Origin of the sequence: Alkalilimnicola sp. S0819 (assembly GCF_009295635.1) — a bacterium.
Taxonomy (GTDB): domain Bacteria; phylum Pseudomonadota; class Gammaproteobacteria; order Nitrococcales; family WHIW01; genus S0819.
This window is the reverse complement of record NZ_WHIW01000008.1, coordinates 56,226-113,896: the sequence shown is the minus strand read 5'-3', so window position 1 is coordinate 113,896 and position 57,671 is coordinate 56,226. Positions and strand designations below refer to the sequence as shown.

Below are 57,671 nucleotides of genomic sequence, written 5' to 3'. Positions count from 1 at the left end.
GCTTGACGATGCGATCCTCCAGCGAGTGAAAACTGATCACCGCCAGCCGCCCACCCGGCCCCAGCAACTCGGGGGTCGCGGCAAGCAGCACGCGCAGGTCTTCGAGTTCATTGTTCACTTCGATGCGTATCGCCTGAAAACTGCGGGTCGCCGGGTTCTTGTGCCGCTCCCGGGTGGGCACCGCGGCGGCGATCAGGTTCGCGAGCTCGGAGGTGCGCCGGGGCGCCTGTCCCGCCTCCCGAGCCTCCACCAGGGCCCGGGCGATGCGGCGCGCGAAACGCTCTTCCCCGTAGTCCCGCAACACCCGCACGATCTCCCGCTCATCCGCCGCTGCCACCCAGTCCGCCGCGCCCAGGCCGCGGCTGCGATCCATGCGCATGTCCAGCGGCCCATCACGCAGGAAGCTGAAACCCCGCTCCGGGTCATCCAGCTGCGGCGACGATACGCCCAGATCCAGCAGGATGCCGTCGATTCGTCCGCAGACCCCGGCCTCGGCGGCCCAGACGGGCAGCTCGCCGAAGGAGCCGTGATAGATTCGGCAGCGGGGATCGTTCCCGTATCGCTCCCGCGCCCGCGCCAGCGCCGCCTCGTCCTTGTCCACCAACCACAGCCGGCCGCGCTCGTTCAGTTCGGCGAGAATGCGTTCGGCATGCCCGCCGCGGCCGAAGGTGCCATCCACATACAGCCCGTCAGGCTTGATCGCCAGCGCCTCGATGGACTCTTCCAGCAGGACCGGCTTATGGGCGTTGGGCGCGTTCATCATCAGAGCGTGAGTGACGCCACGGCTTCGGACAGCGGTTCGCCGTCAGCCAACACCGCCAGCCAGTCCTCGGTGCAGGACTGCCAGATGGATTCGCTCCACAGCTCCAGCCGATCACCCTGGCCGACCAGCACCAGCTTTTTATCCAGCTGGGCGAATTCGCGCAGCGGCGAAGACAGCAGGATGCGCCCGGCGCCATCGACCTGGCACTCGTTGGCATAACCCATGAGCAACTTGCGGATCGCCTGGCCCTTGTGGTCCATGGCCGGCATTCCTTGCAGCTGGCGCTCCAGCCCCTGCCATTCGGGCAAGGGATAGATCACCAGGGCACGGTCGCGCTGCTCCTTTCCACGGGGCAGATGAATGGTCACCACCAGCTCGCCGTCGCAATACGACTGCAGGCGCTCCCGATACTTGGCCGGGAACGCCATGCGCCCTTTTGCGTCCAGATTGAGATGGGTGACCCCGCGAAACACGCTAGACCCCCCAGGCGACCTGATTATCCATTTTTATCCACCTCGCCCCACTTCGCGACACTATGGTCGCCACGCCCGGGTCTTGTCAAGCCGACCAACAGAGGAATTCCCCTTGCTACAACAAGCACTTACAGAGGTGTCGGGATGAGGAGACAGAAGTGGGAAAAGCCGCGCGGGAAGTTTCGCGCGGCAAATCATCCGCTTAGCGGACATAGCTAATAAACGATGGAGTTTTCCCCGCCGCCGGATGGCGCCGGGTGGAAGAATAGGGTGGGAGCCGGCCTGTAAGCCGGGTTCTGTCGAGGACAGTCATTCCTCTGGGACGAGCGTCACCACTCGCCTCAAGCGACCTACCCGGGAGCAGTGCGGGCCACACCATTGCTCCCCTATTTGGTCTTGCTCCGGGTGGGGTTTACCGTGCCGCGGCATGTTACCACCCGCGCGGTGCGCTCTTACCGCACCTTTTCACCCTTACCTGTGCACCGGCGAACCGGGCCATCGGCGGTATGTTCTCTGTGGCACTTTCCGTAGGCTCGCGCCCCCCAGGCGTTACCTGGCACCCTGCCCTATGGAGCCCGGACTTTCCTCCATGCCCTAAGGCACAGCGACTGTCCGGCCGACTCCCAAGCGGCGCAGTGTAGCACCGATAAGACAATGTGGGAGCGGCCTTGGCCGTGATTCTCACGCGCATCCTGCTACTCGAATACGGTTCGCGGCCAATGCCGCCCCCCCGCAGAGCCGGCGGGAAGAGACCGGCGGAGGACGGCACGCCGGGATCAACCCTGTTCGCGCTGCAACTCCAGCCCCAGCTCGTAGAGCCGGTTCCGCGCCAGCCCCGTAATGCCCGCGGCGGCCTGGGCGGCCTTTTTCACCGGCAGCAAGGGCAGCAGCAACGCCATCACTCGACGCGCCTCCTCTTCATCCGCCTGGCGCTCGGCCTCCGGCGCGCCCTGCACGATCAGCACGAACTCCCCCTTGCGCTGCTCGGGCTCGGCAAGCAGCCAGTCGCGCAACTCCCCCAGTGGCGCCCGGCGCACTGTCTCGTAGAACTTGGTGAGCTCCCGGGCCAGCGCCGCTGGACGCTCGGCGCCGAACACCGCCAGCAGATCATCCAGCGCACCTTGAATACGGTGGCTGGATTCCAGAAAGACCAGACTGCGCGGTTCCTGAACCAGTGCCTGCAGACGCCGCTGCCGCGCGGCGGCCTTGGGCGGCAAAAAGCCCTCGAAACAGAAGCGATCGGTAGGCAGGCCCGCCACGGAAAGCGCCGCGGTGATACTGCTGGCGCCGGGCACGGGCGTCACCGCAAGCCCAGCATCGCGAGCGGCGCTCACCAGGCGATAACCGGGGTCGCTGACCAGGGGCGTGCCCGCATCACTGATCAGCGCAAGTCGCTCCCCCGCCTGCAGTCGCCGCAGCAAACCCGGCACCTTGGCCGGCTCATTGTGTTCGTGCAGACTGGACAGCGGCGTATCGATACCATAATGCGACAGCAGCCGGCCGGAATGCCGCGTGTCCTCCGCGGCGATCAGGTCCACCTCCGCCAGCACCCGCAGGGCCCGCGCGCTGATGTCCTCCAGATTGCCGATGGGTGTCGCCACCACATATAAAGTCCCGGCCGTGTTTGACACCTTTCACCTCGTGTACGGATACTCGCAGCCACCATGGACCACGCCCCGCGCTATAGTAGAGCCACATTCGGCGGCCACCCAAACCCCATGAAAGCACGCATGAACTGCCTACGTCTTCTCCTGCTGGGGCTCTGCCTGGCCCTGCTGCAAAGCTGCGCCACCCAGCCCCACCAGACCGCTGAACGCCCCGGCGCCGAGCAGGCGGCCCTGGCCGAGCAGGCCCTGGCGGCCGAACTCCCCGGCCAGGCCGCGGCACTTTACCAGCAAGCCGCCGAGCAGGCCGGGGAACCCCAGCGCACCATCTGGCGCCTGCGCGCGGCGGAACTGTGGATGGACGCGGACGTCACCGAACGCGCCCGGGACCTGTTCGATCTGCTTGACGCCGACACCCTGGACCCCGCGCAACAGCAAAGGCGGCAGTTGCTGCTCGCCCGCCTGCGTCTGGCCGACGATCGCGCCGAATCCGCCTGGCGCCTGCTGGAGGATCTGGCCCAGGCTCCCGCCGGCCGGGAGGCTCAGTGGCTGGATGCCCGCGCCCAGGCTTGGCGCGCCATCGGCCAACCACTGGAGGCGGCGCGCCTGCGCGATGAACTGGATGCCCTGCTACCTCCCGGCGATGCCCGCGAGGACAACCGGGCACGCCTGTGGCAAGCGCTCAACGAGATCCCCATGGAAGCGCTGCGCCAGCGCATGCCGCCGCCGCCCGACAGCTTCGGCGCCTGGCTGGAACTGGCCTGGCTAAGCCGCAGCCACCGATTGGACGGTGCGCGACTGCGCGAGGAGCTGAACGCCTGGCAGGAACGCTACCCGGACCACGCGAGCGGCCAATCCCTGGTGGAGGCTTTGTTGCTGCGCTACGAGCAGCGCATGCGCCCCCCTGAGCGCATCGCAGTGTTGCTGCCGCTGAGTGGTCCGCTCGCCGTGGCGGGGCAAGCGGTGCGCGATGGGCTGATGGCGGCCTGGTATGCCGGCCCCGAGCCCCGCCCGGAACTGCGCTTTCACGACACCGAGGCGGACCCGGCCCGCGCCCTGAATGCCTACCAGCAAGCGCTGGACGAAGGCGCCCAGTTCATACTCGGCCCGCTGACCAAGGAATCGCTGGCGGTGCTGGCTACCCGCAACGACATGCCGGTCCCCACCCTGGGGCTGAACACCCTGGAAAACCCGCTGGCCGCCCCCTCCGGGCTGTACCAATTCGGCCTGGCCCCGGAAGACGATGCCCGAGCCGCTGCTCATTACGCCATCAACCAGGGCTGGCGCACAGCGCTCACGCTGGTACCGCAGAACCTCTGGGGCGAGCGCTTGACCAAGGCTTTCCACCAGGCCTTCGAAGCGCGCGGCGGCCGCGTCCTGGAATCCGCCTGGTACGAGCCGGGCGCCAACGATTTCTCCGCCGACATCGTGCCGCTACTCAACCTGGACAGCAGCGCGGCGCGCTATCGCCGCCTGCGCAGCACCCTGCGCCTGGCCATCCAGCATCAGCCGCGCCGCCGCCAGGATGCGGACATGCTCTTCATCGCCGGCTTCCCACGCCAGGGCCGGCTACTTCGCCCGCAGCTGCGCTATCATCACGCCACGAGCCTACCCACCGTGGGGAGCAGCCACCTCTATAGCGGCGACGCCGACCCGGACGCCGACAAGGACCTCAACGGCGTACTCCTCATGGAAACCCCCTGGGTGCTGCATGAAGACCTGGCCGATGACCAGCAGCTGGACCGCGCGGCCCTGCGCCGAATCTGGCCGGATATGGTCAGCGCCCAGCCGCGGCTTTTCGCCATGGGCATAGATGCCTATCAGCTGCTCCCCTACCTGGGCCTGATGCGCCCGGAGGATCTGATCGAGGGCCGTAGCGGGCAGCTCAGCCTGGGGGCCGACGGACGCATCAGCCGCCGCCTGTTGCCCGCGCTGATGCGCCGGGGGGAACTGCGCCCCCTTGCCGATAACCAACGCTACTTCGGAGGGATGCCGAATGAGCCGACTGCGCCTATGGAAGGGCCAGAGAGCCGAGAGCCAGGCCGAGCAACACCTGAGCGGGCAGGGCCTGCACCTGATTGAGCGCAATTACCGCTGCCGCATGGGCGAGCTGGACCTGATCATGCGTGATGGCGCGGTGCTGGTCTTCGTGGAAGTGCGCTGCCGAGCTCACGCCCGCTATGGCAGCGGCGCCGACAGCGTGGATCTACGCAAGCGACGCAAGCTCGCCCGCGCCGCCGCCCATTACCTGCAAAACCGCCGCCTGGACCTGCCCTGCCGCTTCGATGTGGTATCTATCAACGGTGCCGGCGCGCTGGACTGGATACCCCAGGCCTTCAGCCTGAACGATACCTGAAGAAACACGATCAATGCCGTCGGTCCTCGGACCATCCGGCGCGCCCCGCCAGGACGCGCGCCGAAGGGGCCATGGCCGTTCCAGGTGGGCACTGGCCTGGCACGGAACGCCTGACGGCGACAGCGGTCCAAGGGAATGGATCAGTGCCCCCTTAAGCGGTATCACCCGCCCCACGGGCACCGTACAATACTGCCAGCATCCCTCGACGTAATAAGGAAGGAGCCATGGAGCCCCACGATCGCGTTGTTCAGCATTTCCACGAGAGCATCCGCACCAAGCAGATGGCCATGGACCAGATCACCCCGGCCATCGTCCGCGCCGGTCAGCGCATGGCCCGCACCCTGCAGCAGGACGGCAAGATACTGAGCTGCGGCAATGGCGGTTCGGCGGCAGACGCCCAGCATTTCTCCTCCGAACTGCTGAACCGCTTCGAGATGGAGCGCCCCGGCCTGCCCGCCGTGGCCCTGACCACGGACAGTTCCACGCTGACCTCCATCGCCAACGATTACGCCTATAAGGACATCTTCGCCAAACAGGTCCGCGCCCTGGGCCAACAGGGCGATGTATTGCTGGCCATCAGCACCAGCGGTAATTCACCCAATGTCTGCGCCGCCATCGAGGCCGCGCATGAGCGCGGCGTGCACGTGGTGGCACTGACCGGCCGGGACGGCGGCGCCATAGGCCCCTTGATGCGGGAGAGCGATGTAGAAATCCGCGTTCCGGCCCAGTCCACCGCCCGCATCCAGGAGGTGCATCTGCTGGCAATCCACTGCCTGTGTGATCTGATCGACCAGTACCTGTTCAATCCGGAGTAAGCGCCATGAGCCTTGCAAGCAAGACCGGCCTGCTCTGCCTCGCCCTGCTCGGGAGCGCGCTGCTGAGCGGCTGCGCCGCGGTCGCCGTGGGCGGCGCGGCCACCACGGCTGCCGCGGCCCACGACCGGCGCACCATGGGCACCTTCCTGGATGACCAACTCATCGAGGCCAAGGCAATGACCGCCCTGTTCGAAGACCAACGCCAGCATGGCGCGAACATCAGCATCACCAGTTACAACCTGCATGTGCTGATCAGCGGTGAAGTCCCCAACCGGGAACTCAAGAGCAAGGCGGGCCGCGTGGTGGCGGACATCCCCCGCGTGGAGCGGGTGTACAACGAATTGCGCATCGCCGGGCGCAGCTCCTTCATGGCGAGGCGCAGCGACAGCCTGATCACCGCGCGGGTGAAGACGCGCCTGCTGAGCCTGTCGAAACTGCCGAAATTCGACCCCAGCCGCGTGAAGGTGGTCACGGAAGCCGGCACGGTGTACCTGATGGGGCTATTGACGCGCGAGGAAGGGGATCAGGTGGCCGAGGTGGTGCGCCAGGTCGGCGGCGTGCAGCGAGTGGTGAAGCTCTTCGAGTACCTGGAAACCGAGCAGGCCGGGTAGCACCTGAAGCGGAATCCCGGAGCCGCGGTGGCTTGCCGATGCCACCGCGGCTCCGGGACCGTGAATGCCCTTACACGGCGCCCAGACCGGGCTATTTGACGACCCGCAGCTTGGGGCGACCTCCGCCGCTGGGGCCCTCGCCACCCCCCCCCGGACCCTGGGGGTCGCTGCCGCCATCGCCACGATCGGCGAACATCATGCCCTGACCGTTTTCCCGAGCGTAGATCGCCATCACCGCCGGCACCGGCACCCGCACATCCTGGGCCACGCCGCCGAAACGAGCACTGAAACGTACGTCTTCATTGCTCACGTTCAGGGCGCGCACCGCGCGGGGGGCGATATTCAACACCAGCTTGCCGGCGTCGGCGTAATCCAGCGGCGCGTCCATATCGTGCTCGCCGCTGGCATCCACCAACAGGTAGGGCGTCAGACCGTTGTCCACGATCCATTCGTAGAGCGCGCGGATCAAGTAGGGACGACTGGACGTCATGCGGCTCCCGCTTCGAAGACTGTGACGAACTGCGCCTCCTTCAAGGCCGCATGTTCCGTTCCTGCTCGCTCAGGCTGTTCTGGAAGGACTCCAGGGCAAACAGCCGCTCGGCGTAGGCGTTCACGGCCTTGGCCTGCTCGGGCAGCTCCACACCGTAGAACGGCAGGCGCCACAGCAGCGGACCCACCGCGCAGTCCATCACGCTCAGCTCCTCATTGAGGAACCAGGTTTGGGCGGCGAACAGATCCGCGGCCGCCGTCAGGCTTTCGCGCAGCTCCTTGCGCGCCTGATCGGCCTTGGTACCGGCAATGATGCGCGCCAGCGGACCGTACCAGTCCGCCTCGATCCGGTAGAGCACCAGCCGCGCCTTGGCCCGGGACACCGGGTCCACCGGCATCAACGGCGGATGCGGAAAGCGCTCATCCAGGTACTCGCAGATGATCTTGGTGTCGTAGAGAGCCAGATCCCGGTCCACCAGCGTAGGTACGCTGCCATAGGGGTTGAGATCCACCAGATCTTCGGGCTGCTGATCGCCCTCCACCGACTGGATCTCCACCGCGATGCCCTTCTCCGCCAGCACGAAACGCACGCGGTGACTGAACGGGCAGGTGGGCCCGGAATACAGCGTCATGATCGAACGCTTACTGACGGCGGCCATGCCTGTGCTCCTGCAGGGGCGCCCACTGGCGCCCCAAAGTTGGGGAAATCAATGAACGTCCTTCCAGTATTCCTTCTTCAGGAAATACGCAATGACGAGGAAAATGAACAAGAAGATCAAGACCTTCACACCCAGCACGATGCGTTGCGCCTTGACGGGCTCCGCGGCGTAGGCCATGAAGTTCACCAGATCCCGGGTAGCCTCGCGGTATTCCTCGGGGCTCATCACGCCGCCCTGCTCGGGCACGCGAATACCACTGACCTTCAGCGCTTCCCCACCATCCTCGTACACCGGCCGGGGCAGACCCTGCAGGCCGGCGAGCACGTGAGGCATGCCCACGTCGGGAAACACCAGGTTGTTCACCCCGAACATCTTCGACTCATCGGCGTAGAAGCTGTTCAGATAAGTGTAGACCCAATCGGCGCCGCGCAGGCGCACCGACAGCGATAGATCCGGCGGTGCCACCCCGAACCAGCCCTCCGCCACGTCCGGCAGCATGGCATTGGTCATGGTGTCGTGGATCTGCTGCTCACCGAAGATCAGGTATTGCTCCACCAGGGCTTCGTCCAGCTGCAGATCCGCCGCCAGGCGGTTCCAACGCTGATATTTCATCTCGTGGCAGGCCAGGCAGTAGCTGACGTACAGCTTGGCGCCACGCTGCTGGGAGGCGGTGTCGAAGGGGTCGGTTTCCGCGTCCATCAGCTTGACGGCGGAACCGGCCCCCAAGGCCAGGGTCGGCGCCAGACCCAGCAGCAGTGCGAACAGGATTTTCTTCATTAGTGCGTCACCCTTTCCGGCACCGGTTTGGTCTTCTCCCAGCCGAAGGCCGTGTAGGCCCAAAGGAAGGCAAAGAATCCGAAATACACGATGGTGAGAATCTGCGCGGCCAATTTGAAGCCGCCGGTGGCGGGCATCAGGCCCAGGTAACCCAGGACGATGAAGCTGACCGCGAACACCACCACACCCACCTTGAAGCCCAGGCCGCGATAGCGGATGGAACGTACCGGCGTACGGTCCAGCCAGGGCAGCACGAACAGCACGAAGATGGCGCCGCCCATGGCCAGCACGCCCGGGAAGGCGGAACCGGCGATGCTGGGCACCGCGCGCAGGATCGCGTAGAAGGGCGTGAAGTACCACACCGGGGCGATGTGATCCGGCGTCTTCAGGGCGTTGGCCGGCTCGAAGTTCGGCGGCTCGATGAACAGGCCGAAGAACTCGGGAATGAAGAACAGCACCACGCTGAAGAACATCAGGAACACCACCGTGCCCAGAATATCCTTCACCGTGTAGTACGGGTGGAAGGGAATGCCGTCCAGCGGAATGCCCTTGTCGTCCTTGTGCTTCTTGATGTCCACGCCGTCCGGGTTGTTGGAGCCCACCTCGTGCAGCGCCATGATGTGCGCCACCACCAGGCCCACCAGAGCCAGCGGCAGGGCGATCACGTGCAGCGCGAAGAAGCGGTTCAGGGTCACCTCGGAGATGACGAAGTCACCTCGGATCCACAGCGCCAGCTCCTGGCCGATCCCGGGGATGGCGCCGAACAGGGAGATGATCACCTGCGCGCCCCAGTAGGACATCTGCCCCCAGGGCAGCAGGTAGCCCATGAAGGCCTCGGCCATCAGCAGCAGATAGATCAGCATGCCGAAGATCCAGATCAGCTCACGGGGCTGCTTGTAGGAGCCGTAGATCAGGCCGCGGAACATGTGCAGATACACCACCACGAAGAAGGCCGAGGCCCCGGTGGTGTGGATGTATCGGATCAACCAGCCCCACTCCACATCGCGCATGATGTACTCGATGGAGTCGAAGGCCAGATCACCCGCCGGCTTGTAGTTCATGGTCAGGAAGATGCCGGAGACGATCTGGATGACCAGCACCAGCAGCGCCAGCGAACCGAAGAAGTACCAGAAGTTGAAGTTCTTCGGCGCGTAGTACTCGGAGACGTGCTCCTTCCACAGCTTGGTCAGCGGAAAGCGCGCGTCGATCCAGCCCACCAGGCCTTTTTGGGTATTCTTTTCTGCGCTCATCAGGCCGCTCCTTTGTCCTCGCCGACGAGTATGGTGTTCTCGTTGACGAAGTAGTACGGGGGCACTTCCATGTTGGTGGGTGCCGGCACGCCCGCCCAGACCCGGCCGGCCAGGTCGAATTTGGAACCGTGGCAGGGGCAGAAGAAACCGCCGGGCCAGTTCGGGCCCAGATCCGCGGCGTCCGGCTCCGGCCGGAACAGCGGCGAGCAACCCAGGTGCGTGCAGATACCGATCAGCACCATGTATTCGGGCTTGATCGAACGGTATTGGTTCTGAGCGTAATCAGGCTGCTGGGGTACCTCGGAGGCGGGGTCGGCCAGCTGATCGTCCACGGTGTTCAGACGTTCCAGCATCTCGTCGGTGCGACGCACCACCCAGATCGGCCGGCCGCGCCACTCGGCGTTGACCCGCTGACCCGGTTCGAGCTTGCTGATGTCGACTTCCACCGGCGCGCCGGCGGCCTGGGCCCGGGCACTCGGTTTCCAGGATGCCAGGAAGGGTACGGCCGTATAGGCCACCCCTACGCCACCCACCACTGTCGCCGCAGCGGTCAGAAACCGGCGCCTGCTTTTATCCGCGCCATCGTGATTCATCCACGACCCCTCGGTATTAGACAAAAATTAGTGCAGAAATCCGGGAGATGCACCGGCATCATTCAGCAGCCTCGGCCCGCGCGCCCGCATGCGCGCTCGTCGCGGAAACAGCCACCCCCACGGCGGACAACACAGACTGAACCGGCCCTGATCGCGCTTGGCGCCGGGGGCGGTTCCGCTCTGCGTACCCGTAAACGGCGGACAAGGATCTTATATCGCCCCCCCGAGGTCAAGCGCGGCGCCTGGGGCTTGCACTTTTATCCTTCCAATACAGTCGCTTGCAACAACGACCCTCGCACCACTGTTACAGGGGCGATTCACGCCGGATTATCGATATCGACAAACCGATGCTTCAGCCCGTAACGCTGCGCCAGGTGCTCACCCAGCGCCCAAGCGCCGTAACGCTCGGTAGCGTGGTGCCCCGCCGCGTAATAATGCAGCCCACATTCCCGGGCGATATGCGCAGTGGGCTCGGAGATCTCGCCGCTGACATAGGCATCCGCCCCCGCCTGCGCGGCCGCCTGTATGAATCCCTGGGCGCCACCGGTGCACCAGGCGACCCGCCGTATTGCCCCCTCGCCGCCGGCCACATGCAGCGGCATCCGCCCCAGCGCGGCGCCGATAGCCTGCGCGAAGGCCTCGCCGGTGAGGGGCTCGGGCAGCTCGCCCAGCCAGCCCAACGCCGGCTTCGTCCCGGTATCGAAGCGACCCAGCGTGCGTAGCCCCAAGCGCTGCCCCAGCTGGGCGTTGTTGCCCAGCTCCGGGTGCGCGTCCAGCGGCAGGTGGTAGGCCAGCAGACTCATGTCCGCGGCCAGCAAGGCCCGTAGTCGTCTGGCCTTCATCCCCACCACCCGCGCGTCCTCGCCTTTCCAGAAATAGCCGTGGTGAACCAGCAGCAGATCCGCCCCCTCCGCCACAGCGGCGTCGATCAGGGCCTGGGAGGCGGTCACGCCGCTGACGATGCAGCGCACCTCGGCGCGCCCCTCCACCTGCAGGCCATTGGGCGCGTAATCCGAAAAAGCGCCGGCATCGAGCAGCTCATCGCAATAGGCCAGCAAATCATCACGAAGAACCATAGATAATCTCCCGCTGCGGAACACGGCGCCCGCATTCGCTACAATCAGCGAAGCCTACCGCAGTCATATGAAGAGGCAAATTCCACCAATGACCAGCCGACGCCTGCTGCGTTTTTTGTTCAGCTATGCCCTGGTCGGCGCCCTGGTCGCCGTCGGGCTGATGTACTGGCTGCCCGATCTGATGGCGCCGGAGCGCCCGGTGGTGCAGGTCAAGGAAGCCCCCGGCCGCGAGCCGGCCCCCGGCCTGGGCAGCGGCCCGGTGTCTTATTCCGCCGCCGTGGAACAGGCCGCGCCCGCGGTGGTGAACATCTTCACCAGCAAGACCGTGAGCGCGTCGCGCAACCCGCTGCTGGACGACCCCCTGTTCCGCCGCTTCTTCGGTGACCGGCGGCCCGAGAACCGCTCGCGTAATGTCGCCAGCCTGGGCTCGGGGGTCATCATCAGCCGCGATGGTTTCGTGCTCACCAACAACCACGTCATCGACGGCGCCGACCAGATTCGGGTGGCTCTGGCCGATGGCCGCATCGCCGAGGCACGCCTGACCGGCTCCGATCCGGAATCGGATCTGGCGGTGCTGAAGATCGAGCTACAGGAGCTGCCGGTCATCACCCTGGGCCGCTCCAACGAGACCCGGGTGGGGGACGTGGCACTGGCCATCGGCAACCCCTTCGGCGTGGGCCAGACGGTCACCCAGGGCATCGTCAGCGCCACCGGGCGCAACAAGCTCGGCATCAACACTTTCGAGAACTTCATCCAGACCGATGCCGCCATCAATCCGGGCAACTCGGGCGGTGCGCTGATCAACGCCCATGGCGAGCTGATCGGCATCAACACCGCCATTTTCAGCCGCACCGGCGGCTCGCTGGGGATCGGCTTCGCCATCCCCACCGAGCTTGCCCGGGGGGTGATGGAAAACATCATCGAACACGGCCGGGTGATCCGCGGCTGGGTGGGGATCCAGGTGCAGGAAATGAGTCCGCAGCTGGCGGAGTCCTTCGGCCTGGCGCATGTCCGCGGCGTGGTGCTGGCGGGGGTGTTGCGGGGGGGGCCGGCCCAGGAGGCGGGGCTCTCGCCCGGCGACGTGGTGCTGGAGATCGACGGGGAATCCATTACCGAGGCGGGTCAGCTGCTGCGGCTGATCACCCAGCGCAAGCCCGGCGAGCAGATTCACATCCAGGCCCTGCGCCAGGGCCGGACCTTCGAAACCGATGTGACGGTGGCGGTACGGCCGGCGGATCTGGCGCCTTGAGCCGAGGGGCGGGCCCCTCGGCTCCGCTTGCACGGGAACCGCGGCGATGCAGGAGCGGCTCATGGCCGCGAACCCCTCTTGCGAGAAGGATTCGCCGCCGTGAGTCGCACCTACAGGGAGGCTTTCAGGGCCTGGAGGAAGGCCGCGTTCTCCTCGGGCGTGCCCACGGTCACCCGCAGACAATCGGCCAATTGCGGGTCGCTGCCGTGCAGGTTCTTCACCAGCACGCCACGCTCGCGCAAGGCCCCGTGCAATTCCCCGGCCCTGCCCGGCGGCACCCGAAAGGCAATGAAATTGGCCTGGGAGGGAAAGGGCTGCAGACCGGGGATCGCGGCCAGCTCGCTCATGAGACCTTCACGGTCCCGGCGGATCCGGGCGCTCTGCTCTTCCAGCACCGCCCGATGATCCAGCGCGAACTCGGCACTGGCCTGGGTGAGCACGTTGATATTGTAGGGCAGCCGGCATTTCTCCAGCTGCGCCAGCCAATCCGGGTGCCCGGCCAGCAGCCCCAGTCGCAGCCCGGCCAGACCCATTTTCGAGACCGTGCGCATCACCAGCAGCTGGGGATACCGGGTCAGATCGGCCATGAAGCTGTCGCCGGCGAAGGCGAAGTAGGCCTCGTCCACCACCACGACCCCCGGCGCGCGCTCGATGATCGTCTCGATATCCTCGCGACGGAACAGGTTGCCGGTAGGATTGTTCGGGTAGGCCAGGTACACCACCGCCGGGGGCTGCTCCTCCATGGCCGCCAGCATCGCCGGCAGGTTCAGCTCGAAGCCCTCGGCGCGCAGCGCCACCTCCCGATACTCCAGACCGGCCATGGCGGCGATGATGCGGTACATGACGAAGCTCGGCCCCGGGGCCAGCACCGTCTTGCCTGCCCCACCCAGCGCCAGGGCGAGCAGCAGGATCAGCTCATCGGAGCCGTTGCCCAGCATGAGCTCGGATTCGGCGGGGACACCCATGGCCTCGCGCAGCCGCGTCTTCAAGCCGGCTGCGGCGGGATCGGGGTAGCGGTTCAGCTCCACCTGGCGCAACCGCGCCAGCCAGGCGTCCACCATCTCTTCGGACCAATGGTAGGGGTTCTCCATGGCGTCCAATTTGATGGTGCGCGCGGCGGGCTGCACGTGATAGGCCTTCAGGGCCTGTACCGCCGGTCGCACCCAGCGGCCGATGCGCGCCTGCTGATCGCTCATGATCGCTCCTCCGCCTCGACCCGCAGCCGTGCGGAACGGGCATGGGCCTCCAGGCCCTCGCCGCGGGCGAGCACATCGGCCACGCGGCCCAGGGCCGCACCGCCGGCGGGCGAACAATGGATGATGCTGGTGCGCTTCTGGAAGTCGTAGACCCCCAGCGGCGAGGCGAAACGTGCCGTGGCAGACGTGGGCAGCACATGGTTGGGCCCGGCGCAGTAATCACCCAGGGCCTCCGGGGTGTACCGGCCGAGGAAGATCGCACCGGCGTGACGAACACGCTGGGCGAATTTCTCCGGCTCGGCGATGGACAGCTCCAGGTGCTCGGGGGCGATGCGGTTGGCCACCTCTTCGGCCTCGGCCAGATCCCGCACGCAGATCAGCGCGCCGTGACGGTTCAGCGACTCTCGAATAATCTCCGAGCGCTCCATCTGCGGCAGCAGCCGCTCCATGCTGGCCTGCACCTGGTCCAGGTAGTAGGGGTCGGGGCAAACCAGCCAGGCCTTGGCGTCCTGGTCGTGCTCGGCCTGGGAGAACAGATCCATGGCGATCCAGTCCGGGTCGGTCTGGCCATCGCAGACCACCAGGATCTCGGAGGGTCCGGCCACCATGTCGATGCCCACCCGGCCGAACACCTGGCGCTTGGCTTCGGCCACGTAGGCATTGCCCGGCCCGGTGATCTTGTCCACCGCGGGAACGGTCTCGCTGCCGTAGGCCAGCGCGGCCACGGCCTGGGCGCCGCCCAGGCGGAACACCCGGTCCACGCCCGCCAGATGGGCCGCGGCCAACACCATGGGGTTCAGCTCGCCGTCGGGGGCCGGCACCATCATGATCAGCTCGGGCACACCGGCGACCTTGGCGGGAATGGCGTTCATCAGCACCGAGGAGGGATAGGCGGCCTTGCCACCTGGCACGTAGATCCCCACCCGGTCCAGGGCGGTAACCTGCTGGCCCAACACGGTGCCGTCGGCCTCCTGGTATTCCCAGGATTCGCTTTTCTGACGCGCGTGGTAAGCGCGCACGCGACGGGCGGCCTCCTCCAGCGCGACTCGCTGCTCGCCGGGCAACTCCTCGAAGGCGGCGCGCAACGCCTCGGCCGGCACTTCCAGCTCCGCCACCGAGGCCACCTCCAGCCGGTCGAAGCGCCGGCTGTACTCCAGCAGGGCGGCGTCGCCGCGGCTGCGCACCTGCTCCAGAATCTCCGCCACCGCCTGCTCGACCCGATGCTCGGCACCGCTCTCCCAGGCGGTCAGCCGATCGAGTTGCTCCCGGAAATCCGGCTGCGTGGTACTCAGGCGTCGAATCTCGAGCATTACTGTCCTCCTTCCACGGCTTCGCGCAGCTGGCCGATCAGCGCCTTGAGCGGGCGATGCTTGACCTTCATGGAAGCCTTGTTGACCACCAGCCGGGAGCTGATGTCGGCGATGTGCTCCAACGGCTCCAGACCGTTGGCGCGCAGGGTGTTGCCGGTGTCCACCAGGTCGACGATCAGATCGGCCATGCCCACCAGCGGGGCAAGCTCCATGGAACCGTAGAGCTTGATCAGCTCGGCCTGGCGGCCCTGCCCGGCGTAGTAGCGCCGGGCGATATTGACGAACTTGGTGGCCACCCGCGGCCGGCGCGGCTGAGCCGCATCGGGGCGCCCGGCCACCATGAGCTTGCAGCGGGCGATGCGCAGATCCAGCGGCTCGTAGAGGCCTCGGCTGCCGTACTCCATGAGCACGTCCTTGCCGGCGACCCCGACGTCGGCCCCGCCATGCTCCACGTAGGTAGGCACGTCGGTGGCGCGCACCACCACCACCTTCACTCCAGGCTGGGTGGTCTCCAGCACCAGCTTGCGGCTGGCGTCCGGATCTTCGGTGAGTTCGATGCCGGCGTGGGCCAGCAGCGGCAGGGTTTCCTGCAGGATACGCCCCTTGGACAGGGCGATGGTGAGACTATCAGCCATGATTCGCTCGTCGTTAAACCGGCACGCGCCGGATGTCGGCGCCCAGTTGGGCCAGTTTCTCTTCAATACATTCGTAGCCGCGGTCTATGTGGTAGATGCGGTCCACCACCGTCTCGCCCTCGGCCACCAGACCCGCCAGCACCAGACTGGCGGAGGCACGCAGATCGGTGGCCATCACCGGCGCGCCGGTGAGCCGGGGCACGCCGCGGCTGATGGCGGTATTGCCTTCCAGGCGGATATCGGCACCCATGCGCTGCATTTCCAGGCAATGCATGAAACGGTTCTCGAACACCGTCTCGGTGATGGTGCCCACGCCGTCGGCGATGCTGTTCAGCGCGCAGAACTGGGCCTGCATATCGGTGGGAAAGGCCGGGTACGGCGCGGTGTGGAAACTGACGGCCCGGGGCCGCTCCCGCTCCATGATCAGCTCTATCCAGTCGGGCCCGGTGTTGATATGGGCACCGGCCTCCTCGAGCTTGAGCAGCACCGAGTCGAGCAACTCCGGGGTGGTGTCCTTGACCTTGATCCGCCCACCGGTCATGGCGGCGGCCACCAGGAAGGTGCCGGTCTCGATGCGATCGGGCAGCACCTGGTAGTCGATGCCCTTCAGGTTCTCCACACCCTCGATGATCATGGTGCTGGTGCCTGCACCGCTGATCTGCGCGCCCATGGCGTTGAGGCAATCGGCCAGATCCACCACCTCCGGCTCACGGGCGGCGTTCTCCAGCACCGTGCGGCCTTCGGCCAGCACCGCCGCCATCATGATGTTCTCGGTGCCGGTAACGGTGACCGTGTCGAGCACGATGCGCGCCCCCTTGAGGCGCTTGGCGCGAGCCTTGATGTAGCCGCCTTCCACCGTCACTTCCGCGCCCAGCGCGCGCATGCCGTCCACGTGCAGGTTCACCGGGCGCGAGCCAATGGCGCAGCCGCCGGGCAGCGAGACATGGGCCTCGCCGTAGCGCGCCAGCAGCGGGCCCAGCACCAGGATGGAGGCGCGCATGGTCTTCACCAGCTCGTAGGGCGCGGTGTAGCTCTGGATGTGGGTGGGGTCCACCTCCACCCGCATGCGCTCGTCCACCGTGAGGCGCACGCCCATGCGCCCCAGCAACTCCATAGTGGTGGTGATGTCGTGCAGGTGCGGGATGTTGCCCACGGTCATGGGGCCATCGGCCAGCAGCGTGCCCATGACGATGGGCAGTGCGGCGTTCTTCGCCCCGGAGATACGGATCTCGCCGTTCAGGGGCCCGCCGCCCCGCATGATCAGTTTTTCCATCGCGTAGCGGCCTGCTTCATTGGGCGCCGGCGTTTTCCGCCGGCGTCAGGGTGCGCATGGACAGGGCATGCAGCACTTCGGTGTCGAAGTGCGCCTTGAGGATCGCGTTGACCATGCGATGACGCTGGATCAGGCCCTTGCCCTCGAATTCCGGGCTGATGATCAGCGCCTGAAAATGACGGCCATCACCGCTGACCTCCGCCTGGCAGTCGCTCAGCGCGGCTTCCAGCATGCGTTTGATATTGTCCGGCTCCATCATGAGCATCACTCTCCGCAGTTGTTCGTTTCCAATGGCAGCAGCCGCTCCAGACCGCTGACCCGGGCCAGGGCGCGCATCTGCTCGGGCATGCCGCGATAGTGAAGGCTCAGCCCGTGTTGGCGTGCCTGGCGCGTCCACTCGGCCAGCAGCGCAAGCCCCGCGCTGTCCGAGCGCCGCACGCCGGACAGATCCAACACCAGCTCCGGGCCTCGGCGCCAAAGCTCATCGCCCCGGGCCCACAGCCCGGGCACGCTCTCCACGCTGAGCTCCCCGCTCAGCGCACAGCTCCCGCCCTCGCCCCATGCCAACCGCGCCGCGCTCATGCGTCGCGGCGGTTGGCGTTGCGCGCGGCCAGGTCGTCGATCAGCCCGTCCAGGCCCTGGCGGCGGATCGCACTGGCGAAGGAGCCGCGGTAGTTCTGCACCAGGCTCAGGCCCTCGATGATCACATCGAACACCTTCCAGCCCGATTCGGTGCGACGCAGATTGTAATCCACCGGGATATCCGGCCCGCCCCCATTTTGCTTGATTACGGTACTCACCGTCACCCGGCCCCGCGCCGGGTCGCCGCGCAAGGGCAGGTATTCGATGCGCTGCCCGGAGTACTCCGCCAGCGAGGTGGCGTAGGTGCGCACCAACAAATGGCGGAATTCCTCCACGAAGCGCGAGCGCTGCTCGTCGCTGGCACCGCGCCAGTTTCGCGCCAGCACGTAGCGGCTCATCAGCTCGAAGTCGAAGTGCGGCAGCACGATCTCCTCGACCAGATCGAAGACCATCTGCGGGCGCTCATCCAACTCGCCCCGGCGCTCACGCAGCACCTCCAGCATGCGCTCGGCGGTATCCCGCACCAGCGCATCGGGCGCCGTCTCCTGCGCCTGCGCCGGGGCCGCGGCGAGCAGCAGCGACAGCAACAGCCAAAACACGCGCTTCATCGGAAAACCTCCTTATTGTCCCTCGGCCTGCTGAAACAGGAACTGACCGATGATCTTCTCCAGCACCAGCGCCGACTGGGTGAGGGTGATCTCGTCCCCGTCCTGCAGGTACAGATCCATGCCGCCCGGCTCCAGCCCCACGTACTGCTCGCCGAGCAGGCCGGAGGTGAGGATGCTGGCACTGGTGTCCTCGGGCAGTTGGTCGAAGCGGCGGGCGATATCCAGCTGAACCCGTGCCTCGAAGCTGCGCTCGTCCAGATCGATGGCTGCCACCCGGCCGACCCGCACCCCCGCCATGGTCACCGGCGCCTGCACCTTCAGCCCGCCGATGTTCTGAAAGCGCGCCTCCACCCGGTACGAGGGCTCGCCGCTGAAGCCGGTGAAACCGCTCACCTTCATCGCCAGCCCGAACAGGGCCGCCAGACCGATCACCACGAACAGCCCGACGCCGATTTCCATTGCCCGCGAGTTAGCCATTGCGTCTTCCTTCAGGAGACAGTAATCAACCGAACATCAAAGCGGTGAGCACGAAGTCCATGCCCAGCACAGCGAGGGAGGCGTACACCACGGTGCGGGTGGTGGCGTTGGCCACGCCCTCCGAGGTGGGCACCGCATCATAACCCTGGAACACGGCGATCCAGGTCACCACCAGCCCGAAGACCACGCTCTTGATCACGCCGTTGAGAATATCCCCGCTGAAGGCCACTGCGCTCTGCATCTGCGACCAGAAAGAGCCGCTGTCCACGCCCAGCACCCCGGTTCCGATGCCGTAGCCGCCGAGCACCCCGACGAAGCTGAAGAGCGCCGCCAGCAAGGGCATGGCGATGAAACCCGCCAGCAGGCGCGGCGCGGCCACCCGGCGCTCCGGGTCCACCGCCATCATTTCCATGCCCGAGAGCTGCTCGGTGGCCTTCATCAGGCCGATCTCCGCGGTCAGCGCCGAACCGGCGCGGCCGGCGAACAGCAAGGCGGTAACCACCGGCCCGAGTTCGCGCACCAGTGAGAGCGCCACCAGCACGCCCAGGGACTGCTCGGCACCGAAATCCACCAGCGTGCGGTAGCCCTGCAGCCCCAGCACCATGCCCACGAACAGCCCCGCCACCACGATGATCGGCAGCGAGAGCACCCCCACCGCGTGCACCTGGCGCAGCACCAGGGCGGGCCGGCGCAACACCTCGCCCAGGCCCAGCAGCAATCGCCCCAGAAACAGCGTGGCCCGGCCCAGACCCGCCAGGCTTGCCAGGGTGAGCGCCCCCAGAGCCGCCAGGCGCCCGATCATCGCCCCAGCGCCTCTTCTTCGTAGGCGGGCGCCGGGTAATGAAAAGGCACCGGCCCGTCGGGCAGGCCGTCCATGAACTGACGCACCCAGGCCGACTTCGAAGCGCGCAGGGACTCCGGTGTGCCGGACTCCACCACCCGCCCGTCGGAGATCAGGTGTATGCGATCGGCGATACCGGCGGCCTCGGCCACATCATGGGAGACCACGACACTGCTCAGACCCAGCGCGTCGTTGAGCCGGCGGATCAGCTCCACCAGCACGCCCATGGAAATGGGGTCCTGGCCGGTGAAGGGCTCGTCGTACATCACCATCATGGGGTCCAGGGCGATGGCCCGCGCCAGCGCCACCCGCCGCGCCATGCCGCCGGAGAGCTCCGCCGGGCGCAGCCGCCGCGCGCCGCGCAGCCCCACGGCCTCGAGCTTCATCAGCACCAGCTGCTCGATCAGCGGCTCGGGCAGGCGTGTATGCTCGCGCAGGGGAAAGGCCACGTTCTCGAACACATCCATATGCGTGAACAGCGCCCCGCTCTGGAACAGCATCCCCATGCGTCGGCGCAGCCGGTACAGGGCCGCGCGCCCCAGGGTGTCGACCCGCTCGCCGTCCACCCGGATACTGCCCGCCTGGGGTTTGAGCTGGCCGCCGATCAGGCGCAGCAACGTGGTCTTGCCGGTGCCGCTGGGGCCCATGATCACGGTAAGCTCGCCGCGGCGGATATCCAGGTCGATGTCGTCGAAAATTACCCGCTTGCCGCGGGAAAAACGCAGGCCGCGAATCTCCACCAGCACATCATTGGCTTGCGCGCCCGTGCTCATCGAAAAGGCTTCCACCGCCCGGCAATCCACCATGGGGAAAATGACGGGCCAGTATCCGGCACCCCCCCGAGGGAGTCAAACCGACCGCCCCGGAACAGCCCGCCAACATTGCCATGTTCGGCCCACTGGTTTCCAATAGGTGTCCAGTGCATTTTGCAGGCACCGCAACCAGGGTTTCCATGAACGACAGCGACGCCTCCCAAGGCAAGGTCTACCGCCGCGAGCAGGCCCACCACGACCGGGTGGACGACGACGCCCTGCGCCGTCTGGCGCTCGCCGTGCTGGACACCGAAGCCGGCGCCATCGCCGACCTGAAGGCCCGCATCGATGCGCACTTCACCCGTGCCTGCCGCCTCATGCTCGCGTGTCGCGGCCGCGTGGTGGTCACCGGCATGGGCAAATCCGGCCATATCGGCAACAAGATCGCCGCCACGCTGGCGAGCACCGGCACGCCGGCCTTCTTCCTCCATCCGGGAGAGGCGAGCCACGGCGATCTGGGCATGATCACCCCCGAGGACGTGGTGCTGGCCCTGTCCAACTCCGGGGAAACCGACGAGATCACCACCATTCTGCCGCTGATCAAGCGCCTGGGCGTGCCGCTGATCGCCATGACCGGCAAGCCCAACTCCCGGCTGGCCCGCGCCGCCGACGAACACCTGGACGTGTCGGTGCGCGAAGAAGCCTGTCCCCTGGGGCTGGCGCCCACCTCCAGCACCACGGCGGCGCTCGCCATGGGCGATGCCCTGGCCGTGTCCCTGCTGGAGGCGCGTGGCTTCACCGCCGAGGACTTCGCCCGCTCCCACCCCGGCGGGCGCCTGGGCCGGCGCCTGCTGCTGCTCATTGAAGATGTGATGCACACCGGCGAGCGAATCCCCCGCATCAGTGCCGACGCGCCGCTGCGCGAAGCCCTGCTGGAGATGAGCCGCAAGGGCCTGGGCATGACCGCGGTGCTGGATGCCGACGGCCGCCCCGTGGGCGTGTTCACCGACGGCGATCTGCGCCGCAGCCTGGACGGCGCGGTGGATGTGCACACCACCCCGGTGCACCGGGTCATGACCCCCGGCGGCAAGCGGGTACAACCGGACCAGCTCGCCGCCGAAGCCCTGCAGGTCATGGAGCGGCACAAGATCAACGGCTTGCTGGTGGTGGCCGATGAGCAACTGGTGGGGGTGCTGAACATGCACGACCTGCTGCGGGCGGGAGTGGTCTGAATGACCTTGGAGCCTACCGAACACGCCTTCTGCGGCGCCGTGGATGAAACGCTGCTCGCGCGCGCCCGCCCCATAAAGATCCTGGTGATGGATGTGGACGGCGTGCTCACCGACGGGCGCATCAACATGGGCGCCGAAGGCGAGCTGCACAAGGCCTTCAACATCCTCGACGGCAAGGGCTTGAGCATGCTGCGCGAGGCGGGCGTGGAGCGCGCCCTGCTCACCGGGCGCAACTCGCCCCAGGTACAGCGGCGCGCCGAGGAACTGGGTATTCAGCACGTCCTGCAAGGCAAGCAGCGCAAATGGGAAGCGCTGGAGCCGCTGCTGCGCGGCCTTGCGCTCGCCCCGGAGCACTGCGCCTACATTGGCGACGATCTGATCGACCTGCCGGTGGCGCGCCGGGTGGGCCTGGCGGTGGCCGTACCCAATGCCCACCCCTGGCTCGCCGCCCACTGCCATTGGCAGACCCGCCTACCCGGTGGCGAAGGGGCGGTGCGCGAGCTCTGTGAGCTGATCCTGCTTGCCCGGGGCGAGCTGGGCGCTATGCTGCAGGCCTATGCGCAGGACTAGACTCTTCCCCGCGGTAACGCTGATCATCCTGGTGGCGTTGGCCTGGTGGCTGTCCCGTGACCGCGACGAATCACGAGACGCCGCCGACGCCGCCGCCGTCAGCGTCCCCGACGCCTTCTTCGAAGGCTTTCGCCTGCGCAGCACCGACGCCACCGGGCGCTGGGACTACCAAGTGGACTCGCCCCGGGTCGCCCACTACCCCGAGGATGACCGCTGGACGCTGGCCACGCCGCGCCTGGAGGCCTATCCCGAGGAAGGCGCGACCTGGCACGCCCACGCCGAGCAGGGTATCGCCTGGCCCGACGAGGACCGGGTGGAGTTGCGCGGCAGAGTCACGGTGCGCCGGGCGGCAAGCCCCGTGAACCGCCCGCTGGAGCTGGATACCGAAAACGTGCGCATCACCCCCAGCCGCGACTACGCCGAGACCGACGCCTACACCGAAGTCCGCCAGGGCGTCTCGCGTATCCAGGGCACAGGCGCCCGCGCCTGGGTGGCCGAAGACCGGGTGGAATTCCTCTCCGAAGTAAAGGGACACTATGTACCGGAAGACCAATAAGCTCCTCGCCCTGCTGGTTCTGGCGCTGCCCCTCGCCGCGGGCGCGCTCGAGAGCGACCGTGAACAACCCATCGAACTGGAAGCCGACCGCGCCGAGATGGACAACGTCAGCGGCGTGAGTGTGTACACCGGCAATGTGATCCTCACCCAGGGCACGCTGAAGATCACCGGCGACAAGATGACCGTCTACCAGACCGAGGGCGGCGAGCTGGACAAGGCCTACGTGGACGGCCGCCCCGCCACCTACCAGCAGCTGCCCGACGACCAGCCCCTGCCGGTCAAGGCCCGTGCCCCGCGCATGGAGTATTACGCCAGCGGCCCCGAGCGGGTCCGTCTGCTCCAGGGCGGCCTGATCACCCAGGGCCAGGACGAGTTCGAAGGCGAGACCATCGTCTATCTGGTGCAGGAAGACCGCATGCAGGCCGAGCGCGGCGAGGGCGAAGACCAGCGTATCCGCATCAAGTTCTTCCCCAAGGAAGATGACAAGGGCGACGCGCCATGAGCCGCCTGCTCGCCGAAGGCCTGATCAAGCGCTACAAGGGGCGCACCGTGGTCAAGGACGCCAGCTTCGCCCTGCAGAGCGGCGAGATCGTCGGCCTGCTGGGCCCCAACGGCGCCGGCAAGACCACCTCCTTCTACATGATCGTCGGCCTGATCGCCGCCGACGGCGGGCGCATCGTGCTGGACGGGCAGGACATCACCCGCCTGCCCATCCACACCCGGGCGCGGCTCGGCATCGGCTACCTGCCCCAGGAAGCCTCGGTATTCCGCAAGTTGAGCGTCGCCAACAACCTGATGGCCGTGCTGGAGACCCGCAAGGAGCTCAGCCGCGCCCAGCGCCGCCAGGAGCTGGACGCGCTGCTGGAGGAATTCCACGTCACCCACCTGCGCGATCAAATGGGCATCTCGCTCTCCGGGGGCGAACGGCGCCGAGTGGAAATCGCCCGGGCGCTGGCCGCCAACCCGCGTTTCATCCTGCTCGATGAGCCTTTCGCCGGCGTGGACCCCATCTCGGTGGTGGACATCCAGCAGATCGTGCGCCATCTGGCCGAACGCGGCATCGGCGTGCTGATCACCGACCACAATGTGCGCGAGACCCTGGGCATCGTGCAGCGGGCCTATATCCTGGGGGACGGCGCGGTGATCGCCGAGGGCAGCGCCGAAGAAGTGCTGGCCAATCAGCGGGTCAAGGAGGTCTACCTGGGGGAGCATTTCCGGCTCTAGGGGCACACGGATCGATCCCCCCGAGGCCTCTGCGGCAGCCGGGCGCGCCTCGGCGAGGCGGCGCCCGCCACGAATGGCCCAGACCCTTGGCCAGGGCGACGCCCCATCGCGCCTTGGCGGCGAACCGCCAGACGGTGAGAGGCCCAAAAGAAGGGGGCAGCGCCTCCCCGGGCCCGGCGCGGCCCGCCCGCCGTTCCAGCCCCGTGACAATTAGGCTACGATGGACGCTAAGCATGTACCCATCCCACACTAATCAGCGGCACGCAGCGCGCGGCATCGACCGACGCCCATGGGCATGAAGCAAAGTCTGCAAATACGCCTGGGGCAGCAGCTCACCATGACGCCCCAGCTGCAACAGGCCATACGGCTGTTGCAGCTCTCCAGCCTGGACCTGCAGCTGGAGATCCAGCAGGCGCTGGAGTCCAATGTCATGCTGGAGCTGGAGGAAGACACCGAGCCCAGCCTGGACCGGGAACTGTCCAGCCGCGAGCGCGACGAGGAACGCGAGGCCCGGGACGCCCCGGAGCCCGCGGAGGACAGCGCCCGGGATACCAGCGAGCCCAACGAGCACATCCCCGACGAATTGCCGGTGGACAGCCAGTGGGACGACGTCTACGACGGCTCCACCAGCTACAGCAGCCCCGAATTCGACGACCGCGACCCCTTCGCCAACGAGAGCGGCAGCGCGGGCGGCTTGCGCGCGCACCTGCGCTGGCAGGCGGATCTGTGCGGTTTCACCGAGAAGGACCGCTATATCGCCGAGATCCTCATCGACTCGGTGGCCGACGACGGTTACCTGCACATCGGCACCGAGGAGGTGCTGCAGGCCCTGCCCCCCGAGTGGCGGGTGGAACCGGAAGAGGTGGAAACGGTGCTTCAGCGCGTCCAGCGCTTCGACCCGGTGGGGGTGGCCGCGCGGGAGCCCCGCGAAGCGCTGCTGCTGCAGCTCGAGCCCCTGCCCCCCGACACCCCCTGGCTCGCCGAAGCGCGGCTGCTGGTGGACAAGCACCTGGAACTGCTCGCCGGGCGCCAATACAGCCAGTTGATGCGCCGCCTGAAGCTCGACCAGGACAGCCTGCGGGCGGTGGTCGCCCTGATCCAGACCCTGGATCCGCATCCGGGCGCGCGGATCAGCGACGAAACGCCCCAATATGTCATTCCGGATGTGTTCGTGCGCAAGCAGCGGGGGGTCTGGCAGGTGGATCTGAACACCGATGCCCTGCCGAAGATTCGGGTCAACGACTACTACGCCGGCCTGCTCAAGGGTGGCGAGAGCGCCACCCTGCGCGACCAGCTCCAGGAGGCGCGCTGGTTCCTCAAGAGCCTGCAGAGCCGCCACGAGACCCTGCTGAAGGTCGCCCGCTTCATCGTCGCCCACCAGCAGGGCTTCTTCGAGCACGGCGAAGAGGCCATGAAGCCGCTGGTACTGCGCGAAGTGGCCGAAGAGGTGGAGATGCACGAGTCCACCATCTCGCGCATCACCACCCAGAAGTACATGCACACCCCGCGGGGCACGCTGGAGTTCAAGTATTTCTTCTCCAGCCACGTCAGCACCGCCGATGGCCAGGAGTGCTCCGCCACCGCCATCCGCGCACGCATCCGCAAGCTCATCGCCGCCGAGGCACCCGACAAGCCCTTGAGTGACAGCAAGCTCACCGAGATCCTTCAGGACGAAGGCATTAACGTTGCCCGACGAACCGTGGCAAAGTACAGGGAAGCCATGAACATTGGTTCATCCACCGAGCGAAAGAGGCTCGCCTGAATACCCCAAAGGAGGCGGTATGCAGATCAACGTCACCGGCCATCACGTGGACATCACCGAGGCGCTCCGCAGCTACGTCAAGGACAAACTCGACCGCCTGGAGCGTCACTTCGACAACGTGGTGGATGTGCACGTCATTCTCACGGTGGAAAAGTTGGACCAGAAGGCCGAAGCCACCATGCTACTCAGTGGGGCCCGCATTCACGCCGAAGCCACCCACGAGGACATGTATGCCGCCATCGACGCGCTGATCGACAAGCTCGACCGGCAGGTCGTCAAGCACAAGGAAAAACTCACCGATCACCACCGTCGCGAAGGCGCCGCCCAGAAGGCAGCGCTCGAGTAACGCAGTCGGGGCGGCCCCAAAACGGGCCGCCCCGCTTCCATAGGCGCGCTAGAAAAAATGAACATCGTCGATCTGATCAGCCTCGAACGCATCGCCGTCGATGCGGACCTGGCCAGCAAGAAACGCTCCCTGGAGACACTCAGCGAACTGCTTACCCGGAACGCCGACACCCTGTCCGCGAACACGGTGTTCGAAAAACTGATCAGCCGGGAGCGGCTGGGCAGCACCGGCCTCGGCCGCGGAGTCGCCCTGCCTCACGCCCGCATCGAGGGCAGCAGCGAGGCGCTGGGCGCCTTCATCAAGTTGCAGAGCGGCGTGGACTTCGACGCCTTCGACAAGCAACCCGTGGACCTGATGTTTGCCCTGGTGGTTCCGGAGCACTTCACCGACGAGCACCTGCAGATCCTCTCCAGCCTGGCGGAGCTGTTCAGCGACCAGACGCTGTGCGAGCGCCTGCGCGGCGCGGAAACGCCCGAACAGATCCATCAGATGCTGCTGGACTGGCAGGCCACCCGGAACCCGTCCTGAACACAGACATGCCCATCCGCCCCACGAGCCCCGAAGTACAGACCATTCCCGGCGTCCTGCTGTCGCTGGATGGGCGGGGCGTGCTGCTCACCGGCGAGAGCGGCGTGGGCAAGAGCGAGACCGCCCTGCAGCTGATCGAACGCGGCCATCGGCTGGTGGCCGATGACGCGGTGGAACTGTACCCGGCCCCTGGCGCCCCCCGCGGACGCAGCCCCGAGGCGCTGCGCGGCCTGTTGGAGGTGCGCGGCCTGGGCCTGCTGGAGGTGACACGCCTGTTCGGTCCCGGCGCCTGGCTGGCCGAAACGAGCATCGCCCTGGAAATCGAATTACTGAAAGCCTCACCGGCGGACTATGCCGACTGGCCGCGACTGGAACCGCGCCACTGCGAACGGGCCTACCTGGGCCAAAGCCTGCCTTGCCTGCAACTGCCGGTCAGCCCCGGACGACCGCTGGCACTGCTGGTGGAAACCGCAACGCGCGGCCTGTCCCCGCCCACTGTCCGCCCATTGAGCTGTTGAGCACGGGGGCCTGCCCATGAAACTGGTTATCATCAGTGGCCTGTCGGGTTCGGGCAAGACTGTCGCCCTGCACACCCTGGAAGACCTGGGCTATTACTGCATCGACAATCTGCACGTGGGCCTGCTGGGCGCCTTCGGCCGGCACATCACCGACACCGGCATGACCGAGGAGGTGCGCTACGCGGTAGGCATAGACGCGCGCAACCGTCCCGAAGACCTGGCGCGCTTCGCACAGATCCTCCAGGAGCTGGAAGCCCAGCAGATCCACAGCCGGATTCTCTTTCTCACCGCCGACGACGATACCCTGCTCAAGCGCTTCAAGGAGACCCGCCGCAAGCATCCGCTGAGCGGCCCCGAGCGCACCCTTGCCGAGGCCATCGCCCGGGAGCGGGAACTGCTCGCCCCGATCCTCGCGCGGGCCGATCTCACCGTGGACACCACCGCCACCAATGTGCACCAGTTGCGCGAACTGGTGCGCGAGCGCATGCAGCTGGGCAAGCGCAGCCTCTCGCTGCTGATCCAGTCCTTCGGCTACAAGCACGGCGTGCCCACCGACGCGGATTTCGTCTTCGACGCCCGCTGCCTGCCCAACCCCCACTGGGAGCCGGCCCTGCGCCCGCTCACCGGGCGTGACGCGGCGGTGGAGCAGTACCTGCAGAACCAGGGCGAGGCGGTAGCCTATCTGGAGCAGATGCAGGGCTTTCTCGACCAGTGGATACCGGCCTTCGAGCGGGAGAACCGCAGTTATCTGACCATCGCCGTGGGCTGCACCGGCGGCCAACACCGCTCGGTGTGGTTGGCCGAGCAGATGCACCGCCACTTCAGAGGCCAGCGCGAGGGCGTGACCCTGCGCCATCGGGAGCTCACATGAGCGTAGCCCTGCTGCTGATCACCCACGACCGTATCGGCGACGCGCTGCTGGATACCGCCCGGCGCACCCTGGGCGTGTGCCCCTTGCGAGCCGAGTGCCTGTCCGTGCCCCAGGACGCCGACCCGGACGACATGACCGCACAGGCCGCCACCCTGGTGGAGCGACTGGAGCAGGGAGATGGCGTGCTGCTGCTCACCGACGCCTACGGCTCCACCCCCAGCAATATCGCCTGCCGCATGCGCGCGCTCCCGGGCACCGCCGTGGTCACGGGCATCAACCTGCCCATGCTGCTGCGCGTGCTCAACTACCCCACGCTGGATCTGCGCGCCCTGCGCGACAAGGCACTCACCGGCGGCCAGGACGGCGTGCTGCTGGTCGATTGCTGAGCGCCCACAGCCCGAGGAACAAGCTACCATGCCCAGCCGCAAGATCACCATCATCAACAAACTCGGCCTGCACGCCCGGGCCGCGGCCCGCTTCGTCGCCACCGCCTCGAACTTCGACGCCGCCATCCGCCTGCGCAAGGGCGAGAAGACCGTCAACGGCAAGAGCATCATGGGCGTGATGATGCTCGCCGCCGGGCGCGGCACCAGCCTGGAGCTGAGCGCCGAGGGCGAGGACGCCGAACAGGCCCTGGATGCCCTGGAGCAACTGGTGGCCTCGCGCTTCGAGGAGGCGGAGTAAGCCCCTCCCCCCTAGGGAAGCGGCGCACGGCCGCGCATACCTTTCTCTCGAGGCGGACTTAAGGAGACGATGGTAGCGACCCGCCTCCGTGTACTAAGATTGGCCGTCCTTCGCCCACCCCCGAGCAAATTGAGGGCGCCATGCAACAAACGGCCAAGCAGGAAAAGCCCCTGAGCCTCATCCAGGCCCTTGCCGAGGCTCTGGAGAGCGGCACCGTGCAGCGCGCGCGGGCCATGCTCAATGCCCTGCACCCGGCCGAGATCGCCCATCTGCTGGAATCCTTCCCCCCCGCCCAGCGCAAGCTGCTGTGGGAGCTGGTGGATCCGGAGTACGACGGCGAGGTGTTGCTGCACGTCAACGACGACCTGCGCAACGTGATCATCGGCGATATGGATCCCAAGGAGTTGATCGCCGCCACCGAAGGCATGGACATGGACGACCTGGCGGACTTCCTCCAGGACCTGCCGGCGACCCTGATCGGCGAAGTCCTGCAGTCCATGGACAAGCAGAACCGCCAGCGCCTGGAAGCGGTGATGTCCTACCCCGAGGACAGCGCCGGCGGCCTGATGAACACCGACACCATCACGGTGCGGGCCGACGTGAGCCTGGACGTGGTGCTGCGCTATCTGCGCCTGCGCGGCGAGATCCCGGAGCTCACCGACAAGCTGATCGTGGTCAACCGCTACGACCGCTACGTGGGCATCCTGCCGCTCTCCCAGCTGCTCACCAACGACCCGAACCTGAGCGTGGCCAAGGTACTGGATGCGAGCCTGGAGCCCATCCAGGCGGACAGTTCCGCCACGGAAGTCGCCAAGCTCTTCCAGGACCGCGACCTGGTCTCGGCACCGGTGGTGGATGAGCAGGGGCAATTGCTCGGGCGAATCACCATTGATGACGTGGTGGACGTCATTCGTGACGAAGCCGAGCGTTCACTCATGCACATGGCGGGTCTGGATGAAGAAACCGACATGTTCGCGCCGATATTCACCAACGCCCGGCGCCGGGCCGTGTGGCTGGGGATAAGCCTGATCTCCGCGCTGACCGCCGCCTCGGTGGTCAACATCTTCGAAGCCACCATTCAGCAGATCGTCGCGCTCGCTGTGCTCATGCCCATCGTCGCGAGCATGGGCGGAATCGCCGGGCAGCAGACACTCACCGTGGTAATACGAGGACTCGCCCTGGGCCAGATCGGCTCCGCGAACGCGCGCTCGCTGATACTGCGGGAAACCGCGGTGGGGGTACTCAACGGAATGCTCTGGGCCGCCGTCATCGGCGCGGTGGCGGCCACCTGGTTCCACAACCCGCGCATCGGGCTCATTATCGGCTGCGCCATGGTCATCAACCTTTTCTTCGGCGCCTTCGCCGGCAGCATCATTCCGTTGTTCCTGCGCAAGGTGGGCGTTGACCCGGCTCTCGCCGGGGGCATGATGCTCACCACGGTCACCGACGTGATAGGCTTCATGGCGTTCCTGGGCCTGGCGACGATTTTCCTGTTGTGATACGGCGCGCGGAATCGACCCAGAATCCCTGGCCTTCGAACAGTTCGCTGTAACGCGCGTAGGCACCGACATGGCCATACTGCTCTAGCAGCGAGAACAGGAACAGGCCCGGCATCGCCCAGGGGCCGTCCAGCCAGCCCAGCACACGCGCTTGCCAACGCAGCGGCCCAGGGTAGCCGGCGCTCATGTCCGGTTTCGCTCGCTGGCGAGCCCTGCCCTGCTTTCGGCTCATCCCGTGCCCATCAACGCCTTGCACCCTCCCTGCAGCTGGACAGGCTCCTCAGGCCGAAAACTGTCGCAATAGGCCCCGCAGCTCGTCCACCATCTTCACCAGCGTCTCACCGGTGCGCCGGGTATCTTCGGCGGCCGTGGCCGTATCCGCCACCCGGTCGCTGACTTGCAGGATATTGCGGTTGATCTCCTCGGAAACAGCAGTCTGCTCCTCGGCGGCGCTGGCCACCTGCGCATTCATCTCGTGGATCCGCTGCACAGCGCGGCTCACCCCGTCGATGGCCGTCGCCACTCGCTCGGCGTGGTCCGCGACCTGCCGGGCGGATTGCTGACCGCGCTCCATCACGCCACTGGCTTCGCCGGCCTGCTGCTGCAGGCGGTTGACCACCTCGCCGATCTCGGTGGCCGACTCGCCGGCGCGGCTTGCCAGGGTGCGCACCTCGTCGGCCACCACGGCAAAGCCGCGCCCCGCATCACCCGCCCGGGCCGCTTCGATGGCCGCGTTCAGCGCCAGCAGATTGGTCTGTTCGGTGATGGCGTTGATGGCATCGACAATGCCGCGTATGCCTTCGCTTTCGGCGCGCAGCCGCTGGATCACCTCGGCGGCCTGCTGCACCTCGGAGGCCAGGCTCTGCATGGCCCGGGTGGATTCGGCGATCACCCCGCGGCCCGATTCGGCCTCGTCGGCCCCTTCGCCGGCGGCCTCGCTGGCCACGGTGGTGTTGCGGGAAATCTCCTGGGCGGCGGCGTTCATCTCGTTGATGGCCGCGGCCACCTGCTCGATGTCGCCGCGCTGGGCGCCGATGGCCTGCTCGGTCTTCACCGAGGCCTGCTCCACGCCGCGGGAGCTCTCCAGCAGCTGGGCGCTGAAGTCCTCGATACGCCCCAACAGGGTGTTGTTGCGGGAGTTCTGCATGGCCAGCGCCAGCTCCGCCGCCGCCGCCTCGTCGTAGCCATTGCCATAGACGTAGCTACCCACCGAATTCTCGAAGATGCGCTGAGCATGGGCCTTGAGGGCCTGCAGGTGCCGGGTGAGGCCGTAGCCCACACCGCCGGCGAGCAACGCCAGCCCCGACACGGCCGCAAGCGATGCGGCGCTGCTCCAGCCCGCCTGCTCCGCCAGCCCCGTCAGGGCGGCGCCGCCGAACGCGGCGATGGCCATGGCGAGCGCCACCCGCTGGCGGGTTCCGCTGAGCAGCCGCCGGGGCAGGCGGTCTCGGCGGCGTATCTTCGCGTAGAGCTTCTGCGCCCGGGCAATCTGCTCGGCGCTGGCCCGGGTGCGAACGGACTGATATCCCACCCACTCCCCGTGCTCGAACAGGGGCGAGACATAGGCGCTCACCCAATAGTAATCGCCGTTCTTGCAGCGGTTCTTCACCACCCCCATCCAGGGCCGCCCGGCCTTGAGGGTATCCCAGAGATTCCGGAACACCGGCGCGGGCATGTCCGGGTGACGGATGACGTTGTGGGCCTGGCCCAGCAGCTCCGACGGACGGTAACCCGCCACCTGGCAGAACGCTTCGTTGACGTAGGTGATCACGCCCTTGCGGGTGGTGGTGCTGATCAGCCGGGCTTCAGGCGGTACTGGCCGCTCGCGGCCGGTCACTGGCAGATTGACGCGCATGCAGACTCCTCCGGCGCGGATGGGGCGCGCCGGCCTCTTGGACAACGACTGCCAAGCTTATCGGCCAGGGGACGGGACGTCTTGAGCCGGATCAAGGAAGCGTTCGAACGCGAGGCGCGGCAGGCGCGCCCCGGCCCGACGGCCGGGGCGTATCGAGTCAGGCGGGCAGGCGGCGCTGCAAACGGGTGGTATTGCCCAGGGAGATCAGATGGGCGTGGATCCAGGCCAGAAAGCCGCTGCGTTGCAGCTCAATCAACTGGGCGTCTTCCAGCCCGTCCAATCGCTCCTCGTCCACCACCTGGAAGTCCTGGATGATATAGCTGCGGCCCCGGGCGTCCTGCAACTGCAGGTCCTTGCGCACCAGCAGATCCAGCTCCCGCAGCCGCGCGGTGAAGCGGCGGGTGCGCAGCATTTCGCCGTGGAAGAGCTGCAGGAACTCGACGATCTCCGTGAGGAAATCGCTCTGCTCGCCGTCCTTGAACAGCGCCTGGCCGTCCTTGTCGTTGAAGCCCTTCCAGCTCTCGTCGATGCACACGGTCAGCTGTTCGCTGGTCTCGCCCTCCTCGCCATGGGCCAGCACGAAGGGGTAACGGCGCACGAAGGCCGGCACATAGACGCCCGCCTCCCAATGCCCCTTCTTGTCGATGAACAGGTTCTGCCGCTCGCTCAGCCCCAGCAGGGCCACCGGCACCAGGTCCTCGCCCTGCCCCGAGAAGATGACGGGGAAGTCCCGGCTGGCCTGGAAGAACTCGGTACCCGCCAGCGGCACCCAGTTGGCCCTGGCGGCGAAGCCGGCGTCGCCCTCGCTCTGGCGCAGCTTGAGCTTGCCGTGTTGCTCGGCGTTGAGTGGGACGATCTTGTTGTAGAACAGCATGGTCGACATGGTTTCCCTCGTTCGGTGGTGTTTGCCGGGCCGTACCCGCCCGTGGTCAATTCCAGTTGGTGGCCCAGACCAGACGCAGGTGCAACTGCGCGGAATCCTGGTCCGGGATGACGTCATTGATGGCATGGCCGGCGGACAGCTCGCCCTGCAGATGCCGGCCCCACTGCCAGCGCCCGCCCAACCCGACGGCGGTGATGGTCTCGTGCTCCGGGCTGTCGGCCCAGACCGCGCCGTGATCCACAAACAGATAGGGCTGCAGGTGCCGCCAGCCCTGCCAGTGCCACTCCAGGTTGAGATAGTAACCGCGACCGCCGGACAGCGCCCCCTGGGGATAGCCCCGCACGCTGTTGACGCCGCCGACCTGGAACAATTCGGAGGCGGGCAGCCCCGCCACCGGGCCATATTGCCAGCCCCCCCGGGCCTGGGCGTAACTGCGCTCGCCCAGCCGCCGCAGCCAGCTCAGCCCGCCGCGAAAGAGCAGATCCGAGGTCTGATCGCCGAGGATGTCCTCCCCGGTGATCCGCGTCAGATCGCCGTGCAGGCTCCAGCGCTGGCGCTCACCACCACCGCTCAACCGCGCCCCCAGACCATAGCTGTCAACGCTGGATTCGGTCAGGGCAATGCCATCGATCAGCGTGGTGGACTCGCTGTGGCTGGCACGCAGCACGCCCCCCAGGGTCCAGTCATCCCCCAGCCACAGGGGCTGGCGGTACTCCAGGCTGAGGGCGTCGGACTCGCCGGTGATGGCCAGCGCCTGGAACGGCCCCTGGATGATCTCGATCTCGCCATTGCTGAGGGCCAGCTGCAGCCGCCCGCCCCAGCGGTTGACCGGCGCCTCGTAGCTGGCGCTGCCACTGAGCGCGCCCTCGCTGCCCAGCAGAAACAGGCTGGCATTGTCTCCCCGGCCGAACAGGCCCCGGCGCAGATAGTAAACGCCCAACTGCAGCTCGCCGGTGTTGTCGGTGCCGGCATTATCGAGGAAGAACTGCAGGGCGTTGCGGGTCGGCTCCGCCACCCGCAGCACCAGGTCCGTTTCGCCGAAGCCGCCCCCCGGACGCAGGCCCAGACGCAGATCCAGCTCGTTACCGGCGTTGTAGTAGCGCAGCACCCGGGCCAGCCGCTCCACGTCCAGCACCTCCCCCTCGGCCACCGGCAGCAGCCCGCGCAGATAGGATGGGCTGCTGTACTCGACGCCCTCCAGTTGTAGCTCCCCCAGCCGTCCTTCCACCAGCCGCACCTGCACCACGCCCTGTTCGATGCGCTGGGGGGGGATCAAGGCGCGGGCCGTGAGCAGACCCCGCTCGCTGTAGCGGTCATTGATGCGGGCGACCAATTCGTTGAGTTCAGCAAAGCCGATTTCCCGGCCGACATAGTCCGCCGCCAGCCGGAGCAGCAAGGCCTTCTCCAGGAACGCGGAGCGGTCGAAACGCACGCCGCGCAGCAGAAAACGCGTGCCGTCCTCGGGCAGGGGCGCGTCCGCCCGCGCCTGCCCACCTTCGATCACCACCCGATCCGGCACCTCCCCGGCGTCCTGATCCTGGCGGAAGCGCTCCTGCTGGCGCTGGAACGGCGTGGGCGCGGTGCTGGGCGCCTCCAGCGGCGGCAGGGCGGTATCGGCCAGCACCGGCGGCGCCGCCAGCAAACAGGCCACGGCGCCCCACAGCAGGCGTCGGCGTTTTCTCATGGGCAATCTCTCCGCAGCCGATAGCGGGCGCGACATGCCGCGCCCGCCATCGACTCGCTAATCCTCGTTATCGTCCCGGCCAGCCGACGTCGCGACCTCATCTCGCAGGTTCACCCCGCTAGCGCCGTCGATCAGGCTCAGCGGGGAATTGCCGGCGGCGTCGGCGTCGGCGCCCGGCGCCGGCCCGGCCTGCCGCCAGCGCTGTACCGGCCCGCGCTCGCCGCCGCGACTTTCCTGCTCGCTGTCCTTGGCCAGGCTGCGACCGTCCACCGGCACCGGCGTCGGCGCGCGTTGCGGGGTGAAGTTCGGCACTTGCACCGCGAAACCCGGGGTGTAGGCCACCACGTAACTGTCGGTGAAGGTCAGCCGGCCGGTCTGCTGCAGGCTGAAACGCTTGTCAGGCTCGTACAGGTGCACATCCACCCGGCGTCGCGAACGATCGATATTGTCCATCAGCAGATGCGCCTGGGCGGTGTGCAGATCCAGCTGCTCCTCGACATGGCCCGCCCGTACGCCGAAATCCGCGCCGCTGCTGACAATGCTCGCCCGCCGCGCGGCCAGGGTATCGAACTGCGCGCCCACCGGCGCATCGATGTTGAGGACAAGGCTATCGGTGGGGGCGCCGCCGACGGCGCTGGCGCTCATCAGCACGCGGCCGCCGCCGGTGTGCCGGAGATCGGCGCGGATACGCTCGGCCGCCCGCAGATCGGCACGATGAGCCACCCGCGCCGAGCCCAGGGTCACCGCGGCACCCGCACGGGCCGTCAGTGCCGCTGCCGCCAGCGTGTCCACGCTCAGGCTGGCGCCGGGCACGGTGACCCGCTCGCCGACCACCCCGGCATTGGCCGTCAGGCTGGCGCCGCTGAGCAGGGAGCGGCCGGTGATGTCGCCGCCGGCATCCAGGGCCATCCAACCGCCGGCCTGGAACTGCTCGAAATCCAACACGGCCCCCGCCTCCGCCCGCAAGTCGGTGCCGGCGCTGGCGCGATCGGCGCTGATGGCGCCACCCCGGGCCGCGAGATAGATCGCCCCCTGGCTGATGAGCTCGGACAGGGTTGCCGCGCCACCGGCGCTCAGCCACTGATCGGCGCCGCTGACGATGCTGCCCAGCACCAGATCGGCACCGGCATCCAGGCTCACCGTCCCCGCCACCGCGGCGGTATCCAGCCGGGTATCGGCGCCGGAGCTGGCGCTGAAGCCGCCGTCGGCGACCTGCAGCTGCTCGACCCGCAGCAGGCCGCCCGCGGTAATCTCGCTGGCGCCACCGGCCTGGATCTCCCGCACCCGGGCCTCGCCCGCCGCCGCCACGGTGACACCACCGCCGGCGACCACGCGGTCGGCGCGCACATTCTGTCGGCTACGCAGCGCGACGCTGCCGCCGGCTTGCACCAGGGTATCGGCGGTGACGTCGCCCTCTGCGTCTAGGGTGACCTTGCCGCCGGCCTGCAGGCTGTCCAGGGCGATCACGCCGCCGGACCACAGCTCGGCGTCGCCGCCCACCTCGGCGGTGGCGAAGCGTATGTCGCCGCCCACCCGGGCCCGGAGATGGCGCCCGGCCCGCAGGGAGAGTTCGTTGCCGTATTCCACCTGGCCGATCACCATATCGCCGCCAGCGCCGATCCGCAGATCCCGGCGGGCATCGGCCCGGTCGGCCCGCAGATCGGTCACCGCGTCCAGGGTCACATCGGCCCCGGCACTGCGCAGCTCACCGACGTCGAAGCGTTCGCCGGTCAGGGTGAGCATGCCCTCGGCAGTCGCATCACCCAGCCCGGCGGCCTGGCGCAGCAGCGAGCCATCGGCACTGACCGTGAGAGCGGGTGCGCCCAGGCGGTAGCCGCCGCCGACACTGGCGGGATCGCCAGCCACCAGGGTGCCGAAGGCAATGTTGCCGCGGCTGCCGGCGCTGGTACGCAGCCTCATCTCACCGCCGCTGGCGAGCTTGCCGATGCGCTGATCGCCGCTGGCGAGCACCTCGGCTGTACCGCTGAACACGCCATCGCCGAGGATGAGGCTGCCGGCCTGGGCGGCCAGCCGGCTGCCCTGGAGGCGACCGGCATCGATAAGACCACCGGCCTGCAGCGTCTGCTCGGCGATGGTCAGCACGGCACCCAGGGTCTGATCGCCGCTGGTATGGATCGCCAGGCTGTCATTACCCTCGAGCAAGGTGATATCCACCGCGCCGGTCTTGTGAGCCGCGCTACCGATGCTCACCAGGCCACCCGCATCCAGATGCGCCGCCGTGAGCAGGCCACCGGCCTGCAGAGTCTGCGCGCCGTCGGTCTTGAGCGTGCCCAGGGTCTGGGCGCCGGTGCTGGTCAGTTCCGCGCTGCCGGTAAAATCGCCGTTGGCGAGAGTCAAGCTGTGCGCCTGCGCCTCCAGCGTGCTGCCCTGGAGGCTGTCGGCGTCGATGGCGCCGCCGGCCCACAGGGTCTGCGTCGTGCCACTGAGCACGGCGCCCAGGGTCTGGTCGCCGCTGGTGTGAATGCTCAGGCTCGTGCCGGCAGCCAGTTCGTCGATCGCCACCGAGCCGCTGTTATCGGCGGCATCGCCGATGGCGATGAAGCTGCCCGCCTCCAGCCGCTTGGCCGTGAGCAGGCCACCGGCCCGCAAAACCTGTTCTGCGCCGCTCTTGAGCAGAGTGCCGATGGTCTGCGCCCCGGTCGTGTTCAGCTGCACCCGGCCGCTGAAGTCACCGTTGCTGAGGTTCAGGCTAGCGGCCCGGGCCTGCAGGGTGCGGCCCTTGAGACGGCCGGCGTCGATGGCCGCGTCCGCCGTCAGGCGCTGACCGTCGACGCTATTCACATCACCCAGGGTCTGATTGCCGCGGGTGGTGATCGCCAGCGTACTACCGCTGTCCAGCCGGGTGATATCCACCGCGCCGGTCTGCTGGCCAGCGCTGCCGATAAGCACCGCACCACCGGCATCCAGATGCGCCGCCGTCAGCAGGCCACCGGCCTGCAGGGTCTGGGCGCCCCCGGTCTTGAGCGTACCCAGGGTCTGGGCGCCGGTGCTGGTCAGTGCCGCGTCGCCGGTGAACTCGCCACGGCCCAGGCTCAGCAGGCTCGCCTGCGCCTCCAGCGTGCTGCCCCGAAGGCTGCCGGCATCGATGGCACCGCCGGCCTGCAGAGTCTGCGCCGCGCCACTGGTCACGTCGCCCAAGGTCTGGTCGCCGCTGGTGTGGATGCTCAGCGTCGTGCCGGCGGTCAGTTCGTCGATCGCCACCGAGCCGCTGTTATCGGCGGCATCGCCGATAGTCACCGAGGTGGCGGCTTCCAGCCACTTGGCCGTGAGCGAACCACCGGCGCGCAGCAGCAGCTCGGCGCCGCTCTTGAGCCGGGTGCCGATGGTCTGCGCCCCGGCCGTGGTCAGTTGCACCCGGCCGCTGAACTCGCCGCGGTCCAGGCTCAGGGTATCGGCCTGGGCCGCGAGGCTCTGGCCCTGGAGGCTGTCGGCATCGATGGCGGCGTCGCTCGTCAGGGTCTGGGCGCCGATGCTGATGACATTGCCCAGGGTCTGCTCACCGCGGGTACTGATCGCCAGCGTAGCGCCACTGTCCAACCGGGTGACATCCACCGCGCCGGTCTTTTGAGCCGCGCTACCGATGCTCACCGCACCGCCCGCATCCAGATGCGCCGCCGTGAGCAGGGTGCCGGCCTGCAGGGTTTGCGCGCCACCGGTCTTGAGCGTGCCCAGGGTCTGGGAGCCGGTGCTGCTCAGTGCCGCGTCGCCGGTGAACTCGCCACGGCCCAGATCGACGCTGTCGGCTTGCGCGGTGAGCGCGCCGCCGATGAAGGTGGTGGCCGTGAGTGCCCGGGCGGCGGTGTACTGCTGCGTGCCGCCGCTGCTGACTTCGCCCAGGCGCAGATCGCCGCTGGTGCTGCTCAGGGTGACGCCGGTGTCGGCGCTGACGGTGGTGATATCCGCGCTGGCGGCGCTGGCGGTCACGCTGCCAGCGGTGGAGCGCAGGGTGCTGCCGTTCAGGCCACCGGCGACGGTCGCGATCAGGTCGGCACTGGCCTCCAGGGTGTCGAACTGCAGCGCACCGCTGCCGGCGAGATTCAGCCGACCGCTCTCGGCGGCGATACGGCTGGCGTTGATGTCACCCAGCAGTTCGAGGTGGACATCACCCGTGCTGCTGACGGCTGCCAGACGCTCGGCGCTGATCATCAGCGGCTGCGCGGCGCGGCCGATGCCGCGGCCGGCGCTGAGGTCAACCTCGCCGTTGAGCGCTTCGATTTCGCCGCCGTCGCCGTCGATGCGACCACCGGCGCTGACACTGACGGCATGGCCGCCGGCTTCACTGACCAGTCGCGCCAGCCCTATGTCACCCGTGGCGTTCAGCGTGATCGCACCGTCGGCGCTGATCCGGCTGCCTGCGTCCATCAGCAGATCGACAGCGGCGAGGCTGACCGCGCCGTCGCCGTCCAGCTGCGCGCCATCGGCCAGTCGCAGCAGGTCGGCCGCGGCCAGACTGACCAGGCCGCCGGCGCTGAACTGATCCTCCAGAATCAGCTGGCCGGCACTGCTCAATGCGGCGGCATCCGTGACCTGCCAGGCACCCAGATTGAGGCCGCCGGCGGGGCTGTCCAGGTACAGTGCCGCGGCCTTGCCGGACAGTCGCCCGCCGGGGCTGAGCTGGACGGTGAAGGCCTCGGCGCCGTTGCCGACACTGCCGGCCACGTCCAGATTCAGCGAGCCGGCCCGGGCGTCGATGATGGTCTCGCCCACTCCCTGCAGGCCACCGCTCAGTACGGTGAGCGCCGCATGATCGGTGGTGAACAGGCCGGCCAGGTTGAGCCCGCCGCCGTGTTGCACCAGGTCGATGTCCTGGCCGGCGCGCAGGGTGAGTCGATCGGCGATCTGCACGTGCAGCGCGCCGTCGCCGCCCTGGCCGGCTATCCGGCCGCTGGCCGCTTCCAGCACGGCCTCGTCGGCGACGATGACCGGCCCATCGGTGCGGCTGCCGATGATGCTGCGCCCGGCCTTGATGCGTACCACCGGGCTCGCCACATCGCTGATATTGATGTCGTTCTCGCCCCCCAGGAACAGTTCGTCCCGGGCCCGGGCGACGATCTCGCCACTGGCTTCCACATCCAGGTCTTCGCGCTGGATGATGGTGATGGTGTCCTCATCGAAGCTCAGATCATCGCGCTCGGCCGAGGCCAGGGCGATCTTCTGCTCCCGGGTGAGGCTGGAGACACCGCCGGAGAAATCGATCACCACGGGCGCGGCCAGGGTCGAGCCGATGCCGCCGGCGTCCGCCACCAGGGTGACATTGGCACCCCTGACGTTGGCCACCTCGGTGCGGGTCTCGGTGTCGGAGCTGCCGTCCAGCAGCCCGCGGCTGATCGAGTAGCGCAGCTGATCCTGGGTCCAGGCGGCACCCTCGGTGAGCGCGGCGGTATCGACCACATGGCGGTAGTTCGGGTCGTAACCGCCGCCACCGAAGCGGGCATGCAGGGCGTGGAAACGGTCACTGCGCTGCTGCGCCAGCTCCGCCAGACGGGCGTCGTCGAAACCGTTCTGCTGCTTGAGCAGGGCCGCTTCCTCGGCGCTGAAGCTGAAGCGGTAGGCCGGATCGTAGGCCTCGGCGGTCCAGCCGCCGGCGCCGTCGCCGCGCACCGCGCGCAGTCGCCAGTACTCGTGATACTCGGCCTCGCCGGCCCGGCGCACGGCGTCGACACCGGCGTTGGCGGCGTCGGCGGCCGCGCTGCCGGTCAGCTCCATGTCGTCCCACAGCGCCAGCAACTCGGCCTCGGCCCGGGTATCGCCGCTGTCCTCGCGGTTGCCGTCCATGATCCGGCCGTCGACGGCTTCGACGTAGACATCGCCGCCGGCGTCCACGGTGTTCAGGCGCAGGTCACCGCTGATCTCGCGGATATGAATGCCGCCGCTGGCGCGTGCGGTGAACAGGCCATCATCACCGCTGGCGGTGTCCAGGTTGATCACACCAGTGGTGCTGCCGATGGCACCGGTATCACTGCTGAGCTTGATCTGACGGCCTCGGATGACATTGCCGGCGGTCATGCCGGTGAGCAGCAGATCCTGCTTGGCGGCAATGTCCACATCGCCCCCGGCGAGCACCTGGTCGATGCGCAGGTCGCCACCCAGGTCGCTCAGCCGCACATCGCCGCCGGCGTGAGCGACGAGCGCGCCGGTCACGTCCATATCCAGGCCGGCGACGGCAGCGGCATGGCTGCGAGTGCCGATGCCGACAGCGGCATTCAGATACAACTGATCGGCATAGATCGCGGCGTCGGCGGAGAGTCGTTCGATGCGCACGCCCTGCAGCCGGGTCTCCCCCTGGCGGTTGCTCAGGCGCCCGTTGAGCAGCAAACCGGCATTGGATCGGACAGCGATCAGCCCCTCGTCGAAACCGATGAAGCTGATGTCCAGATCACCATCGGCGGCGACGCTGTGGGTATAGAAGGTCTTGCTGCCCTTCCAGCGGGTCTGCTCGGCGTAGTAGGTCCGCTCGATGCAGCCGATGAAGTAATCGGTGCACTTGTCCGATTTCTTCACCTCGCCGTAGGACCAGCCACTGGTCGTCGTGCTGGAGCGGCTGTACTGGTAGCCGTCGTAGTTGCTGCCCACCTGCTTGGCGTACTGCCCTTCCGCCAGGGACTTGCCCAGATCGGACTTGCGCCACGCCGGATTGGACCAGGAGTAGTTCGCCGGGAACAGGGCATCCAGCGGGAACAGATCGAAGAAGGTCTTGCTGGCCTTGGACTCCTTGAAATGTTCGTAGTCGGTAAAGGCTTCGCCGGTGACCCAGTAGTAGCGCTGCCCGCCCAGGGTGTTGTAGCTGGCGCGGCGGCCGCTGCTGCTGGAGAGCAGCCGGGCCGGATTGCCGTTGGCGTCCACGCTGACGCTGTCCCAGACCTGGACCGCGCCGTCGACGCGCTTGTACAGCGTGGTCAGGGCCTTGCCGTCGGCGGTGCGCCGGCCGAGGTCGGTGATCTTGAGGGTGCCTTCGACGCCGCGGCCGGTGTCCAGATCCCGCAGCACCAGATCGCGGCCGGTCTGGTTGTCGATTCTGATCTGGCCGTAGCCGTCCAGCACCTTTAGCTGGCCACCGCCGGTGCTCATGATCTGGCCGAACAGCTCCATGTAGCCGCCCTCGACCTTGATGCCGTCCAGCTCGATGCGGTTCTCCCGGGCGTTCCACCAGGCGGTGACGCGGCGACCGCCACCGTCGATGCCCGCCCCCTGCTGCCAGCTGGTCAGGGCCACGTAGGGGTTGCTGTCGCCCCGGCTCAACCGCTGGGCGTAAGTGCTCTCGGCGGCGTTGATCTGGGTGTCCAGACCGGACAGGGTCAGATTCCAGTCCGGCAGGCCCGACTGAATGGTGCCGTTGATGTTCAGGTAGCGACCGCTGATGTAGACATTGTTGCCCGCCACCAGGCTGCCGTCGCCATCGCGGCCGCGACGCTCGGCAACGACCTTCTCCACCTTTATGGGGAACAAGCCGCCGATCAGCTCGGTTTCCCAACGACAGACATCGTCGCCACAGAGGTGATACTCGCCGGTTTCCAGCTTGCGGGTGATATCGCTCCACTGCCCTTCGGGCGCCGAACCGATGTGGCGAAAGCCCTCGGCGTAGCCCAGCACGAAGTCCCGGCCGGCGGACAGATTGATGGTCTTGGCGTTGATCTTGCCTTCGGCCACCACGCTGCCGGCCACCGCCTGCAGGGTGATGCTACCCAGCAGGTTGCTGATATCGCCGCTGACGTAGATGTCCGGCGCCGTCCAGCGACTGTCGTTGCCCACGGCGTCCGGATCGTAGGTGTTCTTCACCAGGATGCTCGGGTCCGGCGAGTTGTGGCCGGTGATGACAGAGGCGAAATCAGTGCCGGCCTGGCTCAGCATATTGCCGTTGAACAGCACCCGGCCGCCCTCGTCGGCGGGCACGGTCAGATCCCCGAGCTGGAGGAAGTACGGGGTGTTGTTGATCACCTCGATGCGGGCATCCCCCGGCGCCACCAGGCTGCCGCTGCCGCCGAGGGTGCTGGCGTCGATGCGGATATCGCCGGCGCTGGCGATGATTGGCGCCACCTCGATGAACCGCACTTCCACATCGCGGGAGGCGTAATCACTACCGCCGCTGCCCGTGAGCTCCCGCAGCTGGTTCTCCAACCGACTGATCTCGATATTGTAGGCGCCCACGGCATCGCTGTTGCCGGCGTACTCCCTGCGCAGGCCATAGAGCTCATCCAGCCTGCCCTGCAACTCCTGGGCGAGGACTCGGGTGCCGATGCGAACGTTCACACCCTCATCGCTGCGACGGCTGATGATATGACTGCCCAGGCCGCCGTTGGCGGCGGCATCCCAGTCCAGGGTCAGGAACTGCTCGTTCTGGATGCCCGCCTCCACCAGGCCGTCGACGCGTACCGTGCCGGTGTCATGGGTGCGGGAACTGCCGGCCTTGAGCTCCCAGGACGCCTCCCCGGCGCCCACGGCCTTGCCGGCGGCGTTGGCGGCGTCCTCGGCGGCCTTGCGGTACAGATCCTTGCCCACCGCCTGGCCGCTGCCGCCCACCTGGCCGGGGGCCGCGCGCAGGTAGATGTCCTGCACGCCGCGCACCCGGGCGTCGGCGGCGATGTTCAGGCTGGCGGTTTCGTCCACTCGGCCCAGGGCATCGATGACGGTGACCGGAAAGGCGGTCTTGTTCCAGACATCGGTGCGCGCGATGGCGTAGATGTCGTTGATGCTGCCGTCCCTGCCGCGACCGGCCTGCAGGAAGATATCGCCATCGGCGCGCAGCACCGCGCCGCCGAGCACGCTCACGCCCTGGAAGGCGTCGATGCGCGCCTCGCTGTCGCCCCGGGCCGCGCCGGCGACAGCGTAGGCCTTGGCGTTGGCCTGGGCCTCGGCGCGACCGTAGGTGCGGGCGCCGGCGGTGATGTTGCCGACGCTGTCGAGGATGGCGTTGGCGCCGATGCGGACATCGGCGCGGCTGGCGTCGACCCGCAGCAGATTGTTGGCCATCGCAATGGCGATGGCGCCGCCGGTATCCAGCCGGGACCTGTCGCGCAGCTCGAAGTGGTTGTCGGCCTGTAGCAGGAAATCGTGCTCGGCCTTGCGATCGCCGATCACCCGCAGATCGGCGCCGTCGCCGATCACCACATCGGTGTCCTGGCTGACCCGGGTGTCGCCGTCGGCCGCCGCGCCGCTGGCGATACCGCCGGCACCGGCCTGGATGTTGTAATCCGCCAGCCAGGGCTTCTCCAGCCGGTCGTAGGCGGTCACCGTCAGGTGCTGGCTGGCGCTGCGGGCGCCGGCGCCGATGCGGGCATCGGTGTCGGTGGCGACCCGGTGCCGGGTGATCGCCGCGCTGCGCCCGGCCAGCGCCGCCTGGCGACTGTCCACCCGGCCGTTGAAGCGGGTGGTGTGCTCGGCGGAGACCTCGATCCGATCGGCCAGCAGCACCTTGTCGGCGTCGCTGCCGTAGCGCTGCAGCCAGGCCTGGGTGCTGGAATTGGCGGTGGTCCTGGCAACGGCCGCGTGGCCGGCGATCACGCCGCCGTTGCCGGCGACGGCCTGGGCGTGGTTATCGTCCACCCCCCGGGCGCTGACGCTGATGTTGCCGCTGGCGCTGGTAGTCAGCTTCCCGTCCAGCGCCGCCTCGGTGTCGCCGTTGGAGCGGGCATCGGCGATATTGGCTCCCACCGCCAGATAACCGCCGGCGACGCCCGTCGCCTCGGCATTCTGATCGCTGTCATTGATCGCCTGCACGGCGATGCTGCCGCGGCTGTCGAGCGCGGCATTCTGCGCCACCGTGGCGTGGACCGTGCTGGAGCCGAAGGCCTCGGCCAGCGTCGCGTTGGCACCGAACAGCAAGCCGCCACCCGCGCCCTGCGCGCGTGCCCAGGCGCTCTGAGCAGCGCCGGGGAGCAATTGTCGGGCACGCACGGTGATATCGCCGGCGCTGATCGAGGAGTGGTCGGCCAGGCGGGCGCGCACCTCGCTGGCAACCTCCGCCCGGGCCACCGAGGCGCCGATGCCGGCGCCGGCGCTGACGGCCACGCCCAGCGCCTCGGCGCGAGCCTGCGGCGTGGCACCGGCCTGTACCAGCAAGTCGCCGGCGAGGCTCGCCGTGGCGTTGCCAGCGGTTTCGGCCAGCACCACCACGGCGTCGCGGGCGCCCGCGACGGCACCGCTACCCGCCACGGCCAGACCGCCAGCGGCGGCCACGGCCTTGGCATCGACCCTGCCCGTGGCGTCCGCGGTCAGGCGCAGGTCATCGCTGCCGGTAAAGACGGACCCGCCCTGCAACCGCGCACTGACGCCGCTGGTCTTGACGGCATCGGCCAACACCGCGCCGACGGCCAGCGCACCGGCCGAGGCGCCCTGGCCCTCGACGGCGATACGGCTGTCGTCATCGGCATCGACCTGGCTGGCGCCGGCGTTCACCGTGCCACCCAGCTCGGCGCTGACGCTGTTGCTGACCAGACCGTCGGCCACCGCCGCGCCCAGACCGACCATGCCCGCACCGCCGGCCAGGGCGTCGATCCGCACCGCATCGCCGGCCGCGCCGTTGAGCGCCCGGGCCTGCACCAGTAGCGCACCGGGGGTGCTGAGACTGGTGGGTGCCAGTGCGGCCTGCACATCGCCGTAGACGCGGCTGATGGCCACCGCGCCGCCGGCGCCGAGCAGCCCCGCGCCCAGGCCGGCGGCACCGGCCAGATTGTTGGTACGGGTGCGATCGGTGGCGCTGACGCTGACGCTGGCCGCCTGCAGCGTGCCACCGCTGACCGCGGCACGGGTGAGGTCGGTGTCAGCGGCGGTGTAGCGGGACTTGAGATCGTAATCAGCCCGCGCGTTCAGCGCGCTCTGCTCCGCGCCATCGGGCGCGAGCTGCGTTTCGCCCAGGCGATCGGCGCGCTCGGCGCTGTGATCACGCAGGGTCTGGCGACTGGCCAACAGGTCCTCGTTGGCCGTGAGCCGGTCGCGCTCGGCATCGACGAACAGATCGCCGTCGCTGAACTTGTCGTCCTGCAGCAGGGCGTCCAGTCGGCTCAGGGTGCCGTTGCCGCCCGCGTTCAGCTCGCTCATGGCCTCGCCGCTGTCACCGCTACCCAGCAGGATCAGGCTGGCGGCGCCGGACAGGCCGGCAACACCGGCGCCCGAGCCGGTGACGGTGACATGATCGATGTCGGTGCTGCTGTCGGCGCTGACCAACAGCGCGCCATTGCTGCGCAGATCGCTGTCTATGAGCTGCGCCGTCACCCGGCTTTGCACCAGGGTGACATTGGCCGCCGCACTCATGCCGGCGCCCACGCCGCCGGCCAGCGCGCCGGCACTGGAGCTGGCGGCCACCTGGTCGGTGGCGGCGATGGTGACCGCAGCGGGCTGTACGCCATGTTGACCGACGGCGGCGTTGCGAATCTCCGCCTCCACCGTGTTGGCGACGACGTTCACCACGCCCATGCCGGCCCTACCCGCGGCGACACCGGCCGCGCCGCTGATCGCCAGGTTCCACAGCCGGGTGTCGGCATCGGCCTCCACGTCCAGGCTGCCGGCGGTATCGATGCGTCCGCCGTCGATGTAGGCGCGGGTGGTATTGGCGCTGACACCCGCCGCCAGCGTACTGCCAAAGGCCGCGCCACCCAGTTGCAGAGTCCCGCCGAGCAGGTTCAGAGCGGCACGGCTGGCGGCCTGGACCCGCACATCGCCACTGCTGATCCGGCTGTTGTCCAGATAGGCCTCGGTGGTGCCCTGGAGCAGGCCCACCATGCCGGTACCGCCGAAGCTGGCACCGCCGGCGCCAGCAGTGCCGCCGATGGCGCGCACGCCGGCGCCGGACTGCCCGGCCACGCGCAGGGCGCCGCGATTGTTCAGCTGGGCATCCTGGGCATAGGCGCGGGTCTCGCGGCTGATCACGCCGCTGGCCACGGCACCGCCCATGCCCGCGCCACCGCCGGCGGCACCGGCGGCATAACCGCTGATGTAGGAATGGCTGGCGGCGCTGATGTCGATCTGCTGGCCGGCGCCGGCCGCCGTGTTGTCTTCATTGATCCGGGCACCATCAATATAGGCCTCGGTCTTGCCGGCGATCACCGTGGGGCTGGCGGTCAGGCCGGCCCCCACACTGGCCAGGGAACCGGCCACGCTGGCCGACAGCGTGCCCACCTGCTGGCTGGCGTAGGCGTTCACCGCCACACCGCTGACCTGCCGGCGACGGCCGTCCAGGTCCAGCCAGTCGAAATCCGTCGCCTCGGGCACGCTGCCCATGCCCGGCTCGCTGTTCAGCGCGCCGTCATACACACTCAGCGTCTCGCCGGGCTCGCCGGCCAGCGCGGTGACGCGAGTCTCGCTGCCGCTGATCCGTGCCAGAGTTTCGCCGGTGATGACATTGATCGCCGAGGACAGGGCCCCACCGCCCACCGCGGCGCCGATACCACCGGCGCCGGCCACCGACTCGATGCGATCGTCATTGCGCGCCAGCACGCCGACGTTGTTGCGCGCATGTACTCGCGCGCCATCGTCGATGCGCGCCTCCACCCGGGTATCGAGCAGATTGGTGGCGATGGAGCCGGCCACGCCGGCGGCGCCGCCGGCGGATACGCCCAGCGCCAGGGAGCGGATGCCGGCCTCGGAGGCGGCGCTGACCACGACGCTGTCGGCTTTGTACGGACTGCCGTCGCTGGCGCTGAAATAAGCCTGCACCCGGTTGCCGATGCGATTCACGGCGCCGGCGGCGCCCACCCCGGCGGCACCGGCGGCGCGCACGGAACCGGCGATGGATTCGATGCTGGAATGATCTTCGGCGCGGATCAGCGTGTGGTTGCCGGCGGCATCGCCGCCGCTCGCCCGCAGGCCGGCGCTGACGGTGTTGGCGATATTGTTCACCGTGGCGCTGCCGCCCACCGCCGCCGCCAGCGCCGCCCCACCGGCGGCGGCCAGGGTCTTGATCTCGGCGCCTTCCTCGGCCAGCACCCGGGTGCTGTCGGTGACCTGCAAGCGGCTGTCCGCGACTTCCGCACGCAGCTGGTTGCTGATGGTGTTGGCCGCGGCCGCCGCCCCCACGGCGGCGGCACCGGCCCCTTGCACATTGCCGGCCAGCGACCAGATGGAGCTGCCGTGGCTGCCATCGGCCCAGCGATCCCGCGCCCGAACCAGCAGCTCCGCCGCGTTTACCTGGGCGCCGCCGAGCAGCGCCGCCGAGCGGTTGGCCAGGGTATTCACGGTGAGCGCGCCACTGACCGCGGCCGGCCCCGCGCCGCCGGCGGAGGCCGCCGCGGCACGAATTTCGGCGCCGGCTTCCACCTCCACCGCCGTGGTGCCGGTGCTGGTGACAACCGCGCCCTGCAGTTCGGCGAGCAGATCGCCGGCGATGGTATTGATGGCGCTGGCCAGCCCCACGGCGGCGGTCCCGGCGCCCCCCACCGCACCGGCCGTCGCCCAGATCGAGCTGCGATTGCCGCTGGCCTGATCCCGCTCCCGGGCCAGCACGCTGACGCTATCGGCCGTGACCGTGCCCCCGGCGAGCCGCGCCCGGCTGGTGCCGACGATGGTGTTGACCGCCACGGAGCCATGCACCGCCGCCACCCCGGCGCCGCCGCCGGATGCCGCCGCCGAGCGGATCTCGGCCCCGGCATCGGTTTCCAGCTGCACCGCACCGCTGGTGTTCACGGTGCTGTCGGTCAGGGAAGCGGTGAGCTCGGTGACGATGGTGTTGGTGGAGGCGGCACCGCCCACGGCGGCGACGCCGGCACCGTTCACCGCGCCGGCCAGCGACCAGATGGAGGTGCCGGCGGTGCCCGCCAGCCACCCGGCGGCCGGGCCCAGCCGATCCAGCGCCCGCACCCGCAGGCTGCCGGCATGGATGGTGGCGTTCTCGACCACGGCCGCGGTGCGGCTGGTGATGGTGTTGACGGTGACCGCGCCCTGCACCGCCGCGGCCCCGGCGCCGCCGCCGGCCGCCGCCGCCGAACGGATTTCCGCCCCGGGGGCGACATCGACCCGCACCGCCCCGGCGCCGGTATCGACATCGGTGCCGACCAGGATCGCTTCCAGGGTATTGGCGATGGTGTTGGTCGCCAGCGCGCCATTGACCGCCGCCGCGCCGGCGCCGCCCACAGCGCCGGCGAAGGAGAGGATGGAGCTGCGCAGGGACAGCGGGTTGGCGTCATCCCGCTCACCGGCGCTGACCGCCAGGCCCGTGGCCGCAATCGCGCCACCCTGAACGCGCGCCTTCACCTGATTGGTGATGGTATTCAGGGTCACCGAGCCGCGCACATCGGCGGCCCCGGCGCCACCGCCGCCGGCGGCAGCGGCCTTGATATCGGTGCCGGAGTCGGCTTCGACCCGCACCTCGCCGCTGCTGCTGACGTCGCTGTCGATGAGTTCCGCGGCCAGGGTATTGGCGACGGTGTTGGTCGAGGCGGAAGCCCCCACCGAGGCGGCGCCGGCGCCCTCGGCATTGCCGGCCAGCGCCCAAATGCTGGAACCCTGGCTGCCGAGCAGGCTCAGCGGGCCGCGCAGCCGGTCCAGCGCCAGCACCTCCAGCCCACCGGAGCGGCTGATGGTGGTGTCCTTCACCGTGGCGGCGGCGCGGTTGCTGATGGTGTTGATATTCAGCGTGCCGCTCACCGAGGCCGCGCCGGAGCCGCCGCCGCTGGCGGCGATGGAGCGGATTTCGGCCCCCGGCGCCACTTCCACGCGGATGGCACTGGTGCCGGTATCGACGCTGCTGCCGTCGAGAATCGCTTCCAGGGTATTGGTGATGGTGTTGGTCGCGGAAACGCCGCCCACGGTGGCGGCACCGGCGCCGCCCACCGCACCGGCCAGGGCGATGATGGAACTGCGCGGGCTGAGGGCATTGGCGTCGTCCCGCTCCCGGGCCTCGACCGCAAGCCCGCCGGCGGCGTCCAGGCTGCCGCCCTTGAACCGCGCGCGGTTGGTATTGGTGATGGTGTTCACCGTCACCGCGCCGCGCACGTCGGCCGCACCGGAGCCACCGCCGGTGGCGGTGGCGGCCTTGATCTCGTTGCCCGAATCGGTCTGGACCCGCACCGCACCACGGCTGGTTACGGCGCTGTCGAGGATCTCGGCACTCAGGGTATTGGTGATCAGATTACTGCCGGCAGAGGCGCCCACCGAGGCGGCACCCGCGCCCTCGACATTGCCGCCCAGCGACCAGATGGTGGAGCCGTAACTGCCGATGATATCCGCCACGGCGCCTTCGATGCGGTCGCGCGCCAACACCTCGACGCTGCCGGAACCGGCGATGGTGGCGTTCTTGATCGCCGCCGCAGCGGTATTGGCGATGGTATTCAGAGTCAGCGTGCCGCCCACCGAGGCCGCGCCGGAGCCGCCGCCGCTGGCGGCGATGGAGCGGATTTCGGCCCCGGGGCGCACCTCCACCCGCACCGCCCCGGCGCCGGTGTCCACATCGCTGCCGTCCAGGGTCGCATCCAGGGTGTTGCTGATGGTGTTGGTGGCCGAAGCGGCGCCCACGGTGGCGGTGCCGGCGCCGTTGACCGCGCCCGCCAGGGTGATGATGGAACTGCGCAGCGACAGCACGGAGCTGCCGTCGCCCCGCTCGCCGGCCTCGATGGCCAGGCTGGCGGCCTTGAGCGAACCGCCCTGGAGCCGGGCGCGGCCGGCATTGGCCACGGTATTGAGGGTCAGCGAGCCCTGCACCGCCGCGGCTCCGGCGCCGCCGCCGGCCACCGCCGCCGACTTGATCTCGGAGCCGCTGTCGCTGTCGATGCGGGCCGCGCCGCCGATATCGATATCGCTGTCCAGCACATCGGCGACGACGCTGTTGCTGATGGTGTTCACCGCCGAGGCGCCGCCCACCGAGGCGGTGCCGGCGCCGCTGACGTTGCCCGCCAGGGACCAGATCCTGCTGCCGTTGCTGCCATCGGCATAGCGATCATGGGCGCGCACGTCGAGGCTGCCGGTGTTGCCGGCGCCATCATGGAGGGTGGCGTTCTCCAGCCTGGCGCTGGCGCTGCTGGTGATGGTGTTGACCACCACCGAGGCGCCGGCGGCGACACTGCCCGCGCCGCCGCCACTGACCCCGGCGGTGTAGATATCCGCGCCCATGTCGGCGCCGATCTCGGTGGCGCCGCTCACGGTCAGGGCAGTGCCGCTGACCAGGGCGTCGATGCTGGAGATCACCGCGGCCTCGGCCACGGCGGCGCCGATGGCGGCGGTTCCCGCGCCGTTGACCGCGCCGGCCAGGGACATGATCGACGTACGCGAGCCGCTGACGTCGTCGCGCTCGCCGGCGCCGACGCGAAGGCTGGCGGCCTGGAGCGAGCCGCCGGCAAGCTTGGCGCGCACGGTGTTGACGATGTTGTTGGTGGTGGCCGAACCCTGCACCGCGGCGGCACCGGCGCCGCCGCCGGCTACCGCCGCCGACTTGATCGCGGCGGCCGAGTCGGCGTCCACCGTGGCACGGCCGCCGATATCGATAGCGCTGTCGATCACTTCCGCGGTCAGCGAGTTGACGATGGTGTTTACCGCCGCCGCCAGACCCAGCGCGGCCTTGCCGGCGCCGGCGACATTGCCCGCCAGCGACCAGATCTCGGAGCCGTTGCCGCCATCGGCCAGCCGGTCCCGGGCGCGCACCCGCAGGCTGCCGGTGTCCAGCGCGGCATCCGTGAGGCTCAGGTTCTCCAGTCTGGCGCTCACCGTATTGCTGATGGTGTTCACCGCGCTGGACAGCCCGGCGGCTACCGTGCCGGCGCCCCCGCCACCCACGGCGATGGAGAGAATCTGCGCGCCGCTGTCCGCGTCCACCGCCGCCGCCTCACGCAGGGTGATACTGCCGCCACTGGCCTCGGCCTGGACGGTATTGGCCACGGTGTTGACCGAGAAGGCACCGCCGATGGCCGCCTTGCCGGCGCCGGCGACATTCCCCGCCAATGACCAGATGCGCGAACGGCTGCCCTGCTCGTCGTCCCGATCACGGCCGCGCAACAGCAGGCTGTCGGCGCTCACCGTGCTGGCGCTGAGCAGCGCCCGGGCGGTGTCGGTGATCAGGTTGAAGGTCAGCGAGCCGCTGATGGCGGCGGTCTTGCCGCCGGCAATGGAGGCGGCGATGGCGCGGATGCTGGACTCGCTGAGTGCGTCCACCGTCAGCGCGCCGCTGCCGGCATCCACCGTGGCGTTGATCGCCTCGGCGGTGGTGCTGTTGGTGGTCTGGTTGTAGGCGGCGGCCACCGCGGCGCTGCTGCCCTTGGAGCCGGCGACGCTACCGGCGCCGGACCAGATCTCGGCGCCGTTGGCGGCGCTGAGTTCAATGCCGGTGGCGCTCACCGTGATAACGGCCGGGGTCGCGGCGCGGCTGCCAATGCGCGCCTCCACCTGGTTCACCGTGAGGTTGCCGACGATGGACCCCAGGCCGGCGAACTTGCCCCCGGCGCCACCCACCCCGGCGGCCAGGGCGATGAGCTGGCTGCGATCGGCGGCGCGCACCCGCAGCGTGCCACCGGCGGCAACCAGCGCGTCGTCGATATAGGCTTCGTAGACGTTGCGGATATCGTTGCCGACGAAGGACAGGCCGACGTTGTTCTGGCCGCCCTGCAACTGCCCGGCCACGGCGATGACGGCGGCGCCGCCCCGGTCCTCGCCCCAGCGGGCATCGTCGATGGTCTGACCGTCCTCGGCCGGTTCCGCCGACGGGCGGGCGAGACTGAACTCACCGTTGTCCCGGCGCGCGCCCAGCAGCGCTTCCAGATTGCCGTCGGTGCCGGCACCGCTGGCGATCACCGCCACCTCGCCATCAGCACTGACACTGGCCCCGCCGCCGATGCCGGCGCGCACGGTGTTGGCGATGTCGTTGAGCACGAAGGCGCCGGAGAGGGTCGAGCCTTCCTTGGTGATCGAGCCCATGGCGGCGCCGGCGATGATCCGCGCCGCGCTGAGGGCGCCGACATCGACCGTGTCCATCTCGCTGACGCTGCCACCATCAATCAGGGCCTGGGTGCTGTTGCCGATGTGGGCGAAGCTGATGGCGGTGCCCACGCCGGCCTTGCCGCCGCCGTTCAGCGCGCCGCCGCCGTTGATCAGGCGGGTTCGATCATAGGCGTGCAACTGCAGGTGCTCGGCGCCGCCGGCCAGACCGGTGACGGTACTGTCGACCAACTCGGCGCGGGTATCGTTCTCCAGCCAGGTGAGCGAGGCGGAGCCGGCCATGGTGGCGGCCTTGTCCTGGTCGGAGGACGCGTTGACCGCCAGGCCGGCGCCGATGGTCACAGCATCGCCGGCGGCCAGGGCCTGGATGGTGGTGTCGCCGGCGCCGCTGATGGCGCTGTCGCGCACCGCGGCATGGGTGCGGTTGTTCTGCAGGTTGAAGGCCACGCTGCCGGCGGCGGCGGCGCTGAACTTGCTGCTGGGGTTGTTGGCCTTGGCCAGGGCGGCGCCGCCGGCGACCGCCAGGAAATCCGTGTCGCTGATGGCACGCACGGTGACATCCGCCCGAGCGCCCGGTTCGGCGCTGCGCTTGACCACGTTCGCGCCCTGCAGATAGGCCTCGGTGACCAGGGCGGCGATGTTGGCGCTGGCGGCCCCGGAGACGGCCAGGCCGAACTTGGGCTGGGTCGGCGTCGCCGAGCCAGCGGGCGGGGCCTTTTGGGTGCTGCGGACCTTGCCGCTGATCTTGTTCAGCAGCGGCATCTTGTCGAGCTTGTTGGCGGCGCCGTCGCGCAGGCCCTTCACCTTGTTGCCGAGCTTGCTCTTCTGACGGTCGACGAAGCCGGGGCTGGCGTCCGGGTCGGCGGACTTGGCCATGGCGGCGGCGACACTCATCGCCGCCACCGCACCGTCGCTGGTGGCGCGCAGGCTCACCTTATCGGTGCGGATCTCGCCGCTGCCCGAACTCTTGGGCGTCTCGCCCTCGGCCAGCTCCCGGTTGTCGCCGATGTAGGCGCGGGTATCGGCGCGGATGTCGTTGATGGCCGCGGCCAGGCCCACCCCGGCGGCCTCGGCCTGGGCCACCGCCCCGCTGATGCTCCAGACATTGAAGGCCTGGGCGGCGTCCAGACTGACCCGGGCGGCGTCGATCTCGGCATCGTGGCTGATGGAGGCCTGGGTGGCGGCATCGATGCCGGTATAGGCGGCGATGCCGTTGCCGGCGATGCTGCCGCCGCTGCCGCTGGTGGGGCTGACGGCGACGATGTAGTCCTCGCCCTCCGCCGTCACCGCCAGACCGCTGGCGGTGACGCTGGCGCCACCCGCAATACCGGCCCGGGCGCTGTTGTCGTAATTCACCCAGTTGAAGGCACCGCCGACGTTGACCGCCTTGCCGCTGCCCCCGACGGCGAAGCCCAGGCCGATGTTGCCGGCGACATTGATGCTCTGGGTGAGGGTGCGGGCCTGCACCGCCACCACCTCGTCCCAGCTCAGCGTGGCGCCGCTGCCCAGGATGGTTTCCCGCGGCGCGGCGCCGGCACTGGCGCGGCCGCTGAGCCGGACATTATCACCGACCCAGGCGAGGCTGTGGTTGTCGGTCTGGAAATAGCTCAGGGCGCCGGCGAAACCCAGCGTTTTGCTCTTGCCGGCCGCGCTGGCATAGCTGCTGAGCACCTGCTCGGGCACGCCGGCGGTGAGGCTCAGCTTGCTGGAAATGCTGGAAAAGCCTTCCCAACGATGCCAATCGATGGTGACCGGCAGTTCGGTGTGGGCGGCGATGCCGATGCGCTCGGCCGCCAGCTCGGCATCATCGCCGACCAGCGCCCGAGCCTGGTGACCATACAGGCCGATCGCGATCGCGGCACTGCCGGTGACCAGGGCGTCGTCCTTGTCCTTGGCCTGGGTGGAGATGCCGCTGGTGGCGATGTTGCGTATGCCGGCATCATGCACCCGGGCGGCGATCACCAGGTCCTGGCCGGCGTCGATCCTGCTGCCGCTGGCAATCCGCGCCGTGGCGTCGTGCTGCTGGGTACTCAGCGCCACCGCGGAGCTGAGCTTCACCTTGCTGCCCGCCGGGTCGCTCGGCGCGCTCTTGGAGGCCGTGTCCGCGCTCTGCTGACTCTTGCCAAGCTTGCTCTTGATGAAGCCCACGGCCTTGGTGCCGGCGCCGGTGGCGCCCTTGCCGATAGTGCCGATGGTGCGGTCGGCGAAGCCGGAGCCGGTGCTGGCGCCGGATTTGACCAGATTCTCGCGGGTGATCGATTCCGCCTGCACAATCACATCACCGCGCACCTGCCCGGCGGGCAGGTCAGCGGCCAGGGTGGCGCTGGCATCGGTGGCGAAATCGGCGATCGCCGCCGACATCCCGGCCTGGCCTTCGCCCTTGGCCTTGGCGCTGGCCTTGACGCTGAAGCTGTTGTCATTGCGGGCAGCGATGTTCAGATCGCCGGCGCGCAGGCTGGCACCTGCCGCGACGGTGGCGCTGGTGTTCACCTGGGCCTGGCCCAGGGCGAGGGTGGCGGCGAAGTAGGAGGACTTGTCGGCGGTGCTGCTCACCGCCTCGATGGCGACGGTATTGTCGCTCACCGCCTCCACGTTCAGATCCTGGCCGGCCTCCAGCGTCGCGCCGCCGGCGATCTCTACCTTGGTGTCGCCCTCCAGGCCACCGTAGACGGCGGCCACCACCAGCGGCTGGGGCTGGCCGATGGGAGTTCCGGCGGCGCGGATGGCGGGCGTGGCGGCCAGGCGTTCGGCCTCGGCCCGCAGGTTCAGATCCGCCGCGGCGTCCAGCACCGCGGTGGCGGCGATATTGACCGTGGCATCACCCCGGGCCTCGACGATACCCATTTCGAAGCCGTCGGCACCGGCTACCCGGCTGCCGATCTGCTCGACCACCATGGCGGCCAGACCGTCGTCGAAGCGGGTGGCGACCCGGGTATCGGCGCGTACCGTGACGTTATGGCCTTCGACGGTACCGGCGATGCTGACGCGGGCATCGGCCTCGGCGGTGCCCGATTCCACGGTGGCGGCATTGGCCGCGTGCAGGGTCACGTCGCCCCGCGCCCCACCACTGCCGGCGAGGCTGCGCACGCTGGCACCACCGGCCACATCGATCGCTTCGCTGGCCAGCACGGTGATACCACCGCCGTTGTCGTTCGCCCCGGTGCCGCCGGCGGTGATGTCGCCGGCGATATCCACCGACCCGCGGCCGACGATGACCACATCGCCATCGCGCACTTGCAGGGTGCTGCCCGCCTCCAGTCCGGCGGTGTTGACGCTGAGCTCGAAGGCGGCGGCGGCCGGGTCGGCGACGTCCACCGCGATCTGTCCGGGCACGCTGACGGTCTGCCCCTGGATCACCACCGTATCGCGGGCATTGACCTGCCCGCCCAGGGTGATCACCCCGCTGGCGGACTGCGGCGCCGCGCCGCGCAAAAGCTGCGCCGCCGCGGCATCGTCGATGGCGCCGCCGGCATCCACCAGCCGGTCCAGAAAGCCGCTGGTGGGCGTGGCGACCAGCAGACTGCCGACGTTGACCACGCCGGCGGCGCCGACCACGAAACCGTGGGGGTCGGCGAAGACGATATTGCCGCCGATGCTGCCGGCCTGCAGGCCGTAGAGTTCGCCATTGATCAGAACCCGGGAGTCGCGCACCAGATTGATCAGGTTCTGCGCCCCGCCGGGCACGTGCAGATTGACCCGCTGGCCGGCATCCACCTCGAAGTGGCGGAAGGAGTTGAAGGCGTTGGCCCCGGAGGTCGTGGTGGTGCGGATGTCGGTAACGGAGCCGGCGACATCCAGCACGGTCTGGGTGCGGCCGTCGGTGACGATGTTGTTGGCGGCGAGCAGCTGTGGCGCCACTCCCAGCGAAGCCAGCATGGCCAGACGCAGGGGGTGGACGGCGGGCAGGCTGCCGGCGCGACGGCCGGCGCGGCAAGCCGCACGAGACCTGGACTTTGCTTTCGACACGCTGACTTCCCTCGCCGGCGGCCAACGCCGCCCCACCCGGTATTATGATTGCGCTGCAATACTGGGCCCGTCGCCAGTGGGCGACAAGAGACGGGGGTTCACTTCATGTCAACGGCTGTTGACAGGGCTCAGGCCAGGCGATATCCCACGCCGGGCACGGTGAGCACCAGCCGGGGGTGGCGGGGGTCGGTCTCCAGCTTGCAGCGCAGGCGGCGCACCAGGGTGTCGACAGTGCGCTCGCTGACCTCCAGCGGGTCACGGCTGGTGACGGCCTCCAGCAGATAGCCGCGCTCCACCGGCTGCCCCCGGTGCGCGGCCAGTACCGCCAGCACACCGAACTCACCGGCGGTCAACGGCACCCGCTCGCCATCGGCCAGGCTCAGCTCCCGACGCACCAGATCCAGCCGGTAACCGTGAAACTGATAGCTGGTTGTGACGGCCGCGGCACCGGCCTGGCGCCGGCGCAGCACACTGCGCACCCGTGCCAGCAGCTCCCGCAGGTTGACCGGCTTGGTGATGTAGTCATCACCGCCCAGCTCCAACGCCGCCACCCGGTCGAAGTCGTTGTCCCGCACGGTGACGAAGATGATCCCAGGCTCGCCGTGGCGATGGGCCTCCCGGGCCAGGGTCAGGCCGTCGGTGTCGGGCAGTTCGATGTCGAGAATGACCAGCACTGGGGTGAGGCTGCGCAGCAGTTCGCGGAAGGCGGCGCCATCGGCGGCCTCATGCACCCGATAGCCCTGCTGACGCAGGTACTCCACCAGCAGATGGCGGGTCTCGGGGGAGTCTTCCACCACGACGATGGGCATGTCCGCACGCTGAAGGTTCATGTCTTCCCTTGTTCTTGCTCCAGACCCGCGCCAGGTCCGGCATAACGCCGGCGCCACGTCTCCAGCCGCACCCGGGTCACGTCCAGCGTCGCCTGCAATTCGGCCACGGCCTGCGGGCGCTCGGCCAACATCGCCGTGCGCAGCCGCCGGGCCGCGGCGGCCAGTTCGGTGAAACCGAAATTGGCCGCCGCCCCGCTCAGCCGATGGGCAATCGCCGCCAGTTCGGCGCCATCGCCCTGCGCGCCCAGTTCGCCCAGGCGCCGTTGCTGGTCGGCGCAGGTTTCATCGAGTTCGCCCAACAAGGTCGCCACGCGGGCCGGTCCCAACTCGGCGGCCAACTCCTCCAGCCGGCCACCATCCACCGGCGCTACCGACGGCGGCGGCTCCACCTCGCACAAGGTGG

Annotated in this window: 44 protein-coding genes and 1 other RNA gene (2 of these 45 cut by a window edge); 18 read left to right on the top strand and 27 right to left on the bottom strand. The window is 68.5% G+C overall.

The features are described 5' to 3' along the window. From rsmH to rsmI, 4 genes are all read right to left on the bottom strand, one after another. Positions 1-763, bottom strand: partial view of a 16S rRNA (cytosine(1402)-N(4))-methyltransferase RsmH gene (gene rsmH / locus GBG68_RS08760; RefSeq protein WP_152146566.1) — the 5' portion only. It extends 179 nt beyond the left edge of the window; the window shows 763 of its 942 coding nt (coding positions 1-763); its start codon is at positions 761-763; the stop codon falls past the left edge of the window. Further along, positions 763-1,236: a division/cell wall cluster transcriptional repressor MraZ gene (mraZ, locus tag GBG68_RS08755; RefSeq protein WP_152146565.1), complete on the bottom strand. Its 474-nt coding sequence runs from the start codon at positions 1,234-1,236 to the stop codon at positions 763-765. The genes rsmH and mraZ overlap by 1 nt, the downstream gene beginning before the upstream one ends. Positions 1,237-1,505: 269 nt before the next feature. Further along, positions 1,506-1,860: RNase P RNA component class A (gene rnpB / locus GBG68_RS08750), an RNA gene on the bottom strand. 152 nt (positions 1,861-2,012) lie between these two features. After that, on the bottom strand, positions 2,013-2,867 hold the full coding sequence (rsmI, locus tag GBG68_RS08745; RefSeq protein WP_152146564.1) for a 16S rRNA (cytidine(1402)-2'-O)-methyltransferase: 855 nt from the start codon (positions 2,865-2,867) through the stop codon (positions 2,013-2,015). 99 nt (positions 2,868-2,966) lie between these two features. Here rsmI and GBG68_RS08740 point away from each other — a divergent pair, with 99 nt between their 5' ends. From GBG68_RS08740 to GBG68_RS08725, 4 genes are all read left to right on the top strand, one after another. After that, entirely contained in the window at positions 2,967-4,922 is a 1,956-nt protein-coding gene (locus GBG68_RS08740; RefSeq protein ID WP_193222270.1) for a penicillin-binding protein activator, read from the top strand. Then, a complete protein-coding gene (locus GBG68_RS08735; protein ID WP_152146562.1) occupies positions 4,837-5,196 on the top strand; it encodes a YraN family protein in 360 nt (119 codons plus the stop codon). The genes GBG68_RS08740 and GBG68_RS08735 overlap by 86 nt, the downstream gene beginning before the upstream one ends. Positions 5,197-5,420: 224 nt before the next feature. Next, positions 5,421-6,011, top strand: coding sequence for a phosphoheptose isomerase (locus tag GBG68_RS08730; RefSeq protein WP_152146561.1), 591 nt, complete (start codon positions 5,421-5,423; stop codon positions 6,009-6,011). Positions 6,012-6,016: 5 nt separating this feature from the next. Next, the gene (locus tag GBG68_RS08725; RefSeq protein WP_152146560.1) at positions 6,017-6,622 is read left to right on the top strand and encodes a BON domain-containing protein; all 606 of its coding nucleotides are present in this window, start codon (positions 6,017-6,019) and stop codon (positions 6,620-6,622) included. A 91-nt stretch (positions 6,623-6,713) separates the two neighbouring features. Here the strand turns inward: GBG68_RS08725 and GBG68_RS08720 are convergent, their stop codons facing one another. From GBG68_RS08720 to GBG68_RS08695, 6 genes are all read right to left on the bottom strand, one after another. Continuing rightward, the gene (locus GBG68_RS08720) at positions 6,714-7,112 is read right to left on the bottom strand and encodes a ClpXP protease specificity-enhancing factor (protein WP_152146559.1); all 399 of its coding nucleotides are present in this window, start codon (positions 7,110-7,112) and stop codon (positions 6,714-6,716) included. 40 nt (positions 7,113-7,152) lie between these two features. Continuing rightward, positions 7,153-7,770, bottom strand: a complete 618-nt coding sequence (locus GBG68_RS08715; protein ID WP_152146558.1) for a glutathione S-transferase N-terminal domain-containing protein — start codon at positions 7,768-7,770, stop codon at positions 7,153-7,155. Positions 7,771-7,818: 48 nt separating this feature from the next. Continuing rightward, positions 7,819-8,547, bottom strand: a complete 729-nt coding sequence (locus tag GBG68_RS08710; RefSeq protein WP_152146557.1) for a cytochrome c1 — start codon at positions 8,545-8,547, stop codon at positions 7,819-7,821. Further along, entirely contained in the window at positions 8,547-9,797 is a 1,251-nt protein-coding gene (locus GBG68_RS08705) for a cytochrome b (RefSeq protein ID WP_152146556.1), read from the bottom strand. The genes GBG68_RS08710 and GBG68_RS08705 overlap by 1 nt, the downstream gene beginning before the upstream one ends. Further along, a complete protein-coding gene (petA, locus tag GBG68_RS08700) occupies positions 9,797-10,390 on the bottom strand; it encodes a ubiquinol-cytochrome c reductase iron-sulfur subunit (protein ID WP_152146555.1) in 594 nt (197 codons plus the stop codon). The genes GBG68_RS08705 and petA overlap by 1 nt, the downstream gene beginning before the upstream one ends. 317 nt (positions 10,391-10,707) lie before the next feature. Continuing rightward, complete coding sequence (locus GBG68_RS08695) at positions 10,708-11,466, bottom strand: Nif3-like dinuclear metal center hexameric protein (RefSeq protein WP_152146554.1); 759 nt, start codon at positions 11,464-11,466, stop codon at positions 10,708-10,710. Positions 11,467-11,554: 88 nt separating this feature from the next. On the opposite strand from GBG68_RS08695, the gene GBG68_RS08690 reads away from it, so the two are divergent. Next, positions 11,555-12,715: a Do family serine endopeptidase gene (locus tag GBG68_RS08690; protein WP_152146553.1), complete on the top strand. Its 1,161-nt coding sequence runs from the start codon at positions 11,555-11,557 to the stop codon at positions 12,713-12,715. 110 nt (positions 12,716-12,825) lie between these two features. On the opposite strand, the gene hisC is transcribed toward GBG68_RS08690, so the two are convergent. The 10 genes from hisC to GBG68_RS08640 are packed head-to-tail and all read right to left on the bottom strand — an operon-like array spanning position 12,826 to position 20,410. Further along, complete coding sequence (gene hisC, locus GBG68_RS08685) at positions 12,826-13,911, bottom strand: histidinol-phosphate transaminase (RefSeq protein ID WP_152146552.1); 1,086 nt, start codon at positions 13,909-13,911, stop codon at positions 12,826-12,828. Further along, entirely contained in the window at positions 13,908-15,221 is a 1,314-nt protein-coding gene (gene hisD, locus GBG68_RS08680; RefSeq protein WP_152146551.1) for a histidinol dehydrogenase, read from the bottom strand. The genes hisC and hisD overlap by 4 nt, the downstream gene beginning before the upstream one ends. After that, a complete protein-coding gene (hisG, locus tag GBG68_RS08675; RefSeq protein ID WP_152146550.1) occupies positions 15,221-15,856 on the bottom strand; it encodes an ATP phosphoribosyltransferase in 636 nt (211 codons plus the stop codon). The genes hisD and hisG overlap by 1 nt, the downstream gene beginning before the upstream one ends. A gap of 13 nt (positions 15,857-15,869) precedes the next feature. After that, positions 15,870-17,129, bottom strand: coding sequence for a UDP-N-acetylglucosamine 1-carboxyvinyltransferase (murA, locus tag GBG68_RS08670; protein ID WP_152146549.1), 1,260 nt, complete (start codon positions 17,127-17,129; stop codon positions 15,870-15,872). A 16-nt stretch (positions 17,130-17,145) separates the two neighbouring features. Continuing rightward, positions 17,146-17,388, bottom strand: a complete 243-nt coding sequence (locus tag GBG68_RS08665; protein WP_226801751.1) for a BolA family protein — start codon at positions 17,386-17,388, stop codon at positions 17,146-17,148. Positions 17,389-17,393: 5 nt separating this feature from the next. Then, the gene (locus tag GBG68_RS08660) at positions 17,394-17,711 is read right to left on the bottom strand and encodes a lipid asymmetry maintenance protein MlaB (protein WP_152146548.1); all 318 of its coding nucleotides are present in this window, start codon (positions 17,709-17,711) and stop codon (positions 17,394-17,396) included. Further along, complete coding sequence (locus tag GBG68_RS08655) at positions 17,708-18,319, bottom strand: phospholipid-binding protein MlaC (protein WP_152146547.1); 612 nt, start codon at positions 18,317-18,319, stop codon at positions 17,708-17,710. The genes GBG68_RS08660 and GBG68_RS08655 overlap by 4 nt, the downstream gene beginning before the upstream one ends. A gap of 12 nt (positions 18,320-18,331) precedes the next feature. Further along, positions 18,332-18,796: an outer membrane lipid asymmetry maintenance protein MlaD gene (mlaD, locus tag GBG68_RS08650; protein WP_152146546.1), complete on the bottom strand. Its 465-nt coding sequence runs from the start codon at positions 18,794-18,796 to the stop codon at positions 18,332-18,334. Positions 18,797-18,821: 25 nt separating this feature from the next. Then, positions 18,822-19,598 carry a lipid asymmetry maintenance ABC transporter permease subunit MlaE gene (gene mlaE / locus GBG68_RS08645; RefSeq protein ID WP_152146545.1) on the bottom strand — a complete coding sequence of 259 codons (777 nt, stop codon included), beginning with the start codon at positions 19,596-19,598 and terminating at the stop codon, positions 18,822-18,824. Then, positions 19,595-20,410 (bottom strand): ABC transporter ATP-binding protein, encoded by an 816-nt coding sequence (locus GBG68_RS08640; protein ID WP_152146544.1) that lies wholly within the window; start codon positions 20,408-20,410, stop codon positions 19,595-19,597. Before GBG68_RS08640 ends, mlaE begins: the two co-directional genes overlap by 4 nt. Positions 20,411-20,589: 179 nt before the next feature. On the opposite strand from GBG68_RS08640, the gene GBG68_RS08635 reads away from it, so the two are divergent. From GBG68_RS08635 to mgtE, 13 genes are all read left to right on the top strand, one after another. After that, positions 20,590-21,621 (top strand): KpsF/GutQ family sugar-phosphate isomerase, encoded by a 1,032-nt coding sequence (locus tag GBG68_RS08635; protein WP_152146543.1) that lies wholly within the window; start codon positions 20,590-20,592, stop codon positions 21,619-21,621. After that, on the top strand, positions 21,622-22,191 hold the full coding sequence (locus GBG68_RS08630) for a KdsC family phosphatase (protein ID WP_152146542.1): 570 nt from the start codon (positions 21,622-21,624) through the stop codon (positions 22,189-22,191). It begins immediately after the preceding gene. Then, positions 22,178-22,747 (top strand): LPS export ABC transporter periplasmic protein LptC, encoded by a 570-nt coding sequence (gene lptC / locus GBG68_RS08625; RefSeq protein ID WP_152146541.1) that lies wholly within the window; start codon positions 22,178-22,180, stop codon positions 22,745-22,747. Before GBG68_RS08630 ends, lptC begins: the two co-directional genes overlap by 14 nt. Then, entirely contained in the window at positions 22,728-23,249 is a 522-nt protein-coding gene (gene lptA, locus GBG68_RS08620; protein WP_152146540.1) for a lipopolysaccharide transport periplasmic protein LptA, read from the top strand. The genes lptC and lptA overlap by 20 nt, the downstream gene beginning before the upstream one ends. Next, positions 23,246-23,971, top strand: coding sequence for an LPS export ABC transporter ATP-binding protein (lptB, locus tag GBG68_RS08615; RefSeq protein WP_152146539.1), 726 nt, complete (start codon positions 23,246-23,248; stop codon positions 23,969-23,971). Before lptA ends, lptB begins: the two co-directional genes overlap by 4 nt. A gap of 295 nt (positions 23,972-24,266) precedes the next feature. Beyond that, positions 24,267-25,733: an RNA polymerase factor sigma-54 gene (locus GBG68_RS08610; RefSeq protein WP_152146583.1), complete on the top strand. Its 1,467-nt coding sequence runs from the start codon at positions 24,267-24,269 to the stop codon at positions 25,731-25,733. Between the two features lie 19 nt (positions 25,734-25,752). Further along, positions 25,753-26,079, top strand: coding sequence for a ribosome hibernation-promoting factor, HPF/YfiA family (gene hpf, locus GBG68_RS08605; protein ID WP_152146538.1), 327 nt, complete (start codon positions 25,753-25,755; stop codon positions 26,077-26,079). Positions 26,080-26,136: 57 nt separating this feature from the next. Further along, positions 26,137-26,607: a PTS IIA-like nitrogen regulatory protein PtsN gene (ptsN, locus tag GBG68_RS08600; RefSeq protein ID WP_152146537.1), complete on the top strand. Its 471-nt coding sequence runs from the start codon at positions 26,137-26,139 to the stop codon at positions 26,605-26,607. 8 nt (positions 26,608-26,615) lie between these two features. Then, complete coding sequence (locus GBG68_RS08595) at positions 26,616-27,125, top strand: hypothetical protein (RefSeq protein WP_152146536.1); 510 nt, start codon at positions 26,616-26,618, stop codon at positions 27,123-27,125. Between the two features lie 16 nt (positions 27,126-27,141). Further along, entirely contained in the window at positions 27,142-27,996 is an 855-nt protein-coding gene (gene rapZ / locus GBG68_RS08590) for an RNase adapter RapZ (RefSeq protein WP_152146535.1), read from the top strand. Continuing rightward, on the top strand, positions 27,993-28,382 hold the full coding sequence (locus GBG68_RS08585) for a PTS sugar transporter subunit IIA (protein ID WP_152146534.1): 390 nt from the start codon (positions 27,993-27,995) through the stop codon (positions 28,380-28,382). Before rapZ ends, GBG68_RS08585 begins: the two co-directional genes overlap by 4 nt. A gap of 28 nt (positions 28,383-28,410) precedes the next feature. Continuing rightward, positions 28,411-28,680 carry an HPr family phosphocarrier protein gene (locus GBG68_RS08580; protein ID WP_152146533.1) on the top strand — a complete coding sequence of 90 codons (270 nt, stop codon included), beginning with the start codon at positions 28,411-28,413 and terminating at the stop codon, positions 28,678-28,680. 140 nt (positions 28,681-28,820) lie between these two features. Next, a complete protein-coding gene (gene mgtE / locus GBG68_RS08575) occupies positions 28,821-30,179 on the top strand; it encodes a magnesium transporter (RefSeq protein WP_152146532.1) in 1,359 nt (452 codons plus the stop codon). On the opposite strand, the gene GBG68_RS08570 is transcribed toward mgtE, so the two are convergent. From GBG68_RS08570 to GBG68_RS08540, 7 genes are all read right to left on the bottom strand, one after another. Further along, positions 30,139-30,366 carry a hypothetical protein gene (locus GBG68_RS08570; RefSeq protein WP_152146531.1) on the bottom strand — a complete coding sequence of 76 codons (228 nt, stop codon included), beginning with the start codon at positions 30,364-30,366 and terminating at the stop codon, positions 30,139-30,141. The genes mgtE and GBG68_RS08570 overlap by 41 nt on opposite strands. 93 nt (positions 30,367-30,459) lie before the next feature. Beyond that, entirely contained in the window at positions 30,460-32,034 is a 1,575-nt protein-coding gene (locus GBG68_RS08565) for a PAS domain-containing methyl-accepting chemotaxis protein (protein ID WP_152146530.1), read from the bottom strand. 157 nt (positions 32,035-32,191) lie between these two features. Then, complete coding sequence (locus tag GBG68_RS08560; protein WP_152146529.1) at positions 32,192-32,917, bottom strand: SapC family protein; 726 nt, start codon at positions 32,915-32,917, stop codon at positions 32,192-32,194. Between the two features lie 46 nt (positions 32,918-32,963). Beyond that, positions 32,964-34,601, bottom strand: a complete 1,638-nt coding sequence (locus tag GBG68_RS08555; RefSeq protein ID WP_193222268.1) for a ShlB/FhaC/HecB family hemolysin secretion/activation protein — start codon at positions 34,599-34,601, stop codon at positions 32,964-32,966. A gap of 57 nt (positions 34,602-34,658) precedes the next feature. Next, positions 34,659-56,438 (bottom strand): leukotoxin LktA family filamentous adhesin, encoded by a 21,780-nt coding sequence (locus GBG68_RS08550; protein ID WP_152146527.1) that lies wholly within the window; start codon positions 56,436-56,438, stop codon positions 34,659-34,661. Between the two features lie 128 nt (positions 56,439-56,566). After that, a complete protein-coding gene (locus GBG68_RS08545; RefSeq protein WP_152146526.1) occupies positions 56,567-57,268 on the bottom strand; it encodes a response regulator transcription factor in 702 nt (233 codons plus the stop codon). Further along, on the bottom strand, positions 57,265-57,671 hold the 3' portion of the coding sequence (locus GBG68_RS08540; RefSeq protein WP_152146525.1) for an ATP-binding protein. The gene runs 2,380 nt beyond the window's last position; 407 of the gene's 2,787 nt are visible here — the last part of the coding sequence; the start codon falls outside the window, past its right edge; its stop codon occupies positions 57,265-57,267. The genes GBG68_RS08545 and GBG68_RS08540 overlap by 4 nt, the downstream gene beginning before the upstream one ends.

Coding starts and splice junctions, on each gene's coding strand:
- GBG68_RS08695 (WP_152146554.1), bottom strand. CDS start 11,466: ATGGTTCTTCGTGATGATTTGCTGGCCTATTGCGATGAGCTGCTCGAT.
- GBG68_RS08720 (WP_152146559.1), bottom strand. CDS start 7,112: ATGACGTCCAGTCGTCCCTACTTGATCCGCGCGCTCTACGAATGGATC.
- lptB (WP_152146539.1), top strand. CDS start 23,246: ATGAGCCGCCTGCTCGCCGAAGGCCTGATCAAGCGCTACAAGGGGCGC.
- hisG (WP_152146550.1), bottom strand. CDS start 15,856: ATGGCTGATAGTCTCACCATCGCCCTGTCCAAGGGGCGTATCCTGCAG.
- GBG68_RS08725 (WP_152146560.1), top strand. CDS start 6,017: ATGAGCCTTGCAAGCAAGACCGGCCTGCTCTGCCTCGCCCTGCTCGGG.
- petA (WP_152146555.1), bottom strand. CDS start 10,390: ATGAATCACGATGGCGCGGATAAAAGCAGGCGCCGGTTTCTGACCGCT.
- mlaE (WP_152146545.1), bottom strand. CDS start 19,598: ATGATCGGGCGCCTGGCGGCTCTGGGGGCGCTCACCCTGGCAAGCCTG.
- GBG68_RS08595 (WP_152146536.1), top strand. CDS start 26,616: ATGCCCATCCGCCCCACGAGCCCCGAAGTACAGACCATTCCCGGCGTC.
- mgtE (WP_152146532.1), top strand. CDS start 28,821: ATGCAACAAACGGCCAAGCAGGAAAAGCCCCTGAGCCTCATCCAGGCC.
- GBG68_RS08655 (WP_152146547.1), bottom strand. CDS start 18,319: ATGAAGCGCGTGTTTTGGCTGTTGCTGTCGCTGCTGCTCGCCGCGGCC.
- GBG68_RS08660 (WP_152146548.1), bottom strand. CDS start 17,711: ATGAGCGCGGCGCGGTTGGCATGGGGCGAGGGCGGGAGCTGTGCGCTG.
- GBG68_RS08715 (WP_152146558.1), bottom strand. CDS start 7,770: ATGGCCGCCGTCAGTAAGCGTTCGATCATGACGCTGTATTCCGGGCCC.
- GBG68_RS08555 (WP_193222268.1), bottom strand. CDS start 34,601: ATGAGAAAACGCCGACGCCTGCTGTGGGGCGCCGTGGCCTGTTTGCTG.
- GBG68_RS08740 (WP_193222270.1), top strand. CDS start 2,967: ATGAACTGCCTACGTCTTCTCCTGCTGGGGCTCTGCCTGGCCCTGCTG.
- GBG68_RS08705 (WP_152146556.1), bottom strand. CDS start 9,797: ATGAGCGCAGAAAAGAATACCCAAAAAGGCCTGGTGGGCTGGATCGAC.
- GBG68_RS08690 (WP_152146553.1), top strand. CDS start 11,555: ATGACCAGCCGACGCCTGCTGCGTTTTTTGTTCAGCTATGCCCTGGTC.
- murA (WP_152146549.1), bottom strand. CDS start 17,129: ATGGAAAAACTGATCATGCGGGGCGGCGGGCCCCTGAACGGCGAGATC.
- mlaD (WP_152146546.1), bottom strand. CDS start 18,796: ATGGCTAACTCGCGGGCAATGGAAATCGGCGTCGGGCTGTTCGTGGTG.
- GBG68_RS08665 (WP_226801751.1), bottom strand. CDS start 17,388: ATGATGGAGCCGGACAATATCAAACGCATGCTGGAAGCCGCGCTGAGC.
- GBG68_RS08630 (WP_152146542.1), top strand. CDS start 21,622: ATGACCTTGGAGCCTACCGAACACGCCTTCTGCGGCGCCGTGGATGAA.
- GBG68_RS08585 (WP_152146534.1), top strand. CDS start 27,993: ATGAGCGTAGCCCTGCTGCTGATCACCCACGACCGTATCGGCGACGCG.
- GBG68_RS08710 (WP_152146557.1), bottom strand. CDS start 8,547: ATGAAGAAAATCCTGTTCGCACTGCTGCTGGGTCTGGCGCCGACCCTG.
- GBG68_RS08730 (WP_152146561.1), top strand. CDS start 5,421: ATGGAGCCCCACGATCGCGTTGTTCAGCATTTCCACGAGAGCATCCGC.
- GBG68_RS08580 (WP_152146533.1), top strand. CDS start 28,411: ATGCCCAGCCGCAAGATCACCATCATCAACAAACTCGGCCTGCACGCC.
- hpf (WP_152146538.1), top strand. CDS start 25,753: ATGCAGATCAACGTCACCGGCCATCACGTGGACATCACCGAGGCGCTC.
- GBG68_RS08545 (WP_152146526.1), bottom strand. CDS start 57,268: ATGAACCTTCAGCGTGCGGACATGCCCATCGTCGTGGTGGAAGACTCC.
- ptsN (WP_152146537.1), top strand. CDS start 26,137: ATGAACATCGTCGATCTGATCAGCCTCGAACGCATCGCCGTCGATGCG.
- rapZ (WP_152146535.1), top strand. CDS start 27,142: ATGAAACTGGTTATCATCAGTGGCCTGTCGGGTTCGGGCAAGACTGTC.
- GBG68_RS08560 (WP_152146529.1), bottom strand. CDS start 32,917: ATGTCGACCATGCTGTTCTACAACAAGATCGTCCCACTCAACGCCGAG.
- hisD (WP_152146551.1), bottom strand. CDS start 15,221: ATGCTCGAGATTCGACGCCTGAGTACCACGCAGCCGGATTTCCGGGAG.
- GBG68_RS08565 (WP_152146530.1), bottom strand. CDS start 32,034: ATGCGCGTCAATCTGCCAGTGACCGGCCGCGAGCGGCCAGTACCGCCT.
- lptA (WP_152146540.1), top strand. CDS start 22,728: ATGTACCGGAAGACCAATAAGCTCCTCGCCCTGCTGGTTCTGGCGCTG.
- GBG68_RS08635 (WP_152146543.1), top strand. CDS start 20,590: ATGAACGACAGCGACGCCTCCCAAGGCAAGGTCTACCGCCGCGAGCAG.
- lptC (WP_152146541.1), top strand. CDS start 22,178: ATGCGCAGGACTAGACTCTTCCCCGCGGTAACGCTGATCATCCTGGTG.
- GBG68_RS08610 (WP_152146583.1), top strand. CDS start 24,267: ATGAAGCAAAGTCTGCAAATACGCCTGGGGCAGCAGCTCACCATGACG.
- hisC (WP_152146552.1), bottom strand. CDS start 13,911: ATGAGCGATCAGCAGGCGCGCATCGGCCGCTGGGTGCGACCGGCGGTA.
- GBG68_RS08735 (WP_152146562.1), top strand. CDS start 4,837: ATGAGCCGACTGCGCCTATGGAAGGGCCAGAGAGCCGAGAGCCAGGCC.
- GBG68_RS08570 (WP_152146531.1), bottom strand. CDS start 30,366: ATGAGCGCCGGCTACCCTGGGCCGCTGCGTTGGCAAGCGCGTGTGCTG.
- GBG68_RS08640 (WP_152146544.1), bottom strand. CDS start 20,410: ATGAGCACGGGCGCGCAAGCCAATGATGTGCTGGTGGAGATTCGCGGC.